The 56,004-nt window shown below is 66.2% G+C and carries 53 protein-coding genes and 2 tRNA genes; 31 read left to right on the forward strand and 24 right to left on the reverse strand.

The features are described 5' to 3' along the window. The first annotated feature begins 224 nt into the window (after positions 1-224). From HWN72_RS05455 to HWN72_RS05465, 3 genes are all read left to right on the forward strand, one after another. A complete protein-coding gene (locus HWN72_RS05455) occupies positions 225-590 on the forward strand; it encodes a hypothetical protein (RefSeq protein WP_037518184.1) in 366 nt (121 codons plus the stop codon). Continuing rightward, positions 577-1,974 (forward strand): bifunctional ADP-dependent NAD(P)H-hydrate dehydratase/NAD(P)H-hydrate epimerase, encoded by a 1,398-nt coding sequence (locus tag HWN72_RS05460; protein ID WP_069707563.1) that lies wholly within the window; start codon positions 577-579, stop codon positions 1,972-1,974. Before HWN72_RS05455 ends, HWN72_RS05460 begins: the two co-directional genes overlap by 14 nt. A 145-nt stretch (positions 1,975-2,119) precedes the next feature. Beyond that, positions 2,120-3,379 carry a class I SAM-dependent RNA methyltransferase gene (locus HWN72_RS05465; protein ID WP_008828847.1) on the forward strand — a complete coding sequence of 420 codons (1,260 nt, stop codon included), beginning with the start codon at positions 2,120-2,122 and terminating at the stop codon, positions 3,377-3,379. Here the strand turns inward: HWN72_RS05465 and HWN72_RS05470 are convergent. From HWN72_RS05470 to HWN72_RS05495, 6 genes are all read right to left on the reverse strand, one after another. Next, entirely contained in the window at positions 3,376-3,636 is a 261-nt protein-coding gene (locus HWN72_RS05470) for a hypothetical protein (protein WP_008828846.1), read from the reverse strand. The genes HWN72_RS05465 and HWN72_RS05470 overlap by 4 nt on opposite strands. A 20-nt stretch (positions 3,637-3,656) precedes the next feature. Further along, positions 3,657-3,881, reverse strand: a complete 225-nt coding sequence (locus tag HWN72_RS05475) for a hypothetical protein (protein WP_008828845.1) — start codon at positions 3,879-3,881, stop codon at positions 3,657-3,659. A gap of 89 nt (positions 3,882-3,970) precedes the next feature. After that, positions 3,971-4,939 (reverse strand): threonine/serine dehydratase, encoded by a 969-nt coding sequence (locus HWN72_RS05480; protein WP_211149961.1) that lies wholly within the window; start codon positions 4,937-4,939, stop codon positions 3,971-3,973. Positions 4,940-5,156: 217 nt separating this feature from the next. Continuing rightward, on the reverse strand, positions 5,157-5,837 hold the full coding sequence (locus HWN72_RS05485) for a DUF2490 domain-containing protein (protein ID WP_008828843.1): 681 nt from the start codon (positions 5,835-5,837) through the stop codon (positions 5,157-5,159). Positions 5,838-6,013: 176 nt separating this feature from the next. Next, complete coding sequence (locus HWN72_RS05490) at positions 6,014-6,655, reverse strand: class I SAM-dependent methyltransferase (protein ID WP_069707565.1); 642 nt, start codon at positions 6,653-6,655, stop codon at positions 6,014-6,016. Positions 6,656-6,661: 6 nt separating this feature from the next. Beyond that, positions 6,662-7,888 carry a DUF3419 family protein gene (locus HWN72_RS05495; RefSeq protein WP_069707566.1) on the reverse strand — a complete coding sequence of 409 codons (1,227 nt, stop codon included), beginning with the start codon at positions 7,886-7,888 and terminating at the stop codon, positions 6,662-6,664. Positions 7,889-8,143: 255 nt separating this feature from the next. Here HWN72_RS05495 and HWN72_RS05500 point away from each other — a divergent pair, with 255 nt between their 5' ends. The 6 genes from HWN72_RS05500 (at position 8,144) to HWN72_RS05525 (ending at position 14,597) form a co-directional block, all read left to right on the forward strand. Next, a complete protein-coding gene (locus HWN72_RS05500) occupies positions 8,144-9,355 on the forward strand; it encodes a saccharopine dehydrogenase family protein (protein ID WP_008828840.1) in 1,212 nt (403 codons plus the stop codon). Beyond that, entirely contained in the window at positions 9,355-9,798 is a 444-nt protein-coding gene (locus tag HWN72_RS05505) for a hypothetical protein (protein WP_069707567.1), read from the forward strand. Before HWN72_RS05500 ends, HWN72_RS05505 begins: the two co-directional genes overlap by 1 nt. 5 nt (positions 9,799-9,803) lie before the next feature. Continuing rightward, entirely contained in the window at positions 9,804-10,154 is a 351-nt protein-coding gene (locus HWN72_RS05510) for a DMT family protein (protein WP_008828838.1), read from the forward strand. Positions 10,155-10,170: 16 nt separating this feature from the next. After that, the gene (locus HWN72_RS05515; RefSeq protein ID WP_069707568.1) at positions 10,171-11,349 is read left to right on the forward strand and encodes a carboxynorspermidine decarboxylase; all 1,179 of its coding nucleotides are present in this window, start codon (positions 10,171-10,173) and stop codon (positions 11,347-11,349) included. Between the two features lie 415 nt (positions 11,350-11,764). After that, positions 11,765-12,973 (forward strand): type III PLP-dependent enzyme, encoded by a 1,209-nt coding sequence (locus HWN72_RS05520; protein WP_069707569.1) that lies wholly within the window; start codon positions 11,765-11,767, stop codon positions 12,971-12,973. A 100-nt stretch (positions 12,974-13,073) separates the two neighbouring features. After that, positions 13,074-14,597 carry a hypothetical protein gene (locus HWN72_RS05525; protein ID WP_069707570.1) on the forward strand — a complete coding sequence of 508 codons (1,524 nt, stop codon included), beginning with the start codon at positions 13,074-13,076 and terminating at the stop codon, positions 14,595-14,597. On the opposite strand, the gene HWN72_RS05530 is transcribed toward HWN72_RS05525, so the two are convergent. The 4 genes from HWN72_RS05530 to murI form a co-directional block, all read right to left on the reverse strand. Further along, positions 14,587-15,687 (reverse strand): NADH:flavin oxidoreductase/NADH oxidase, encoded by a 1,101-nt coding sequence (locus tag HWN72_RS05530; RefSeq protein ID WP_069707571.1) that lies wholly within the window; start codon positions 15,685-15,687, stop codon positions 14,587-14,589. The two genes, HWN72_RS05525 and HWN72_RS05530, sit on opposite strands and share 11 nt — an antisense overlap. A gap of 165 nt (positions 15,688-15,852) precedes the next feature. Next, complete coding sequence (hemA, locus tag HWN72_RS05535) at positions 15,853-17,067, reverse strand: 5-aminolevulinate synthase (RefSeq protein ID WP_069709120.1); 1,215 nt, start codon at positions 17,065-17,067, stop codon at positions 15,853-15,855. 128 nt (positions 17,068-17,195) lie between these two features. Next, the gene (locus HWN72_RS05540; protein WP_248005834.1) at positions 17,196-17,993 is read right to left on the reverse strand and encodes a hypothetical protein; all 798 of its coding nucleotides are present in this window, start codon (positions 17,991-17,993) and stop codon (positions 17,196-17,198) included. 23 nt (positions 17,994-18,016) lie between these two features. Continuing rightward, entirely contained in the window at positions 18,017-18,868 is an 852-nt protein-coding gene (gene murI, locus HWN72_RS05545) for a glutamate racemase (RefSeq protein WP_375154514.1), read from the reverse strand. Positions 18,869-18,975: 107 nt separating this feature from the next. Between murI and plsY the strand changes: the two genes are divergently transcribed. From plsY to HWN72_RS05565, 4 genes are all read left to right on the forward strand, one after another. Next, positions 18,976-19,563 carry a glycerol-3-phosphate 1-O-acyltransferase PlsY gene (plsY, locus tag HWN72_RS05550; protein ID WP_008828830.1) on the forward strand — a complete coding sequence of 196 codons (588 nt, stop codon included), beginning with the start codon at positions 18,976-18,978 and terminating at the stop codon, positions 19,561-19,563. Continuing rightward, a complete protein-coding gene (gene dprA, locus HWN72_RS05555) occupies positions 19,560-20,669 on the forward strand; it encodes a DNA-processing protein DprA (protein ID WP_069707574.1) in 1,110 nt (369 codons plus the stop codon). The genes plsY and dprA overlap by 4 nt, the downstream gene beginning before the upstream one ends. A 158-nt stretch (positions 20,670-20,827) precedes the next feature. After that, on the forward strand, positions 20,828-23,464 hold the full coding sequence (gene topA / locus HWN72_RS05560) for a type I DNA topoisomerase (protein ID WP_069707575.1): 2,637 nt from the start codon (positions 20,828-20,830) through the stop codon (positions 23,462-23,464). Further along, positions 23,461-23,640, forward strand: a complete 180-nt coding sequence (locus HWN72_RS05565; RefSeq protein WP_008828827.1) for a hypothetical protein — start codon at positions 23,461-23,463, stop codon at positions 23,638-23,640. The genes topA and HWN72_RS05565 overlap by 4 nt, the downstream gene beginning before the upstream one ends. A 34-nt stretch (positions 23,641-23,674) precedes the next feature. On the opposite strand, the gene HWN72_RS05570 is transcribed toward HWN72_RS05565, so the two are convergent. The 5 genes from HWN72_RS05570 to lepB form a co-directional block, all read right to left on the reverse strand. Then, positions 23,675-25,108: a glycosyltransferase family 39 protein gene (locus tag HWN72_RS05570; RefSeq protein ID WP_248005835.1), complete on the reverse strand. Its 1,434-nt coding sequence runs from the start codon at positions 25,106-25,108 to the stop codon at positions 23,675-23,677. 198 nt (positions 25,109-25,306) lie between these two features. Then, the gene (locus HWN72_RS05575) at positions 25,307-26,395 is read right to left on the reverse strand and encodes an SGNH/GDSL hydrolase family protein (RefSeq protein ID WP_172704977.1); all 1,089 of its coding nucleotides are present in this window, start codon (positions 26,393-26,395) and stop codon (positions 25,307-25,309) included. Next, complete coding sequence (gene era / locus HWN72_RS05580; RefSeq protein WP_036522661.1) at positions 26,395-27,288, reverse strand: GTPase Era; 894 nt, start codon at positions 27,286-27,288, stop codon at positions 26,395-26,397. Before era ends, HWN72_RS05575 begins: the two co-directional genes overlap by 1 nt. 175 nt (positions 27,289-27,463) lie before the next feature. Continuing rightward, positions 27,464-28,132: a ribonuclease III gene (gene rnc / locus HWN72_RS05585; RefSeq protein WP_008828823.1), complete on the reverse strand. Its 669-nt coding sequence runs from the start codon at positions 28,130-28,132 to the stop codon at positions 27,464-27,466. After that, on the reverse strand, positions 28,133-28,975 hold the full coding sequence (gene lepB / locus HWN72_RS05590) for a signal peptidase I (RefSeq protein WP_069709122.1): 843 nt from the start codon (positions 28,973-28,975) through the stop codon (positions 28,133-28,135). Positions 28,976-29,123: 148 nt separating this feature from the next. Here lepB and pgi point away from each other — a divergent pair, with 148 nt between their 5' ends. Next, entirely contained in the window at positions 29,124-30,644 is a 1,521-nt protein-coding gene (gene pgi / locus HWN72_RS05595; protein ID WP_156799750.1) for a glucose-6-phosphate isomerase, read from the forward strand. 64 nt (positions 30,645-30,708) lie between these two features. Here the strand turns inward: pgi and HWN72_RS05600 are convergent, their stop codons facing one another. Further along, on the reverse strand, positions 30,709-31,371 hold the full coding sequence (locus tag HWN72_RS05600; protein ID WP_069707577.1) for an alpha/beta hydrolase: 663 nt from the start codon (positions 31,369-31,371) through the stop codon (positions 30,709-30,711). Between the two features lie 188 nt (positions 31,372-31,559). On the opposite strand from HWN72_RS05600, the gene gor reads away from it, so the two are divergent. From gor to HWN72_RS05650, 10 genes are all read left to right on the forward strand, one after another. Continuing rightward, positions 31,560-32,918 carry a glutathione-disulfide reductase gene (gor, locus tag HWN72_RS05605; RefSeq protein WP_069707578.1) on the forward strand — a complete coding sequence of 453 codons (1,359 nt, stop codon included), beginning with the start codon at positions 31,560-31,562 and terminating at the stop codon, positions 32,916-32,918. Positions 32,919-33,168: 250 nt separating this feature from the next. After that, positions 33,169-34,695, forward strand: coding sequence for an acyl-CoA carboxylase subunit beta (locus tag HWN72_RS05610; protein WP_069707579.1), 1,527 nt, complete (start codon positions 33,169-33,171; stop codon positions 34,693-34,695). Between the two features lie 93 nt (positions 34,696-34,788). Next, on the forward strand, positions 34,789-35,982 hold the full coding sequence (gene bktB / locus HWN72_RS05615; protein WP_069707580.1) for a beta-ketothiolase BktB: 1,194 nt from the start codon (positions 34,789-34,791) through the stop codon (positions 35,980-35,982). Positions 35,983-35,987: 5 nt separating this feature from the next. Continuing rightward, positions 35,988-36,425, forward strand: a complete 438-nt coding sequence (mce, locus tag HWN72_RS05620) for a methylmalonyl-CoA epimerase (protein ID WP_069707581.1) — start codon at positions 35,988-35,990, stop codon at positions 36,423-36,425. Between the two features lie 144 nt (positions 36,426-36,569). Next, on the forward strand, positions 36,570-38,720 hold the full coding sequence (gene scpA, locus HWN72_RS05625; protein WP_069707582.1) for a methylmalonyl-CoA mutase: 2,151 nt from the start codon (positions 36,570-36,572) through the stop codon (positions 38,718-38,720). Positions 38,721-38,802: 82 nt separating this feature from the next. Then, positions 38,803-39,855, forward strand: coding sequence for a biotin synthase BioB (gene bioB / locus HWN72_RS05630; protein WP_069707583.1), 1,053 nt, complete (start codon positions 38,803-38,805; stop codon positions 39,853-39,855). Beyond that, positions 39,855-40,709 carry an alpha/beta hydrolase gene (locus tag HWN72_RS05635; protein ID WP_231958135.1) on the forward strand — a complete coding sequence of 285 codons (855 nt, stop codon included), beginning with the start codon at positions 39,855-39,857 and terminating at the stop codon, positions 40,707-40,709. Before bioB ends, HWN72_RS05635 begins: the two co-directional genes overlap by 1 nt. Further along, positions 40,691-42,712, forward strand: a complete 2,022-nt coding sequence (locus HWN72_RS05640) for an acetyl/propionyl/methylcrotonyl-CoA carboxylase subunit alpha (RefSeq protein WP_069707585.1) — start codon at positions 40,691-40,693, stop codon at positions 42,710-42,712. The genes HWN72_RS05635 and HWN72_RS05640 overlap by 19 nt, the downstream gene beginning before the upstream one ends. Position 42,713: 1 nt before the next feature. Further along, complete coding sequence (locus HWN72_RS05645) at positions 42,714-43,085, forward strand: tRNA-binding protein (protein ID WP_069707586.1); 372 nt, start codon at positions 42,714-42,716, stop codon at positions 43,083-43,085. A 17-nt stretch (positions 43,086-43,102) separates the two neighbouring features. Further along, positions 43,103-43,864, forward strand: a complete 762-nt coding sequence (locus tag HWN72_RS05650) for a thioesterase family protein (RefSeq protein ID WP_248005836.1) — start codon at positions 43,103-43,105, stop codon at positions 43,862-43,864. A 2-nt stretch (positions 43,865-43,866) separates the two neighbouring features. Here the strand turns inward: HWN72_RS05650 and HWN72_RS05655 are convergent, their stop codons facing one another. The 4 genes from HWN72_RS05655 to HWN72_RS05670 all read right to left on the reverse strand — a co-directional run bounded on the left by HWN72_RS05655 (position 43,867) and on the right by HWN72_RS05670 (position 47,509). Then, complete coding sequence (locus HWN72_RS05655; protein WP_197524417.1) at positions 43,867-44,043, reverse strand: hypothetical protein; 177 nt, start codon at positions 44,041-44,043, stop codon at positions 43,867-43,869. Beyond that, a complete protein-coding gene (locus tag HWN72_RS05660) occupies positions 44,043-45,428 on the reverse strand; it encodes a peptide MFS transporter (RefSeq protein WP_211149963.1) in 1,386 nt (461 codons plus the stop codon). The genes HWN72_RS05655 and HWN72_RS05660 overlap by 1 nt, the downstream gene beginning before the upstream one ends. Positions 45,429-45,827: 399 nt before the next feature. Then, positions 45,828-46,934 carry a 3-dehydroquinate synthase gene (gene aroB / locus HWN72_RS05665; RefSeq protein WP_069707588.1) on the reverse strand — a complete coding sequence of 369 codons (1,107 nt, stop codon included), beginning with the start codon at positions 46,932-46,934 and terminating at the stop codon, positions 45,828-45,830. Beyond that, positions 46,925-47,509: a shikimate kinase gene (locus HWN72_RS05670; RefSeq protein WP_069707589.1), complete on the reverse strand. Its 585-nt coding sequence runs from the start codon at positions 47,507-47,509 to the stop codon at positions 46,925-46,927. Before HWN72_RS05670 ends, aroB begins: the two co-directional genes overlap by 10 nt. A 57-nt stretch (positions 47,510-47,566) precedes the next feature. Between HWN72_RS05670 and HWN72_RS05675 the strand changes: the two genes are divergently transcribed. The 4 genes from HWN72_RS05675 (at position 47,567) to HWN72_RS05690 (ending at position 52,111) form a co-directional block, all read left to right on the forward strand. Further along, entirely contained in the window at positions 47,567-47,725 is a 159-nt protein-coding gene (locus tag HWN72_RS05675; RefSeq protein WP_155986147.1) for a hypothetical protein, read from the forward strand. After that, positions 47,722-49,614, forward strand: a complete 1,893-nt coding sequence (locus HWN72_RS05680; RefSeq protein ID WP_069707590.1) for a hypothetical protein — start codon at positions 47,722-47,724, stop codon at positions 49,612-49,614. Before HWN72_RS05675 ends, HWN72_RS05680 begins: the two co-directional genes overlap by 4 nt. Before the next feature lie 5 nt (positions 49,615-49,619). After that, complete coding sequence (locus tag HWN72_RS05685) at positions 49,620-50,516, forward strand: tyrosine recombinase (RefSeq protein WP_008829682.1); 897 nt, start codon at positions 49,620-49,622, stop codon at positions 50,514-50,516. Positions 50,517-50,605: 89 nt separating this feature from the next. Continuing rightward, positions 50,606-52,111: a M48 family metalloprotease gene (locus tag HWN72_RS05690; RefSeq protein ID WP_197524446.1), complete on the forward strand. Its 1,506-nt coding sequence runs from the start codon at positions 50,606-50,608 to the stop codon at positions 52,109-52,111. A 105-nt stretch (positions 52,112-52,216) separates the two neighbouring features. On the opposite strand, the gene HWN72_RS05695 is transcribed toward HWN72_RS05690, so the two are convergent. Both HWN72_RS05695 and HWN72_RS05700 read right to left on the reverse strand, forming a co-directional pair. Next, the gene (locus HWN72_RS05695; protein WP_008829680.1) at positions 52,217-52,390 is read right to left on the reverse strand and encodes a Flp family type IVb pilin; all 174 of its coding nucleotides are present in this window, start codon (positions 52,388-52,390) and stop codon (positions 52,217-52,219) included. A gap of 121 nt (positions 52,391-52,511) precedes the next feature. After that, a complete protein-coding gene (locus tag HWN72_RS05700) occupies positions 52,512-52,700 on the reverse strand; it encodes a Flp family type IVb pilin (RefSeq protein ID WP_008829679.1) in 189 nt (62 codons plus the stop codon). A gap of 121 nt (positions 52,701-52,821) precedes the next feature. Here HWN72_RS05700 and HWN72_RS05705 point away from each other — a divergent pair, with 121 nt between their 5' ends. The 3 genes from HWN72_RS05705 (at position 52,822) to HWN72_RS05715 (ending at position 53,524) form a co-directional block, all read left to right on the forward strand. After that, positions 52,822-53,277, forward strand: coding sequence for a (deoxy)nucleoside triphosphate pyrophosphohydrolase (locus HWN72_RS05705; RefSeq protein WP_083274565.1), 456 nt, complete (start codon positions 52,822-52,824; stop codon positions 53,275-53,277). A gap of 44 nt (positions 53,278-53,321) precedes the next feature. Further along, positions 53,322-53,398: transfer RNA gene (locus HWN72_RS05710), tRNA-Arg, on the forward strand. A gap of 49 nt (positions 53,399-53,447) precedes the next feature. Then, positions 53,448-53,524, forward strand: a tRNA-Arg gene (locus tag HWN72_RS05715). A 205-nt stretch (positions 53,525-53,729) separates the two neighbouring features. Here the strand turns inward: HWN72_RS05715 and HWN72_RS05720 are convergent. Further along, the gene (locus HWN72_RS05720; protein WP_231958136.1) at positions 53,730-55,028 is read right to left on the reverse strand and encodes a chloride channel protein; all 1,299 of its coding nucleotides are present in this window, start codon (positions 55,026-55,028) and stop codon (positions 53,730-53,732) included. 195 nt (positions 55,029-55,223) lie between these two features. Continuing rightward, positions 55,224-55,850 (reverse strand): hypothetical protein, encoded by a 627-nt coding sequence (locus HWN72_RS05725; protein ID WP_211149964.1) that lies wholly within the window; start codon positions 55,848-55,850, stop codon positions 55,224-55,226. Positions 55,851-56,004 lie beyond the last annotated feature (154 nt).

Here is a 56,004-nt window from a genome sequence, read left to right on the forward strand (position 1 = left end):
GCGCGAGCGGTCCCCCTCCCCATTGCTTCGCAACAGGGAGGATGCAACAAGGCCCGCAACGGGGCGCATCCGGAAAGGCCGGTTTCGGCTCAGCATTGAGGATGGCGGACGAAAGGGCTTGCCAGGGAGCTTGTTCGGGATGTCTGAGCCGGCTGTGCAATGACGATGTGGTGATCTCGCAGCCTGACATTGCCCCGAGCGTTTCGGGCGTTATGATTTATGCCATGACCGCCAAGCTCCCGCCGCTGGCCTGTGCCGTCCTCCTTCTCGCCGCCTGCTCGCGCAGTGACGAGCCCGCTCCCGTTGCCGTAGCGCTCGAGCACATCGACTGCGCCGTGGGAGGAGAGCCCGAACTCAAGCCCGCCTGCTCGGTGGAGCGGGTCGAGAAGGACGGTGCGCTCACGCTTGTCGTGCACCATCCCGATGGTGGTTATCGCCGGTTCGCGGTCGCGAAGGGCGGTGCGGGAGTGACCACCAAGGACAGCGCCACGCCGCCGAAGGTGCGCCTTGCCGGCGACCGGCTCGACGTTACCGTGGGCACCGATCGCTACCTCTTTCCCGCGACGGTGAAGCACGATGCCCCGCGATAGGCAGATCCTTACGGCCGCGCAGATGCGTGCTGCGGAGCAGGCGTTGATCGACGCGGGCACCAGCGTCGATGCGCTGATGCAGGTGGCGGGGCGTGGCGCTGCCGAATGGATCTGGCGCATGGTGGGGCGGCACAAGGTGACGGTGCTCTGCGGCCCGGGCAACAACGGCGGCGACGGCTACGTCATTGCCGAGGCCATTCGCGAGCGGGGTGGCCATGCCGTCGTCGTCGCGGCGGCCGAGCCTGCCACCGACGCCTGCCGCAAGGCGCGCGCCCTGTTCGGCGGAGACGTGGTCGAGACCGATTCCGAGGCGAAGGGCGAAGTGCTGGTCGATTGCCTTTTCGGCACCGGACTGACGCGGCCGTTGTCTCAGGAGCACCTCGCCTTGCTCACGCGGCTGGCCGAAACGCATCCGCGCTGTGTGGCGGTGGACATGCCGAGTGGGGTACAGTCCGATTCGGGCATGCTGCTGGGTGAGGGTTTGCCCGCCTACGACCTGACCATCGCGCTCGGCGCATGGAAATTCGCGCATTTCCTGATGCCTTCTAGCGCCCGGATGGGGCGGCTCCAGCACGTGCCGATCGGCGTCGACGCGGTGCGGGGGGCTGCCCTCGCAGTCGCGCGACCGCAGTTGCGCGCTCCGGCACCGGATGCGCACAAGTACCGGCGCGGGCTGCTGGCGGTCGTCGGCGGGGCGATGCCCGGCGCGGCGGTGCTCGCAGGAATCGCGGCGCAGCGGGCAGGGGCGGGCTACGTGAAGCTCTTCGCCGAGAGCAAGCGCAATGTGCCTGCCGACCTCGTCGTCGATCAGGGTGCGCTGAGCGAGGTGTTGGCCGACGATCGCAACACGGCGGTGCTGGTCGGGCCGGGCCTGGGGCGCGATGCGACCGCGCGCGAACGGCTGGCGGTGGCTCTGGCGGATGGGGTGCCGGTGGTGGTCGATGCCGATGCGCTGGTTCTGCTGGCGCCGCGTCACCTCGCAGGGCGCGAGGCCTCCGTCATCGCCACGCCGCACGAAGGCGAACTCGTCGCGCTGGAGCGGGCTTTCGATCTCGACGGTGCGGGGACGCGGCCCGAGCGTGCTCTCGCGCTGGCGGAGGCGAGCGGGATGGTGGTCGTGGCCAAGGGGCCGGATACGGTGATCGCCGCGCCCGACGGCAGGCTCGCCTGCGCGGTGCGGGCAAGCTCGTGGCTCTCAACTGCGGGCACCGGAGATGTGCTGGCAGGGGTGATCGCCAGCCGCCTCGCTACAGGGATCGAGCCGTTCGACGCTGCCTGCGAGGGCGTCTGGCTACACGGCGAGGCGGCGAGGCTTTGCCCGCCTGCGTTCACGGCGGGGCAACTGGCCGAGGCGGTGCCGCTGGCGCTTGCGGCGTGCCTGTAGGACAGGCCCACCCCCGGCCCCTCCCGCAAGCGGGAGGGGAGCAGGTAGCGCGCTCTTTCTCTCCTCCTGCTTGCGGGAGGGGCTGCCCCATATTCTCCCCTCCCGCTTGCGGGAGGGGCTGGGGGTGGGCATACGCGCGGGAACCATGACCGAATCCGAAGAGATCCTGCGCATCGCCTCCAAGGGCGACGGCGTCACCGCGTCCGGCCGTTTCGCCTGGGGCGCCGCGCCCGGCGACAAGCTGCGCATCGACGACACGCTCGAATGGGGGCCACACCACGTCGAGCCGCCTTGTCGGCACTTCGGCCAGTGCGGCGGGTGTCAGCTGCAGCAGCTCGACGAAGAAAGCCTGACGGCCTTCGTCGAGGCGCGGGTGGCCAATGCCGCCGCCTCGCAGGAATTGGGGACGCAGGCGCTCGCCGCGCCGCATCTTTCGCCGCCGTCGTCGCGCCGCCGGGCCTCGCTGCGCGCGGAAAGCTCGGGCGGGCGCGTGGTGATCGGCTTCCGCGAGGCGAAGTCGCACCGGCTGGTCGAAGTGCAGGAATGCCACGTCCTCGTGCCCGAGATCGTCGCGTTGCTGGGGCCGCTGCGCAAGCTGCTCATCACCATGGGCAAGGCCGCGCCCGTCAAGAAGGGGCGCCATGGCAGGCCCGCGCCTGGCAAGGTGCAGGCGCGCATGGCCGCCGACATCGAGATGACGCTGGTTGACCAAGGCATCGACCTCGGCGTCAAGGGCCTCACCGCCGAGGGCCTTGCGGCCACCGAGGCGATGCTGGATTTCGCGCGCGAGCACAAGCTGGCGCGCCTGACGATGGACGGCGGCTATGGCTTCGAGACGGTGTGGGAGCCGGTGCCCGTCACGGTGACGCTCGGCGGCGTCAAAGTGCCGTTTCCCCCGGGCACATTCCTGCAGGCGACGCTCGACGGCGAGGAGGCACTGGTGAGCGCCGCGCGTGAATGGCTGGCGGGTGCACCGACGGTGGCGGACCTGTTCTCGGGGCTCGGCACCTTCGCCTTCGCGCTGGCGGGACCGGAAACCAAGGTGCTGGCAGCCGAAGCCGCGCGCGAGGTGCACTATGCCTGCAAGGCGGGCGCCGACCGCGCGCAGTTGCCGGTGTTCAGCGTCCACCGCGACTTGTTCCGCAATCCGCTGCAGCCCGACGAACTGAGCCGCTTCGCCGCCGTCGTTCTCGATCCGCCGCGTGCCGGCGCGCGCGAGCAGGTGGACTGCATCGCCGATTCCACCGTTGGCCGCGTGGTCTATGTCAGCTGCAACCCGTCAAGCTGGTCGCGCGATGCGGCGCGGCTGGTCGAAGCGGGCTTCCGGCTGGTGGAACTGCGTCCGGTCGGCCAGTTCCGCTGGTCCACTCACGTAGAACTGGCGAGCTATTTCGAGCGCGGTTAATCCGCGCCCATTTGCGCCATCATGTCCATGAAATCGCGCGCGGCGTTGCGTTCGTCCTCGGTCTCGAACGCGACGTCGAGGTCGGGCGCGGAGCCGAGGATGTACATGAAGGTCCAGAGCGCGAAGCGGCGGCCCTTGTCCTGCTCCATGCCGAAATCGACCTTCATCCGCTCCACCCCGGCCTCGATTGCGGCGGGGGTGACGGTGGAGAGGTCTTCGGTGGCGAAGTAGCGGCGCAGCTGGTCGTCGAAATCCATGGTGCCGTACTAGCAGGGGTTCAGCTGCGGTTCCAGCCGCAGCACCCGCAGAACACCGGATAGGCGACCGCGCCCCAGGCACTGGCGATGAAGCCTATGAAGAACACGCTCCAGCCCAGTCCCCAGTTTTCGCCGAGAACGACGTCCGCCAGCGCTGCCAGCGTGATGCCGATGAAGAACAGTTCCACGCCGATGAAGACGATCTTGAACGGCTTCAAGGCAGGGACGGGCATTCCCTTTTCCATGGCTATACTCCCGAAGTTTCTTATCCTTGTATCGGGAATATATCGCGCAACCGTTGCCGGTTCCATCGGGAGTTTGCGGCACCGGGCGTTCAATCCCGGGACGAAAGGACTTTGGCGAAGGCCGCCGCATCTGTATTTCCGCCCGAGAGGATGACGGCGCTGCGCTCCCCCAACTCCACCTTGCCCGCCAGCACCGCCGCCAGCGCCGCCGCGCCGCCCGGTTCGAGGACGAGGCGCAGCTTCGCGAAGGCGAGACGCTGGGCCGCGCGGACTTCGGCAGGCGTCGCCACCAGGCCGAACGGGCAACGGTCCTTGAGGATCGCGAAGTTGATCGGCCATGTGGCGGGCGTCTGCAGGGCGTCGCAGGCGGTGGGCGGCGCATCGGGGCCGACCGGCACGATGGTTCCGGCGGCGAGGCTGCGGCACACGTCGTCCCAGCCTTCGGGCTCCACCGGCACGATCCGGGCATCGGGGCAGGCGAGGGCGAGCCCCGCCGTCAGCCCGCCGCCGCCGCAAGGCGCGACGATCAGGTCCGGCCCGGCAAGGCCCTGCTCGGCCAGTTGCGCCGCGATCTCGAGGCCCGTGCTGCCCTGTCCCTCGATCACCCACGGGTCGGCATAGGCGTGGACCAGCGTGGCGCCGCGCTCGGCGCAGAGGGCTTGCGAGACTTCGTCGCGGTCCTCCCCGCCGGGGCGGTCGTAGAGCACGACTTCGGCGCCGAGCGCGCGCGTGTTGGACAGTTTCACCTCGGGCGCGTCCACCGGCATTACGATCGCCGCCCTGATGCCGAGGCGCCGCGCGGCCCAGGCGACGCCCTGCGCGTGATTGCCGCTGGAGACGCCGACGACGCCGCATGCGCGTTCCTCGTCGTTCAGCGCGGACAGACGGTGCCAGGCGCCGCGGATCTTGAAGGCTCCGACCGGCTGCAGGCTCTCGGCCTTGCACCAGATCGTCCGGCCATCAACCTCGAGCGGGAGCAGCGGCGTGCGGGGCAGGATTTCGGCCACTTTGCGGGCGGCGAGGGCGATGCCTTCGGGCGTGGGCGTGCGCTGGGTCATGGCGCGGGTGTTAGCCTGCGGGGCGCCGGGCGCAAGGGCTTGGGGTAGCTTGAGGCACGGACCTTATCCTCCCTGTTCCGCAGGAATGGGGAGGGGGACCGCACGCGTAGCGGGTGGTGGAAGGGGAGAAACCCCTCCGTCAGCCCTGTGGGCTGCCACCTCCCCATTCCTTCGAACAGGGAGGATAAGGCCGCATCTTTCCATCACGTCTCCCGTTTCAGAAATTGAACCCCAGTGAAACCGAGGCGACATTGTCGTTGCTGTCGTCGGCATCGGGCCGGAAGCCATGCTGGTGGAGATAGCCGACCTCGAGGTTCACATTCTTCGCCAGCGGGGTCGTCACGGCGATCATGTTGCGCATACGCTCCTCGCCCTGGACGCGCTGGAAGTTCGTTTCGTTGAGGTCGATGAAGCTCTCGTGGCTGAGTACAAGCGCGGTCTTGCTGTCCTTGCGGAAGGGCAGGACATATTTGACGTAAGGGCGCAGCCGGTAGGCGGTGCCGCCGATGCCTTCGCGCCAGCGTTCCTCGACGCGCAGGCGGGCGCTCAGCTGCCCGGGGCCGATCTTCACGATGTTATCGAAGGTCACCTGCTGGCGGCCGCGGTGTTCCATCACCGAGAAGTGGCCGGCTTCGTAGTTCGGATCGTGGGTATAGCCGACCCACACGGTCACCTTGTCGGCCACCCTGTAGCCGATCAGGGAGTTCGATTCGACTTCGTAGAGCCCGTCGCGATCGTCGCTGAAGCGCCCGATCACTTCCTGTGAAAAGCGCCACTTGTCGCCTAGCTTTACCGTCGCGGTGCTGCCCAGCCAAAGCTGCTCATCCTCCGATGCGCAGGCGGGCGCGGCGATGAAGACCACCGCGAGCGTGCATAGGCCATGGATGATCGAGCGCATTGGTTATCTCCCTCCCGAATGGAGTGCGCCGACTATGACTCAATTGTGACAGTTTAATGTCTGTAAGTATTCTGCAGTATGACTCTTTGGTTACAGTCAGCGAAAAAAGCTGCGTGTTCAGCGTGGCCAGTTCCGGGAGCGCGAGGGCAATGGCCCTCTCTTTTCCCTTTCAGCCTTCAGGTCCGCGAAAGTCGCACCATCTGGTAATATCCCAAAGGCCCGCGCCAAACCTCCAGTTCCAACCCCTGCTCATGCGCGACGCGGCCCGCCACGTCGGCAAGGTCCAGCCGGGGCGTGACGTGGAAGCGAGCCAGCCAGCCGAGCAGCAGCTTGCGCAAGGGGCCGGGCAGGCCGGAGCAGTCGCCGAAGTCCACGACGTGCAGCCGTCCGCGCGGAGCAAGCGTCGCGGCGGCCTGTGCAAGCGCGGCCTGCCAGTCCGGGATCATCGAGACGGCGTAGGATAGCATCACGCGCTCGAAGCCTTCGCGGCCCAGCAGCGCGGCGGCGTCGAAGCGGGTGGCGTCGCCCAGCGCCAGTGTGCCGTTCGTGCCCAGCGTCTTGCGCGCGGCGCGCAGCATCTCGCTGGAGATGTCGAGGCCGAACAGCTTCACCCCGCGCCACGTTCTGCCGACATGCGCGAGATTGCGGCCGGTGCCGCAGCCGATCTCCAGCACCGCCATGCCGGGCTTGGCGTCGAGTTCGTCGATCAGGCGGTCGCGGCCGAATAGGTAGTATTTGCGGGTCAGGTCGTAGATCGGGCGCTGCCAGCGGTAGATGCGATCCATCAGCGCGGCGTGGTCGGGGGCGAGAGTTGCCATGCGGGCTCAGCCCTTGAACACGTAAAGGTGGACGCCGCCGTAGATCGACGAGCGGTCGGCCAGCGTCGCCGTCTGCGACTGCTCGACGCGGTAGTCCCAGCGGTCGAGGATGGCATCGGGCACGCGGCCGGGAAGGAGCGAGGGTTCGGCAGCGGTGCGGAACAGCACGCGGGCGCCGGGCTTGGCGGTGCGGGTGATCTCGGTCCACAGTTCGGTAAGCTGCGCGTCGGTCATCCAGTCCTGCGCGTCGAGCAGGACGTAGCGGTCGTAGCTGGCGTCGTCCGCTGCGGCGAGGACATGGGTGAAGTTGGCGTGGCGCAGGTCCAGCCGGTCGAGCCGGTCGCGGACCAGCGGCAGGTTGGCTTCCTGCAGGTACGGGGGCAGGGGGGCTTCGGTGCCCTTGCCGTAGCCGCGCGAGAACGCCTGCCATGCAAAGTAGTTGTCGTTAACCGGGAAGTGGCAGGCCAGCTTCTCCAGCCGGCCGCGCAGCACGTCTGCCATCGACTGGCCGCCCGCCAGCGCGTCGTACTGCGCAGGGGGGATGCCGAGGCCGAACAGCGAGGCGGGGTGCTTGGTCAGCCAGCGCACGAAGCGGCGTTCGAACACCGGGGCGAAGCGCTCGTCGAAGATGCGGCGCTGTTCTTCCATCGATGCAGCGTCGAGGATTTCGGCGGGGTTCACCTTGTGCAGTTTCGCGATGACGTGCGCTGCGCCGATGAAGCCGCCGAGGAGGCCATGGCGGTAGACGCCGCGCGTGAAGGCCCCAATGCGGCGGCGGCCGACGAGGTCGCGGCCTTCCCAGTAGCGGCGCGTCGCCTCGTCGAGGTGCGGGGCCAGCTTCTCGCGGTAGAGGGCGACGTTCTCGGCACGGTCGGCCTCGGCGATGAAGCGGCGCACTTCGACATGGCTGAGGTGGCGCACGGCGGCGTGCTTCAGGTTGTTGAGCGCGATGTGCGCGGTGTTGAGGTCCACCACGGTGATGCCCGCCGGGTCCGCGGTCAGATACGACAGCGCGTTGCAGCCGCCGCTGGCGATGGTGATGATGCGGCTGTCGGGCGTGATCTCCATCGCCGCCATGTCGGCGACCGGGTCCTCCCAGATCTGCGCGTAGACGAGGCCCTTGAAGGCCATGGCGAAAGCCTTGTCGAGCAGCTTGCTCTTGCGCGATGCTTCGTCGCGGACGACCGCGTTCTCGATGAGATTTGAACGGTTGCCGGAAAGAGGGCTGGTCATGGCACTGGCTCCTGCGAAGGGATGCGGCGCGGATGACACCGTGGGGTGACCGGGTGATGACGGGTTGAAGGCGGTTTATGACACTTCGGGGCGGCCTGTGCGGCGTTTGCGGTTGCGTTGTGTGCCGTTAGGGTGCCTTTGGGTGCCGTTATGTGCACCTTGGGTGCCGGACAGTTGAGTTGTCACAGAACGGCCCTATATGGCCCGCTTTCGATTGGCCTCGTTCAATCGGCAAGGCGCATTGGAGACAGGTTGATGAGCAAGGTTCTGGTGATCGGTGCGGGCGGCGTCGGATCGGTCGCGGTCCACAAGATGGCGATGAATCCCGATATCTTCTCGGACATTCACCTCGCCAGCCGCACGGTCTCGAAGTGCGAGGCGATCGCGGAATCGGTCAAGGCGCGCACCGGCGTGACGATCGGCACTTACGCCATCGACGCCGATGACGTGGCGGCGACCTCGGCCCTGATCCGCGAGATCGGTCCGAAGCTGGTGGTTAATCTTGCCCTGCCTTATCAAGACCTTGCGATCATGGATGCCTGCCTTGCGACCGGCACGCACTACATGGACACTGCGAACTACGAGCCCAAGGACGTGGCCAAGTTCGAGTACCACTGGCAGTGGGCCTACCAGGAGCGCTTCAAGGAAGCGGGCCTGATGGCGCTGCTCGGTTCGGGCTTCGACCCGGGCGTCACCAGCGTCTTCGCGATGTGGCTCAAGAAGCACAAGCTGAAGACCATCCGCACGCTTGACATCCTCGACTGCAACGGCGGCGACCACGGCCAGGCTTTCGCGACGAACTTCAATCCGGAAATCAACATCCGCGAAGTGACCGCGCCCGCCCGCCACTGGGAGAACGGCGACTTCGTCGAGACCCCGGCGATGGCCAAGAAGGTGAGCTTCGACTTCGAGGGCGTCGGCCCCAAGAACATGTACATGATGTACCACGAAGAGCTTGAAAGCCTTGCGAAATTCCTGCCGGAAATGGAACGAGGCCGCTTCTGGATGACCTTCGGCGATGCGTATATCCAGCACCTCACCGTGCTGCAGAACGTGGGCATGACCCGCATCGACCCGGTGATCTACAACGGCGTGGAAATCGTGCCGCTGCAGTTCCTGAAGGCGGTCCTTCCCGAGCCTGCATCGCTTGGTCCCACGACCAAGGGCAAGACCAACATCGGCGACATCGCGACCGGCGAAGCGCTCGACGGTTCGGGTGAAAAGACGTTCTACATCAAGAACATCTGCGATCACGAAGACGCCTATGCCGAGACCGGTAACCAGGCCGTCAGCTACACCACCGGCGTGCCCGCGATGATCGGCGCGGCCATGGTCGTGACGGGTGCATGGTCGGGTGAGGGCGTGTTCAACATGGAGCAGTTCGATCCCGATCCCTTCATGGACATGCTCAACAAGCACGGCCTGCCGTGGACCGTCGAGGAACTGTCTGAGCCGCTTCCGTTCTGATGGGCGGCCGCTCGCGCCTCCTGTTCCTGACCGCGCTGGGTGCGCTGGCGCTGGGTGGCTGCACCCCCGCCGAAGCGCCCAAACCCGGTCCTGTTGCGCCCGGGCCGGTCACGCCCACGGCGCCGACCGGTCCCGCCGAGCCTGCAGGCAACCAGTCCTACGCGCGCGATATGAGCGCGGCGGACAAGGCGGCCTGCACCTCCGGCGGCGGCACGGTGCAGCGGCGCGGGATGCTCGGCATGGAAATGTGCGTGTATGCTTACGCGGACGCGGGCAGGCAGTGCACCGATTCCGCGCAGTGCGAGGGCAAGTGCGTTGGCAGCGCGGGTTCGGTGGCGCCGGACAAGGCGGCGACCGGGCAATGCCAGGCCGATGATCGCCTGTTCGGCTGCTATGCGGAGATCAAGGGCGGCAAGTCCGCCTATGCGATCTGCGTCGACTGAGCGGCATGAACTGGTCCTTCGTCGCGCCCGTGGCTTTGCTGGCGGGCTCCAACCTGTTCATGAACACGGCGTGGTATCTCCACCTCAAGGTGCCCGGAAAGGCGCTGTGGGTGGCGATCGCGATGAGCTGGGGCATCGCCTTCTTCGAGTATTGCCTCGCCGTTCCGGCCAACCGGATCGGCAGTTCCGCCTATTCGCTCGGCCAGCTCAAGGTCATGCAGGAGGCGTTCTCGCTGCTGGGCTTCGTGCTCGTGGCCTGGGCGCTGTTCGGGCAGAAGCCGGGCTGGAACGAGATCGTCGGCTTTTGCCTTGTCGGGGCAGGGGCGTGGTTCATCTTCAAAGGCCCGCTGGGCTGACTTGGGACTAAGCATCATGGAAACCAGAGCCGGCGATCCGGGCGCTTTCGCGAACTTCGACCTGTCGCGCGTCGACAGTCCCGCCTTCGTGGTCGATGCGGCCAAACTGCGTTCCAACCTGCGCATCCTGAGCGACATTGGCGAACAGTCTGGCGCGAAGGTGCTGTCGGCGCTGAAGGCCTTCTCGATGTGGTCCACCGCGCCGATCGTGGGCGAGTATCTCGACGGCGTCTGCACTTCGGGCCTGTGGGAAGCGCGCCTCGCCTCGGAATTCTACGACGGCGAGATCGCCACGTACTGCGCGGCCTACAAGGCGGAGGACATGGACGAGATCCTGCGCCTCTCCGACCACGTGATCTTCAACTCGCCCGCCCAGATCGAGCGCTTCTGGCCCTTCATCGAAGGTGCCCGCGCGCGCGGCGAGAGCTTCGACATCGGACTGCGCGTCAACCCGCTGCACCCCGAAGGCGAAGTCCCCAAGTACGACCCGAGCGCCCCGCATTCGCGCCTTGGCTTCCCGATCGACCAGCTTACCGAAGAGCACGTCGGATTGATCGACGGCATCCACTTCCACAACTTGTGCGAGCAGGATTTCGAGCCGCTCCAGCGCACCTGGGAAAAGGTGTTCGATTTCCTCGAACCGTTCTTCGGCCAGCTCAAGTGGATCAACATCGGCGGCGGCCACCACGTCACCCGCGCGGATTACCAGCGCGAGGAATTGATCGAATTCCTCGCCGACATGGCCGAGGATACCGGCGCCGAAATCTACATCGAACCTGGCGAGGCGGTTGCGCTGGACGCCGGGATTCTGGTGGGCACCGTGCTCGATGTGGGCTGGAACGGCATGCCGGTGGCGATCGTCGACATTTCCGCCACGTGCCACATGCCCGATGTGATCGAGGCGCCGTATCGCCCCGCCATGCTGGGCGAGCGCGGTGAGGATGCAGCCGAGGCCATACGTCTCGGCGGCCCGTCGTGTCTCGCGGGCGACGTGATCGGCGACTATGTGCTGCCGGCCGATCCCGAAGCCGGACAGCGCTTCGCGTTCCTCGACCAGGCGCATTACTCGATGGTCAAGACGACGACCTTCAACGGCGTGCCGTTGCCGTCGATCTGGCTGTGGGATTCGGAAACCGACGCGCTCGAATGCGTCCGCCGGTTCGATTACGAGGACTTCCGCGGCCGTCTGAGCTGATCCCCGGAGGTATCCTGACGCGGGCGTTAAGCATGAAAGGGGCGGGTGTCTGCGAAGCTGCAACCACCCGCCGTGCCCATGATGCAGCCAATCCCGTTAAGGCGAATCGTCCGGGACCGATCCTGCGCCTTGCCGCGTTGCAAACGATGACACGGACGGCCTGACTGTCACTGGGGTGTCATCACGCTGCAATGGAGTGGATCAATGCAAGCCGCTGCAGAAAAACGGAATTTCATGAGATCGTACGCCCGGTTCGGCGCCCGCTTCCGGCTAGATGACGTTTTTGTGAAAGTCCCCGTTTTTCACTTGCGATTCATGTCCTGAGCCTTATATCCCGCCCCTCGCTGCCCCATGGGGACTTCCAAACCGCAAGGCAGCTCTTGTCTGTTAACACACCGTTTGGGGGTCCCTTGAGTTGCACGCATTCCTCGACGCACCGGCCGTAGCGCGCACCCTCGCGCCTGACGAACCAGTCATTCTGAACCGCCCGCATGCTGCGGCGCGCGCTGCCCGATTCTTCGCCACGAAGTTTCCGGGCAAGTCGCTCTATGCGGTGAAGGCGAACCCGTCGCCCGACCTCGTCCAGATCCTCTGGGACAACGGCATCACGCACTACGACGTCGCCTCGATCACCGAGGTGCGCATGGTGCGCGGCGTCCTGCCGGACGCGACCCTGTGCTTCATGCACCCGGTCAAGACCGCCAGCGCGATCCGCGAAGCCTACTTCCAGCACGGCGTGCGCACCTTCAGCCTCGACACCCTTGAGGAAGTCGAGAAGATCGTCGAAGCCACCACCGATGCCGAGGGCAACACCGCCACCGACCTGCGCCTCTGCGTGCGCCTGCGCGTCTCGTCTGAGTATTCGGAACTGAGCCTCGCGTCGAAGTTCGGCATCGACGTTGCCGATGCGGGCGAACTGCTGCAGGCCACCCGTCAGGTCGCCGACTGGCTGGGCGTGTGCTTCCACGTCGGTTCGCAGGCGATGACGCCGTTCGCCTACGTGCAGGCGCTCGAGCGCGCCCGTGCGGCCATTGCAGCCGCTGGCGTGGTCATCGACATGGTCGACGTCGGCGGGGGCTTCCCCTCGTCGTACCCGGGCATGGAACCGCCGCCGCTCGAGGACTACTTCGCGATCATCCATCGTCACTTCGAGGCGCTGCCGATCGCCTACAACGCAGAGCTGTGGTGCGAGCCGGGCCGCGCGCTGTCAGCCGAGTACAACTCGCTGATCGTCAAGGTCGAGAAGCGTCGCGGCGACGAGCTGTACATCAACGACGGTGCCTACGGCGCGCTCTATGATGCGGCGCACGTTGCATGGCGCTTCCCGGTAAAGGCGATCGCCAAGGACGGCGAACGTTCGTCGGAGCTGAAGGAGTTCTCCTTCTACGGCCCGACCTGCGACGATGCCGACTTCATGGAAGGCCCCTTCTTGCTCCCCGCTGACATCAAGGCGGGCGACTGGATCGAGGTCGGCATGCTTGGCGCCTATGGTGCCGCCATGCGCACGGCGTTCAACGGCTTCGGCGGCGGTGAGGTCGTCCTTGCCCAGGACGAGCCGATGGCCAGCCTCTACACCGGCCGGAAGGACCCGCGCGTTTCGGACAACGTCGTCTCGCTGCGCTGATCCGATCAGTTAGGAATAACGAGAGGCCCCCGGGACCGATGGTTCCGGGGGTTTTCGTTTGCGTGGGCGATTGGGGCGATCTTAACACTCCGCGGGCTACATGGCGCTGATGCCGAAACTCGACGACCGCACCCCGATCCCGCGCTGGCGGATGCTCATGCCTGCGATGGTGGCGCTGGCTTTCCTGCCGGTGCTGCTGGCGCCGGTGCCGGGTTTCGTCGACATGCCGTCGCACATGGCACGGCATCACGTTCTGGCCAACATCACTGCCGATCCTGCGCTGAGCAGGATGTTCGCGGTACATTGGCAGTGGATCGCCAACCTCGGCGCCGATCTGCCTTCGGTGCTGCTGGCGCCCCTGCTGGGCAGCGAGCGTGCGACGCTGGTGGTTGGAGCCTTGCTGGCGCCGCTGACGGTCATGGGCCTGTTCCAGCTTTCCCGCGCCGCGCATGGGCGAGTGAGCGCAAGCGCTTTCGTTGCACTGCCTTTCGCCATGCATCAGGCATGGATGTGGGGGTTTCTCAATTACTGCATGGGCATCGGTCTGGCCTTGCTGGTTGCGGCATGGCTGTACACCCGGCCGCGCGAAAGCGGACGCGAGCAGGTGATTCTGGCAGTTGCGGCGCTGGTCGTGTGGACGGCGCATATGGCGAGTTGGGTGGTCCTGCTTATCCTCGCGGCGGGCAACGAGTTGGGGAAGCTCGGAAGCTGGCGCGAGGTGTGGCCGGCGATGCGGCGCAATCTCGTTCTGCTGGTGCCGGTCGTGCCGCTGCTGCTCTGGCGTTCCGAGGCGGCGGGGCACGGGAGCGGCCCGGCCTACGTCGACTTCGTTAACACCAAGATCGTGGTCTTCGCCAGCGTGCTGCGAGGCACGGACAAGCTGGTGGATATCGGTTTGCTGGCGGCGCTGGCCTGCGTCAGTGGGGTTGCCTTGCTGTGGGCGTCGGGGCGCAGGCTGGAGCGAAGGTTGCTCGTCAGCGGGGTGCTGCTCGCCTTCGCGGCGGTCGCGGCCCCCACGACGATCCTCAATGCATGGGGCACGGACTTGCGTACCGCGCCTATCGCGCTGCTGGCCCTCGTGCTGGCGATCACGCCGAGCGCCCGTCCCGAACGGGAGCGCCTGATCGTGATGGCGGGAATCGCGTTGTTCTGCGTGCGCGTGGGGACAGTGACCCGGGATTGGGTGCGCCATGGCCACGTCCTCGAACAACGCCTGACGCTGCTCGGCGCCGTGCCGCGCGGAGGGCGCGTCGGCTATCTCTGGGCGGCGCCGGATTGCGGTTTTCCCTGGCGTCTGGTGCCGGACGAGAAGCTGGGCAGCTATGCGCTCACGCGCAGGGATGTCTACGTCAACACGCTGTTTATGGTCGACAATGCCAAGCTGATGACCGTCCGCGACCCGCTCCTCGCGCAGCGCTGGTCCGGTGGGACGCAGGACGTGGCGCCGCTTTGCCCTCAAAACCGGCCGGACCTTGCCGCGATGAACGTAAAGATTGCGGGCATGCGTGCGGATGGTTTCGACGCGGTCTGGGTTTCGGGCGGGATTCCGGTCGACCTGCCGCCGCCGCCGGGCTTCGTCGTGGCGAAGCGGGCGGGCGGCGACACGCTGTTTGTCAGGCGCTGACGAACAGGTCCTTGTAGGCGCGCGGCTGGCTGCGCAGGAACTGCGGCGCCACGGCGATCTTTGCGCCCAGCGCCGCTGCGGCATGCCACGGCCAGCGCGGGTCGTAGAGCACGGTACGCGCAAGCCCGATCATGTCGGCATCGCCGGTTGCGATGATGGCTTCGGCTTGCTCCGGTTCGGTGATGAGGCCCACGGCGATCACCGGTATGGACACCGCCTGCTTCACCGCCCTTGCCAGCGGCACCTGATAGTTGGGGCCGACGGGAATCTTCTGCTCGATGTGCAGCCCGCCGCTGGAGACGTGGATCGCAGCCGCGCCGCGCGCTTCCAGAGCCCTGGAGAAGGCGACGGTCTGCTCGATGTCCCAGCCACCCTCTACCCAGTCGGTGCCGGAGAGGCGCACTGTCACCGGCTTCTCGGCAGGAAAGGCTGCGCGCACCGCGTCGTAGACTTCCAGCGGGAAGCGCATGCGGTTCTCGAGGCTGCCGCCATACTCGTCCGTGCGCGTGTTGGAGAGCGGCGACAGGAATTGGTGCAACAGGTAGCCGTGCGCGGCATGGATCTGGATGGCGTCGATCCCGAGCCGTGCGGCGCGATGCGCGGCCTCGGCAAAGGCGGTGCGGACGCGGGCTAGCCCGGCGCTGTCCAACGCCACCGGCGCGTTCTCATGCTTCTGGAAGGGCAGGTCGGAGGCAGAGACCGTCTGCCAGCCGTTGGCTGCGTCCGGTGCGATCTGGGCGCCGCCGTCCCATGGCTTGGCGGTGCTGGCCTTGCGACCGGCATGGGCAAGCTGGATGGCGATGGGCATTTTCGACCAGCGGCGGACGCTTTCCAGGACTTTGCCCATGGCTGCCTCGGTGGCGTCGTCCCACAGGCCCACGTCGGCGTAGGAGATGCGCCCCTCGGGCAGGACGGTGGTTGCCTCGATCGTCAGGATGGCGGCGCCCGACTGGGCAAGCTGGCCGAGGTGCTGGGTGTGCCAGTCGGTCATGCGGCCGTCCTCGGCGGAATACTGGCACATCGGCGCGATGACGATGCGATTGGCGAGCGTGACGTCGCCGAGAGTAAGGGGCTCGAAGAGCTTTGCCATGGATGGTCCTCTGGTCATGTCGTTGCAAAGGGGGGAGAGAGCGCTGGAAGCGCCGCAACGCACGTGCACTTGGGAACGGAGCGCGTGAGAAAAAAGGCCCCCCGCGCGGTGCGGAGGGCCTTTCGGACAAGAATATCTTGCAACTGCGAAAGCGTGCCGCTCGTCTCAGGCGGCGAGGCGCATTTCCAGCCTGTCCCAGATTTCGACCAGGGCTTCGGTCAGTTCGCGCATCATCTCTTCGGTGTGCGCGGGGCCGGGGGTGAAGCGCAGGCGCTCGGTGCCGCGCGGGACGGTCGGGAAATTGATCGGTTGCACGTAGGCACCATACTCGGCGAGCAGGATGTCGCTGATCTGCTTGGCGCGCACCGGATCGCCCACCATGAGCGGGACGATGTGCGTGACGGAGTCCATAACCGGCAGGCCCGCATCGCGGAACATCAGCTTCATCATCGCGGCGGAACGCTGCTGGCCCTCACGCTCGACGCTCGAGCTCTTGAGGTGACGCACCGAAGCGAGCACGCCCGCGACCAGCACCGGCGAGAGCGAGGTCGTGAAGATGAAGCCCGGCGCGTAGGAGCGGATGCAGTCGATGATCTTGTTGTTGGTGGCGATATAGCCGCCCATGACACCGAACGCCTTGCCCAGCGTGCCCTCGATGATGTCGATGCGGTGGGCGGCCTCGTCACGGTCGGTGATGCCGCCGCCGCGTGGGCCGTACATACCGACCGCGTGGACTTCGTCGATGTAGGTGAGGGCGTTGTACTTTTCGGCGAGGTCGCAGATCGCGTGGATCGGGGCGACGTCGCCGTCCATCGAATAGACCGATTCGAAGGCGATCAGCTTGGGCAGGGCAGGATCGGTCTCGGCCAGCAGTTCCTCGAGGTGTTCGAGGTCGTTGTGGCGCCAGACCTTCTTTTCGCAGCCCGAATTGCGGATGCCTGCGATCATGCTGGCGTGGTTCAGTTCGTCCGAGAAGATCACGCAGCCGGGCAGCAGCTTGGCCAGCGTCGAGAGCGTGGCGTCGTTCGAGACGTAGCCCGAAGTGAACAGCAGCGCGCCCTGCTTGCCGTGCAGGTCGGCCAGTTCGGCCTCGAGGTCGACATGGTAATGCGTGTTGCCGCCGATATTGCGGGTGCCGCCGGAGCCGGCGCCGACGTCGTGCAGCGCCTCTTCCATGGCCTCGATCACCTTGGGGTGCTGGCCCATGGCGAGATAGTCGTTGGAGCACCACACGGTGATCGGCTTCGGCCCGTTGTGGCCGGCGAAGCACCGCGCGTTCGGATAGGCGCCCTTGTTGCGCAGGATGTCGATGAAGACGCGGTAGCGCCCTTCGGAGTGAAGGCGCTCGATCGCCTGGTCGAAAATGTGCTCGTAGTTCACGGTGTCGACTTTGTCCTGCCTTGCCTGTTCCGGCGCCTGCCCAAAGCGTTGCGCCCGTTGCCCGGACTGCATTTGCTGCGGCCAATAGCTTATCGCGTCTCTCATTGCCAGTCGCTTGTACCTAAGGGCTAATCGGAAAACGTGCCTGCGGAAAACGGGATTTTGGAAGGCTCGTGCCCCGCAACGATCGTCATCTGCGGCGCGGCGCGGTGCAATGCATTGATCGTCATCAACCAGGAGAGGGTTTCTCTGCGGAAAGAGGCAATCTCTCCGCGCGTGGCGATGCGTGCGGGAAGGCGCAATTCCTTCCAGTTGACGGCGAGCTTGGCGATGTCACCGGTGAACAGGAACTCGCGATCGTCCGAGAGCCGGACGTAGACCATGTTCGCTTCCGGCGCGACGCCGCTGGCCGGAATCACCACGACGCCGGGCGCGAGCGTATAAGGCACGTCGCCCGAGGGCGGCAGTTCCTGCTCCACCCGGTGCGTGCCCGTTGGATAGCCGCCGTTGTGAGTCGGCTTGTCGGCGAGCAGGATGACGTGGGAGGCTTTCGACAATGCGGTCTCGATGCGGGCCTGTGCCTCACCGCTGTACCGATCGAACTCGTGCGTCATGGCCGAGGAGCGGGAGATCCCGGCGTCGATCACGATCGGGCCGTTGCCCGGCACGATCAGTTCATAAGCGCTGATAATGTTGGGAGCTTGCCGCAGACCGCCGCCCGCCACCAGCATGTTGCGCGAGGTCATGCGCAGGCCCACCGTCTCGACGCGCAGTTCGATGGGGCGCTGGCCATCGCTCGCGTCCGCGAGCTTGCGCAGAGCGCCTATCGTCAGCGGCTTTGCCCTGGGCTCACCGCTCCCGATCCCGGCCCCGGCATCGGCCAGGAACCAGTAGTAGGGGATGGCGATGATGAGCAGTACCGACAACAACCATACATTGAGCCGTCGCGTCAAAACCTCTCGATCCTCATGAGCCCGTAATGCGCCAGCTTCTCGGCATAGGCACCGGGCAATTCTCCCTGTCCGGTGAATAGCGCGCGGTCGGGTCGTTGGCGAGAATATTCCTGTCCCGCAGTGAGACGCGCGACCTGCCGCGCGATGCCTTGTGCGCCGTGCACGAAGCGTACGCCTGGGCCGAAAGCCTCGGCGAGTTCGGCTTCGACCAGCGGGAAATGCGTGCACGCGAGAACCACGGTGTCGATGCGCTCGCCATCGGGCTGCATGCGCAGCGCCTGGGCGGCATGACGGATGAGCGCGGGATCGACGGGTTCGCCGCGCAGCTTGGCCTCGGCCGCCTCGACGAGACCGGGCGCGCCGTGGCGGAGCAGCCGCTTTCCGGCGGCGAATTCGTGCTCCAGCCGGTCGACATAGGCCTGCCGGATAGTCGCCTCGGTGCCGAGCAGGCCGATCACGCCGGTCTTCGTCATCGCGGCGGCGGGCTTGATGGCGGGCACGGTGCCGACGATCGGCACTTCCAGCACTTCGCGCACCATGCCCAGCGCGATGGTCGAGGCGGTATTGCAGGCGATGCAGACCAGACGCGGGCGGAAACGCTCCGTCATGCGGCCGAGCAGCCCGGCCACGCGCGCCGCGATCTGCGCCTCGGTCTTGGTGCCGTAAGGCAGTCCGGCGGTGTCGGCGGCATAGATGATCGACGCATCAGGCAGGGCCTTGCGCACTTCCTCCAGCACGGTGAGCCCGCCGACGCCCGAATCGAACAGCAGGATCGGCGACGTCGCATCGATCCTTGCAAGCGTGGTGGCGACGCTCTGCGGCGCGCTCTCGATATCGGAAGCCATCATCAATCCCTGGACCTTGCCACCTGTTAACCGCGTCGGGGTTGTCCCGGCAACGCCGAATGCTGCAACCTGTCTTCTGCAAAGCGCGATAGGGCGCTAAGGCGCGTCGCATGACTTGGATTCTTCCGCTCGTACTCGGCTATCTGCTCGGCTCCGTGCCGTTCGGCCTCATTCTGACCCGGGTGACCGGCGCCGGCGACTTGCGCTCGATCGGATCGGGCAACATCGGCGCGACCAACGTGCTGCGCACCGGGCGCAAGGGCCTTGCCGCTGCCACGCTGCTGCTGGACCTGCTCAAGGGGCTGGCGGCGGTGTTGATCGCTGCGCAGATCTGGCCCGAAACGGCACCGCTGGCAGCCCTGGGCGCGCTCCTCGGCCACTGCTTCCCGGTCTGGCTGCGTTTCAAGGGGGGCAAGGGCGTGGCGACCGCAGCGGGCGTGGCCTTCGGTCTCGCATGGCCGGTCGGGTTGGCTTACGCGCTGACGTGGATCGGGTTGCTGGCGACGGTGCGCATCTCCTCGGTATCGGGCATGACTGCGGCGATCGTCGCGCCGCTTGCCGCGTTCGTGCTGGGCTATCCGCAGGCGGGGTTGGTCCTGACCGTCATTGCCGCGCTCGTGCTGTTCCAGCACCGTGAGAACATCGCCCGTCTGCGTGCGGGAACCGAACCGCGCATCGGAGGCGGCAAGAAAAAGTGAGTGCCCCGGGCGGTCTTTCGCGGGACGAGGCCTTCGCCCGCATTCGCCTGTTACGCTCGCCCCATGTCGGACCGGTCACTTACCGCCACCTCCTGGCCCGGTTCGGCAACGCAGTAAACGCGATCGCGGCCTTGCCGGAGGTCGCGGGGCGATCCGGACGTCCTTACGCGCCCGCGCCGGAGCGCCGCGTTCACGACGAGATCGCCGCCGCTCGCAAAACCGGCGCGCGTTATCTCTTCCACGATTCGCCGGACTATCCGCGCCTTCTCGGCGAGACCGAGGGCGCGCCGCCGATCCTGACCTGGCGCGGAGACATGTCCGTGCTGGCGCGGCCGTGCGTCGCCATGGTCGGCGCGCGCAATGCTTCCGCTGCCGCGATCCGGCTGGCACGGGAGTTTGCGCATGAACTTGCCGGAGAGGGCTGGACAGTCGTTTCCGGCCTCGCCCGCGGCATCGACGGGGCCGCGCATCAGGGCGCACTCGCGGCGGGTGGAGCGACCGTGGGCATCATCGCCAGCGGCATCGACATCACGTATCCGCCCGAGCACGCAGCCCTGCAGGAAGAGGTCGCGACGCGCGGTCTGCTGCTGGCGGAGCAGCCTCCCGGCTCCGAGCCGCTGGCACGCCATTTCCCCTCCCGCAACCGGATTATTGCCGGGTTGTGCCTGGGCACCTTGGTGGTCGAGGCAGCGCCGAAGTCCGGCTCGCTCATTACCGCGCGGCTGGCGGGCGAGATGGGGCGGCAGGTCATGGCGATTCCCGGCTCTCCGCTCGATTCGCGCTCGCATGGCTGCAACCAGTTGATCCGCGACGGCGCCACGCTGGTGCAGGCAGCGCAGGACGTGATCGAGGAACTGACCGACTTTTCGGGCGCGATGCCGACGAGCCTGCGCGAAGCGCCCCGCGACTGGGTCGAGGAGGTGCCGTCGGCAGCGGCCGCCAATCCCGCCGACGTGGCGGGTCTGCTCACGACCGCGCCGGTTGCCGTCGATGAACTGATCCGCCAGTCGGGCGCGAGCGCCGCTGCCGTTCAGCTTGCCCTGCTAGAGTTGGAACTGGACGGCAGGCTTGCCCGCCACGCCGGTGGGCGGGTCAGTCTTGGGTGAGCGTGCTGCCCGGAAGAAATCGACGGTGCGTCTTTATCCCGCAGCGCTTATGCGGCAAGGGAGCCGTCCCGGCGGGGCTTGACGGCCCGGTCGAACACGACCCACCTTGTACGTGTATGTATGCGTGCGCGCACGCGAGGGGCAGATCGAGTTAGAGAATGCAGCTAGTCATCGTAGAATCGCCCGCCAAGGCAAAGACCATCGAGAAGTACCTGGGCAAGGACTACAAGGTCCTCGCCAGCTACGGCCACGTCCGCGACCTGCCGCCCAAGGACGGCTCCGTCCGCCCGGACGAGGAGTTCGCGATGGACTGGGAACTCTACGGCGACAAGCAGCGCCAGGTGAAGGCGATCACCGATGCGGCCAAGACCGCCGACCGCCTGATCCTCGCGACCGACCCTGATCGCGAGGGCGAGGCGATCTCGTGGCACGTGAAGGAACTGCTGGCCAAGCGCAAGGCGCTGCCCAAGGACGTGCAGCGCGTCACCTTCAACGCGATCACCAAGGAAACCGTCACTAAGGCGATGACCCAGCCGCGCGAGCTGGATCAGGACCTGATCGACGCCTACCTCGCCCGCCGTGCGCTGGACTACTTGTTCGGCTTCACGCTTTCGCCTGTCCTGTGGCGCAAGCTGCCCGGCGCCAAGTCGGCGGGCCGCGTGCAGTCGGTGGCACTGCGCCTGATCGTCGATCGCGAGCGCGAGATCGAGGCGTTCACGCCGCAGGAATACTGGTCCGTTGCCGCGCAGATGGCGCATGACGGGACCGACTTCACCGCCAAGCTGGTGACGTTCGAGGGCCAGAAGCTCGACCGCCTGAGCCTGGGTGAAGAGGGCATCGCCATGCGGGCCAAGACCGCGGTGGAGCAGGGCGCCTTCAAGGTCGAGGGCGTCGAGACCAAGCCGCATCGCCGCAACCCGCAGCCGCCGTTCACCACCTCGACCTTGCAGCAGGAGGCCGCACGCAAGCTGGGCTTCTCGGCCAGCCAGACGATGCGCGTGGCGCAGACGCTCTATGAAGCGGGTGCGATCACCTACATGCGTACCGATGGCGTGCAGATGGACCCGAGTGCGATCTCGGCCGCCCGCGCCGCCATCGCAGAGCGCTTCTCCGGCCACTTCGTTCCCGAAAAGCCGCGCCACTACGAGACCAAGGCCAAGAACGCGCAGGAAGCGCACGAGGCGATCCGTCCCACCGAGTTCACCAAGGACCGCTTCGGTTCAGGGGACGAGGCGCGCCTGTACGATCTGATCTTCAAGCGCGCGATGGCCAGCCAGATGGCTTCGGCCCAGCTTGAGCGTACCACCGTAACCCTGCGCGACGGAACTGGCCGCAACGAACTGCGCGCCACCGGCACCGTGGTGAAATTCCCGGGCTTCCTTGCCGTCTACGAGGAAGGCCGCGACAACAAGGCCGACGATGACGACGAGGCAGGCCTGCTGCCCTTCATGAAGGCGGGCGACATGCCGGCCAAGAAGGACGTGACCGCCGAGCAGCACTTCACCCAGCCGCCGCCGCGCTTCTCGGAAGCCAGTCTTGTGAAGCGGCTGGAGGAACTGGGCATCGGGCGTCCTTCGACATATGCCGCGACGATCCAGGTCATCAAGGACCGCGCTTACGTGCGGACCGAGAAGAACCGTTTCTTCGCAGAGGAGACGGGGCGACTTCTCACCTCGTTCCTCGAACGCTTCTTCCCCCGCTACGTGGCTTATGAATTCACGGCGGGCATGGAGGACGAACTCGACGACGTTTCGGGCGGACGCCAGGAATGGAAGGCGCTGCTCGAAGCGTTCTGGCGCGACTTCAAGCCCAAGTCCGACGAGGTGATGGAGAAGAAGCCCTCGGAAGTGACCGAGGCGCTGGACGAATTTCTCTCCGATTACCTGTTCCCGCCCAAGGCCGACGGCACGGATCCGCGTGTCTGCCCCAAGTGCGGAGAGGGGCGCCTGTCCCTGCGCGGCGGGCGCTACGGCGCGTTCGTGGCGTGCTCGAACTATCCGGAGTGCAAGTTCACCCGCAAGTTCGCGCAGCCCGGCGGCAACGCCGAAGGCGGCGATGACGAAGGGCTGGGCAAGGACCCCGAGACCGGCATGGAGATCATGCGCCGTACCGGGCGCTTCGGTCCCTACATCCAGCTCGGCGAGGGCAAGGAGGCTAAGCGTGCCTCGATCCCCAAGGATATCGACGAACTGACGCTGGAATGGGGCATCAAGCTGCTCAGCCTGCCGCGCACCGTGGGTCAGCACCCGGAGACGGGCAAGGATATCACTGCAAGCATCGGCCGTTACGGCCCGTACCTTGCGCATGACGGCAAGTATGCACGGCTGCGTTCGACGGCGGAAGTGTTCGACACCGGCATGAACGCCGCGGTCTCGATGCTGGCTGACGCCGCCAATCGCGGCGGCGCGGCCTCGCGCACCAAGGCGGAACCGCTCAAGGTGCTGGGCGCGCATCCAACCAGCGGCGGCGAGATCAAGGTCATGGCGGGCCGCTATGGTCCTTACGTCACCGACGGCACCACCAACGCCACCCTCCCGCGCGACCAGAAGCCGGAGGACCTCACCGCCGAGCAGGCCGTCGTGCTGATCGACGAGAAGGCGGCCAAGGGGCCGGCCAAGGGCAAGAAGAAGGCGCCAGCCAAGAAGGCGGCGCCCAAGAAGACTGCCGCCGCCAAGACGGACGGTGCCAAGAAGCCGGCGGCAAAGAAGGCAACGGCCAAGAAAGCAGCACCGAAAAAGAAGGCGGCCGCAGATGCCGATCAGGACGGCGCCGCACCGTGGGATGTCGAAGCATGAGCGACAAGGTTGCCAAGCACAAGCAGCCCTGGAAGCCCGAGGAACTGCAGAAGCTGCAGACCCTCGCGGGCAAGGGCAAGGGCCTCAAGGAAATTGCCAAGGCCCTCAACCGAACCGAGGAATCGACCAAGGATGCGGCGCGCCAGCATGGCATGAACATCGCCAAGGCGCGGTGACGGTCTCCTGCCCCGGATCAGTTCCGGGGCGGCGTCATTTCAGCCGCCACAGCGCGAACCGGCGGGTGCCTAGGCTGACTTGCGTATAAGTTTGGTAGTCGCTGCGCAGCGCTTCCATGACGATGTCGCGCGTCTTGTCGTTGGCGCGGTTCGGGCGCTTGGACAGCCCGACCACCACCACGCCGGGGCGGCTGGCCATGATGCGGCGTACTTCGCTCACCGGGTCGATGTTCAGCGCGCCCGCTTCATTCATCGCATTGAGGTGGCTTGGGTAGGCAAATCGCGTTGGAATGCAGGCGTTGGTGGTGCGGTAGAGCGCGCTGTCGCCCTCGAAGACGTAAAGGCAGCGGCCGTGCAGTTCGCGCGTGATCGCGTGTGTCATGCTCGCGAACTGCGTGGCATCGCCCCTTTCGCGGACCTGCAGGGCGGGTACCGCGATTGCACCGACGACACCCATGCCCAGGAGCAGTTGGCCGTACCAGCGCTCTCCCGGGCGGCTACGTGCGAGGGCCGGGGCAGCAAGCACGCTCAGCGGCACCAGCACGGGGCCGAGATAGTGGTCGTACCAAGTGCCGAAAACCAGGAACCCGCCGATGCTCGCCAGCGCCCAAATGCGCAGGGACGGCAGGGCTGCCGGGCGCTCTCCGCGAACGGGGCGCAGGCGATGGGGTGCCAGAAGCAGGGCGAGCGCGAAAGGGATCAGCGCCAGGCATTCCTTGGCGAGCCGACCGAAGGCATCGGCCATGTCCGTCGTGCGGCCTAGGATCGAGGTAAAATTGGCTTGCACGAAGGCATCGCCGTGGCCGAGCCATGCATAGCCTGTCCAGACCGCCGCAGTCGGAGCCAGCGCCGCCGCGATCCATCCAGCGCCCGCCAGGACCAGTCTCCGGGGCGGCCAGCCGTCCGCCCAGCCGCGTCCCAGCAGCATCAGGCCAAAGGCAGCGCCTTCGAAGACCGCCGTGTACTTGATCTGCATCGCAAGCCCGAACAGCAGCATCGCCTCCAGGCCGCGGCGGGCAAGCAAGGGATCGTGCGCCCGCGTTCGCACATCGACGACGATCAACGCGGCAAGGGCGACAGGCAGGTTGTAGAACACCGGCGACTGGCCAAGCGCCACGTTGAACACCGGCTGCCAAAGCAGATAGACCAGCCCCGCCCACTGCGCTGCGCGGGGCGGAGCGATGCGGCGGGCGATGCGCTCGATGACCAGCGCGGTGAGCACCGAGCAGGCAAGGCCGAGCAACTGATAAGTCAAGACCGGATCGAACCGCAGGGCGTAAACGGCGCGATAGAGCGCGAACAGGCCCCAGGGCTTGCGATCCCAGATGTCGACGTAGGGAAGGGCGCCCTGCGCCATGCGCTGCCCGACGAGGAGGTAGAACTGCTCGTCCGACTGGAATGCGGGCTTGCCCAGCATCAGCAGTCGCAATGCGAAGGCGATCGGCAGGTACAGCGCGAGCGAACCCAACCGAAGCCGGGCGCCGATAGGACGGCGAACGGCAATCGGAACATTCCGTTGCGCCGCAGCGGCACTCCGCGCGACCATGAGCGACCCTTTCCTCGTTCCGGCCGCGGGGGGAACGGCGGTTGTTGGGAAAGGGCGCTTAAGGCGTTTTGATTGCAGGAATGCGACGGCGGATCGCGCCGTCGCCAGACTTCCGCGGCGTTACGAGCGCTTCTTCGTCTCGTTCGACGGTTTGGCCGTCGGCGCCGGTGTAGGCTTGGCCGTTGGGGCGGCCGTCGGTGCCGGCACCGGGACGGCGGGAATCGGCTGCCCGGGTGCAGGCTTCGTCGGCGCCGGTCCCGGAGGATTGAGGCCGGGCTCGACCGTCACCGAAGGCTTCACTGGCCTTACGCCGGCCTTGATGAGCCAGGACGAAATGCCGTCAGCCGTCGCCTGCATGCCGGCCTTGTTGAGATGCCATTGCAAGCCCTGCCGCCCGTCGTAGCCTTGCGGGGAGCCGATCATCCACGGCTCCTTGTCGCAAGGGGTGTGGGTGGCCGAGGACTGGTTCATCTCGACGACGATGGTGCCGTGCGCCTGCGCCACGCGGCCGGTGATCTCGGCAAGGCGGCGGCCGATCTCGCGCACGATCGCGGCGTCGGTCTCGCTGACCGGGGTGTCGGCGCAGAGCTTGCCCGGCGGCGGCACGGGGGTCAGGTACTGGACGAAGACGATGCGCGCCTGCGGGGCGGTCGCCTTGATGCGGCGGGCGATCTCGTTGAGCTGCGCCTCGTCGCGGACGTAGTCGGCCTCCGTGGGGATGCGGACCGGACCGCAGGCCTTGGTCTTGGCGCCCGAAGCGGCGATGATCTTGGCATTGAAGGCGCAAGTCGCGGAGAACAGGTTGCCGATGTACGACAGGTCGTTGCCGCCGATGGTGATCGTCACCAGCCGGGTGTCGGGCGTGACGCTGTTGATCTGCGGCGGCACTTCGCCCCAGGGGCCGAGCACGTTGTCGGTCACCGCGCCCGAGCAGGAACGGTCGATCAGCACCATGCCGAAGCGTTCGGCGAGCAGCGTCGGGTAGTTGTTGAAGCTCTGACCGCAGCGTGCGGGCCAACTCGGCTTCACGGGCGGAAGCTGGGGGCCAGCCGCGAACGACGAGCCGATGGCGACGTAGCGTTGCCCGGCCAGGTTCTCTTCCACCAGGGTGACCTGCGCCTTCTCGGCGGCCACGGCCTTCATGTAAGGCGTGGCGCAGCCGCACAGCAGGAATGCGGTGGCAGTGAGGGTCGAGAATGCGGCCTTCATCATTTCACCCAGTCGAGTCCGATTTCCTCGTAGATGTCCTTGGTTTCGGCCCAGTTCTCCTCGACCTTCACGTGGAGGAAGAGGTGGACCTTCTGGCCGAGCACTTCGCTCAGTTCCTTGCGCGCGGCCTCGCCGATCGCCTTGATCTTCGAGCCGCCCTTGCCCAGCACGATGGCGCGCTGGTTGTCGCGGGTGACGACGATCTGCTGGCGGATTTCCACCGAGCCGTCCTTGCGCGGGGTATAGGCCTCAGGACGCACGGCGGCGTCGTAGGGCAGTTCCTCGTGGAGCTGGCGGTAGAGCTGTTCGCGCGTGATTTCGCAGGCGAGCAGGCGTTCGCTGGCGTCGGAAACCTGGTCTTCGGGGTAGTGCCAGGGTCCTTCGGACATCTGCCCGGCGAGCCAGGTTTTCAGTTCCGGCACGCCGTCGCCGCTGAGGGCGGAGACGAAGAACACTTCGTCGAACTGCACTTCTGCGGTGAATTCCTGCGCCAGCACCAGCAGCTTTTCCTTGGCGCTTGCATCGACCTTGTTGAGCACCAGCACCTTGCGTTCGGTGCGGTCCTTCAGCGTTTCGAGCAGCGGCATCAGTTCGTGGCGGCGCAGCTTCACCGCATCGACGATCAGCAGGATCGCGTCGGCCTCCTGCGCGCCTTCCCAGGCGGCGGCGACCATCGCGCGGTCGAGGCGGCGGCGGGGCGCGAAGATGCCGGGGGTGTCGGCGAGGATGATCTGCGCCTCGCCCTCGAGCGCGATGCCGAGCAGGCGGGCGCGGGTGGTCTGCGCCTTGGCCGAGGTGATCGCGACCTTCTGCCCGACGAGCGCGTTGACGAGCGTGGACTTGCCCGCGTTGGGGGCGCCGATGACGGCGACGAGACCGCAGTGCTGGGTCATGATTGTGCGGCTCCGGTTGCGCCATGCGGCCTGTGCTTCGACAAGCTCAGCATGAGCGGAAATTCAAGGTTCATGCTGGCATATCCATACATAACGTACTTAAGAATATAAAATTCCCGTATTACAAATCCGCTCACCCTGAGCTTGTCGAAGGGTGATGAAGCAGAACGCCTCGCTAGCCGAATTTCCTCATGAACTCTTCTGCGGCGCCGGTCTCGGCGTCCTGCTTGGAATGGGCGGTGGCCTGTGCCGAACCGACGTTATGGACCGACACCTCGACCGTGAAGCGCGCGGCGTGATCCGGACCTGAACGCTCGATCAGCTTGTACTCGGGCATTCGGCGGCGGTTGCCTGCGGTCCATTCCTGCAGCGCGGACTTGGGATGCTTGCGCTTGCCGGTCTTGCCCTGGAGCGTATCCGCCCAGAGGCCGAGTACCATATCGCGCGCCGCTTCGAAACCGCGCTCGGTGAAGCAGGCGCCGATGATCGCCTCCATCACGTCGCCCAGGATGTTCTCCGAATCCTGTCCGCCGTCATCGCGCGCCTGCTTGCCGAGGCGCATGTGCGGGCCGAGGCCGATGTCGCGGGCGATCGTGGCGCAAGTGGCGCGGCTGACGAGCGCGTTGAGGCGCTGCGAGAGGCGGCCTTCCGCCTCGTCGCTGCCGCGGTAGAGCCATTCGGCCACCGAGAGGCCGAGCACCCGGTCGCCCAGGAACTCCAGCCTTTCGTAATTGCGTTTCTCGCCGGTGGAGCCGTGCGTCAGGGCCGCTTGCCAGAGCGCTTCGTCGAGCGGCTCCTGGCCGGAATGCTTGATCAGAAAGGCGCGGGTATTTGCTTCAAGCACTCAGATCACGCTCCCGATGCGGCTCCAGCGCGCGGCGGTGAACCATGTCCAGGGCTTGATCCATTCGGACGAACCGTCGGTCGAGAACATCATGACTGCCGCCTTGCCGACAAGGTTCTCCTGCGGGACCATGCCGACGCCGCCGCCCTCGACCGCCGGGAAACGGCTGTCCATCGAGTTGTCGCGGTTGTCGCCCATCAGGAACAGGTGGCCTTCAGGGACCACGAAAACGCCAGTGTCGTCCTGCGGGGTCGGCCCCATGTCGAGCACGGTGTAGCTCTTGCCGTTCGGCAGCGTCTCGCGGAACTGTGGGTAGGAGCAGACGTCCTTGCCGTTGTCCGTGGTTTCGAAGCCGGGGCCGCAATCGGTGTTGGGGCTGACGGGCACGGTGAAGTTGGCGACCTTCACCTTGGGCACCGACTTGCCGTTGATCCACAGCTGGCCCCCCTTCATCTGGATCTCGTCGCCGGGCAGGCCGATGACGCGCTTGATGTAGTCGACGTCGTTGTCCGGCGGGGCCTTGAAGATGACGACGTCGCCGCGCTCGGGCTGGCTGGCCAGGATGCGCCCGGGGATCAGCGGCACGCTGAACGGCAGCGAGTATTTCGAGAAGCCGTAGGACCACTTGGTGGCGAACAGATAGTCGCCGGTCAGCAGCCGTGGCAGCATCGACTCGCTGGGGATGTTGAAGGGCGAAACGATGAAGCTGCGCAGCACCACCACGCCCAGCACCAGCCAGAACAGGAACGAGAAGAAGTTCTCGTCCTTCTTGGGCTTGGCATCAGGGGCTCCGGCGGGTGCCTGGCCGGCTTCGATCTTTGTCGCGCTATGGGTGTCGCTCATGGGCAAACCCTTGCCCATGGCCGCGTGCTTCCGTCAAGAGCGATCCCGACCAACATGAGGTGCTGGCCGATAATTGCACAACTCGGGCTTGGATTTCGCAACTGCGGAACGCATAAGGCGCACCGAATGCTTACAGGAGATGCGTTGTATGAGCGAAGCGGTATGGAACAAGCTGCAGGGCCTCGACAAACCCACCTTGAGGCAGCTTTTCGATGCCGATTCCGGCCGTCTGGATGCTTTCGCGACGCGCTTAGAACTGGGTGAGGAGGAGAACTCCACCGGAATCCTGTTCGACTGGTCGAAGACGCACCTCGACGCCGCGCACGTCGCCGCCTTCGAGGAACTGGCGCAGGCGCAGGACTTCGCTGGCCGCCGCGCGGCGCTGTTCGCGGGCGAGATCGTCAATCCGACCGAAGGCCGCGCCGCCGAGCACACCGCCCAGCGCGGCGTCGGCAAGGACGAGAGCGTCCAGATCGCTGCCGAGAACCACCACCGCATGGCCGCCATCGTCGAGGCCATCCACCGCGGCGCCATGGGCGAGGTGAGGCACCTTATCCATGTCGGCATCGGCGGTTCGGCGCTCGGCCCGGCGCTCGCGATCGACGCGCTGGCCCGTGAGGGCGCGATGGTGGACGTGCATGTCGTCTCCAACATCGACGGCTGCGCGCTGGAGCAGGCCTTTGCCAAGTGCGATCCGGCCACCACGATGCTCGCGGTCGCTTCCAAGACCTTCACCACCATTGAGACGATGACCAACGCCGACAGCGTGCTGATCTGGCTGCGCGAGAACGGTGTCGAAGATCCCTACGGCCGGGTCGTCGCGCTCACCGCCGCGCCGGAAAAGGCGATGGAATGGGGCGTGGACGAAACCCGCATTCTGCCGTTCTCCGAGAGCGTGGGAGGGCGTTACTCGCTGTGGTCGTCGATCGGGTTCCCGGTGGCGATGGCGCTGGGCTGGCCGGACTTCGCCGAGTTCCTTGACGGTGCGGCGGCGATGGACGTGCATTTCCGCGATACTGACGGTCTTGCGAACCTGCCCTTGCGTGCTGCTTTCGCCGACCAGTACTACACCCGCCTGCGCGGCTGCCAGACCCGCGCGGTCTTCGCCTATGACGAGCGCATGGCGCTGCTGCCCGACTATCTCCAGCAGCTGGAGATGGAATCCAACGGCAAGCAGGTGACCTTCGATGGCAAGCCGATAGACGGGCCGACCGCGCCGATCACCTGGGGCGGGGTGGGCACCGATGCGCAGCATGCGGTGTTCCAGCTGCTGCACCAGGGCACCAACCTGGTGCCGGTGGACTTCATCGCCTCGATCGCGCCCGGGCACGACCTTGCGTTCGATCACCACCGCATCCTGCTGTCGAACTGCTTCGCGCAGGGTGCCGCGCTGATGGCGGGCAAGGCGAGCGAGGACCCGGCGCGTGCCTATCCGGGCGACCGCCCCTCGGCGACAATCCTGGTGGATGACCTGACGCCCGCCACCTTCGGCGCCCTCGTGGCGTTCCATGAGCACCGGACTTTCGCCAACGCCGTGCTGCTGGGGATCAACCCGTTCGACCAGTTCGGGGTGGAACTCGGCAAGGAGATCGCCAAGCAGATCGAGCAGGGCGGCGTGGAGTTCGATCCCTCGACCACCGCACTGCTGGCGCTGGCGGGAATCGCCTGAAAATAATACGCCGGGACGACGGTGAGGTCGCCCCGGCGCCCTGCAAGGGTAGGATAACGCGCCGTCAGGCGCGGTGTTCGAGGCCCTCGGCCCAATCGGCATGAGCAGGCAGGGCGGATCCCGGCGAGGATGCGCCGATCTCGATCAACTGCGAGAGCAGGCGCTTGCCGTCCTCCCAGCTGCCGAGGCCGGAATCTGCATTGATATGCCCGCTATTCCCGGCGTCGACGAACGTGCTGCCCCAGCGCCGCGCCAGGCTCTTGGATGTCTCGAAGCCCATCCACGGATCGTTGTGGCTCGCCACCAGCAGCGAAGGGAAGGGCAGCGCATCGGCAGGCGTCGGCGCGAAGCCGGTCACCCGTTCGTCGCGCGGAAAAAAGTCGACTTCCGGCGGCGCGACCAGCATCGCGCCGATCACCGGGGCGGACCAGCTCGGCTGCTCGAACTTGGACCACCACGCGGTCAGGATGCAACCGAGGCTGTGGGCGACGATCACCACGGGCCGTCCCGCGCGGTGCACGGCCAGGTTCAAACGGTTGATCCAGGTGTTGCGGTGGGGGGTGTCCCAGGTGCCCAGCTCCACCAGCTGGGCATTGTCGAACTCTTCCGCCCAGCGCCGCTGCCAGTGGCGCGGTCCGCTGCCGTCGAGGCCGGGGACGAGAAGGATCAGCGGTTCCTGCTTTTCGGATTCGCTCTGGGGCGAACGACTTTGAAGAGAACGGGGCATCGGCGATCTCCCTTGTGCTATGGGCTCGAATGTAAACTCAACTGATAAAGTTGACAATGCGTTCCGAGGTCAAAGCGGCAGGAAGAAATTCTTGAGCGCCGGATGGAAATGCGCCTGCCGCGTCCCCGTGTGCTGGCAATCGCAGGCCCCATGTCCCATATGCCCCGCGACCAAAGGAGCTTCATCGCATGCCCGCACAAGACGCCGATTATGACTACGACCTCTTCACCATCGGCGCCGGTTCGGGCGGCGTGCGCGCCAGCCGCGTGGCGGCCGCTTACGGCGCGCGCGTGGCGGTGGCGGAGGAGTACCGGGTCGGCGGTACGTGCGTGATCCGGGGCTGCGTGCCCAAGAAGATGCTCGTTTACGCCGCGCACTTCGCCGAAGACCTCGAGGACGCGCGCCACTTCGGGTGGGACGTCGGCGAGCCCAAGTTCGACTGGAAGACCCTGCGCGACAACGTGCTGGGCGACGTCGACCGCCTCAATGGCCTCTACACGCAGACGCTCGACAACAATAAGGTCGAGATCTTCCACCAGCGCGCGACGATCACCGGCCTGCACGAGATTACGCTGGCGAACGGCGAGAAGAAGACCGCGAAGCATATCCTGATCGCCACCGGCGCGCGGCCGCATGTGCCGGAATGCCCGGGGCATACGCATGGCATCACCTCCAACGAAGCGTTCCACCTCGACGCGATCCCGAAGCGCGTGCTGATCGCGGGCGCGGGCTATATCGCCAACGAGTTCGCGGGCATCTTCCACCAGTTCGGCGCCCATGTGACGCTCATCAACCGCTCCGACCAGATCCTGCGCGGTTACGATGAAAGCGTGCGCGACCGCCTGCTCCAGATCTCGCTGGCGAAGGGGATGGAGTTCCGCTTCAACGCGAACTTCGAGAAGATCATGAAGCAGGAGGACGGTTCGCTGGTCGTCCACATGAGCAATCACGAGCCGATCGAAGTCGACCTCGTCCTGTTCGCCACCGGACGCGTGCCCAATATCGAGGGCCTCGGCCTCGAAGACGTCGGCGTGAAGCTGAACGCAAAGGGCGCCATCGCGGTGGACGAGAACGCGCGCACCAGCGTGCCGAGCATCTATGCGGTGGGCGACGTGACCGACCGCGTGCAGCTCACCCCCGTCGCCATCCGCGAGGGACAAGCCTTCGCCGACCGCGTGTTCGGCGGCAAGGAGGCCAGCGTGGACTATTCGTGCATTGCCTCTGCAGTGTTCAGCCACCCGCCGCTCGCGGGCGTGGGCCTGACCGAAGCGCAGGCGACCGAGCAGTTCGGCACCTGCAAGGTCTACACCAGCGACTTCCGCTCGATGAAGAACGTGCTGGCGCAGCGCAACGAGCGCTCGCTCTACAAGATGATCTGCCATGCCGAGACCGACAAGGTTCTGGGCATCCACATGATCGGCGCGGACACGCCGGAACTGATCCAGGTCGCGGCGATCGCGGTGAAGGCGGGGCTGACCAAGGCCGATTTCGACGCCACCGTGGCGGTTCACCCGACGATGTCGGAAGAACTGGTGCTGATGAAGTAGGAGGACGAAAACCTCTTTCGTCATTGCGAGCGAAGCGAAGCAACCCAGGGCGGCGTAATGCTGCCCTGGGTTGCTTCGCTTCGCTCGCAATGACGGGTGGGTGGGCTCGGTCATATCGCCTGACGGATAGATCGCAGACGCACCCCGGATAAGTTTAACCGGTCGATTAAAAACAGTTGACCAGAGGCCTTTCCCGGTCTTACGCGGATGCAGCAATTGACGCTGTGTGCGCCGAGGCAAGGGAATCCGGATGTCCGCAAATATCGCCGAAATGGAGAAGCGCCGCTCCGCCGCAAAGCTGGGTGGTGGTCAGAAGCGCATCGACGCGCAGCATGCCAAGGGCAAGCTGACCGCGCGCGAACGCCTCGACGTGCTGCTCGACGAAGGCAGCTTCGAGGAGATGGACCTCTATGTCGAGCATGACTGCGTCGACTTCGGCATGCAGGACCAGAAGATCCCCGGCGACGGCGTGGTTACCGGTTCGGGCACCATCAACGGCCGCCTCGTCTACGTGTTCAGCCAGGACTTCACCGTGTTCGGCGGCTCGCTCTCGGCCCGCCACGCGCAGAAGATCTGCAAGGTGATGGACGCCGCGCTGAAAGTGGGCGCGCCGGTCATCGGCCTCAACGATTCCGGCGGCGCACGCATTCAGGAAGGCGTGGCCTCGCTCGGCGGCTATGCCGACGTGTTCCAGCGCAACGTGCTGGCATCGGGCGTGGTGCCGCAGCTCTCGCTTATCATGGGGCCCTGCGCGGGCGGCGCGGTGTACTCGCCGGCGATGACCGACTTCATCTTCATGGTGAAGGACAGCTCTTACATGTTCGTCACCGGCCCCGAAGTGGTGAAGACGGTCACCAACGAAGTCGTCACGCAGGAGGAACTGGGCGGCGCGATCACGCACTCCAGCAAGACTTCGGTGTCCGACCTTGCGCTGGAGAACGACATCGAGGCGCTGCTCGCGGCGCGCGATTTCTTCGACTTCCTGCCCTCGTCCAACCGCGACGGCGTGCCGGAACGTCCCTCCGCCGACGCATGGGACCGTCTGGAGCCCAGCCTCGACACGATCATTCCGCCTTCGGCCAACCAGCCGTACGATATGCACGAAGTGATCCGCAAGACGGTGGACGAGGGCGAGTTCTTCGAGCTCCAGCCGCTCCACGCGGGCAACATCATCATCGGTTTCGGTCGGGTCGAGGGCAAGACTGTCGGCATCGTCGCCAACCAGCCGATGGTGCTGGCGGGCGTGCTCGACATCAACTCCTCGAAGAAGGCGGCGCGGTTCGTGCGCTTCTGCGATGCCTTCAGCATTCCGCTCATCACCTTCGTCGATGTTCCGGGCTTCCTGCCCGGCACCGACCAGGAGCACAACGGCATCATCAAGCACGGCGCCAAGCTGCTGTTCGCCTATGCCGAGGCGACCGTGCCCAAGATCACTGTCATCACCCGCAAGGCCTATGGCGGTGCTTATGACGTGATGAGTTCCAAGCACTTGCGCGGCGATCTCAACTACGCCTGGCCCACTGCGGAAATCGCGGTGATGGGCGCCAAGGGCGCGGTTGAGATCATCTTCCGCGGTCAGGACGCCGACGGCATCGCCGCCAAGACCAGGGAATACGAGGACCGCTTCGCCAACCCCTTCGTGGCGGCAAGCCGGGGCTACATCGATGAGGTCATCTATCCGCACTCGACCCGCCGCCGCATCGCGCTGGGCCTGCGCAAGCTGCGGAACAAGGAACTCGAGAATCCCTGGAAGAAGCACGACAACATCCCGCTGTGACGCACGGCAGGTGGCCTTTTTGAGAGTACACGGACCGGATGTGAAAGCCGAATACGGCGCCCGGTCGAAGGATAAGGGATTGGAAGTCAGGTCATGGAAGAGATCTACATCGTCAGCGGCGTGCGCACGGCAGTCGGCGATTTCGGCGGTTCGCTGAAGTCGTTCATGCCTTCGGACCTCGGCGGCCTCGTCGCTACCGAAGCGCTTGCCCGCGCCGGGATCGAGGCGGACGCGGTGGAGCATGTGGTCATCGGCCAGGTCATGCCCACCAGCGCGCGCGACCAGATGCTGGCCCGCGTGATCGGCATCAATGCCGGCATCCCGCTCGCCACTCCGGCGCTGACGCTGAACCGCCTGTGCGGATCGGGCGTGCAGGCGATCGTCTCGGCCGCACAGATGATGAAGCTGGGCGAAGCCTCGGTGACGCTCGCAGGCGGCGCCGAAGTCATGTCCAACATCCCCTACCATGACCACGGCGTGCGCTGGGGCAGGAAGATGGGCGCCAACACGCAGGAAGACGCGCTGACGCTCGGCCTGTCGGACGCCATCGGCGGCTACCACATGGGCATCACGGCGGAGAATGTGGCGGAGCGCCACTGCGTGAGCCGCGAGGACATGGACGCGCTCGCCGCGACCAGCCACGCCCGCGCTGCGCATGCCATCGCCGAAGGCCGCTTCAAGGACCAGATTCTTCCCGTCGAGGTGAAGACCCGCAAGGGTGTCACCGTCTTCGACACCGACGAGCACGTGAAGGCCGACACCACCGTCGAAGTGCTGGGCAAGATGCGCCCGGCCTTCAAGAAGGACGGTACGGTCACGGCGGGCAACGCGAGCGGCATCAACGACGGCGCCGCCGCCGTGGTGCTCGCCACGGGTGCTGAAGTCGAGAAGCGCGGCCTCAAGCCGCTCGCGCGCATCGTCGCTTGGGGTCACGCGGGCGTCGAGCCGGAATACATGGGCGAAGGTCCGATCAAGGCCGTGCCGATCGCCCTTAAGCGCGCCGGGCTGAACCTTGACCAGATGGACGTGATCGAGAGCAACGAGGCCTTCGCCGCGCAGGCGGCCGCCGTCGCCAAGGTGCTCGGCTTCGATCCGGCGAAGGTGAACCCCAACGGTTCGGGCGTCTCGATCGGTCACCCCGTCGGCGCGACGGGAACCATGCTGACCATCAAGGCCATGTACGAGCTGAAGCGCATCGGCGGCAAGTACGGCCTCGTCACCATGTGCATCGGCGGCGGGCAGGGCATCGCCCTTGTGATCGAAAACGTCATCGAGAACGTAGGATAACTGGCATGAAGCTCGGCCGCCTCAACCACATCGGCGTCGCCACGCCCAATCTCGACGCTTCCATCGCGTTCTACAGGGAGGTGATGGGCGCTACCGACGTGACCGAGCCGTTCGTGCTCGAAAGTCAGCAGGTGCGCGTCTGCTTCGTCAACACGCCGGGCGAGGATGGCACTGCGGGCACGCAGATCGAGCTGCTCCAGCCCACCTCGCCGGACTCGGCGGTCGGCAAGTGGCTGGAGAAGAACCCGCTCGGGGGGCAGCATCACATCTGTTATGAAGTGCCCGATATCCACGCCGCCAAGGCGTGGTTCGAGGGCCTCGGCAAGCGCGTGCTGGGCGAGCCGCGCATGGGTGCGCACGGGACGCTGATCTTCTTCGTCCACCCCAAGGACATGGGTGGCCAGCTTACCGAGATCATGGAAACGCCGAAGGGCGCGCATTGAACTGACGTCGTCCCGGGCTCGACCCGGGACCGCTGGCCGGGAACGGCTCACCTCGCGGCGAGGCACCTTGAAGAGAGGCCCCGCTTAAAGACAGGCACCGGTCCCGGATCAAGTCCGGGACGACGAGTAAAAGAGGATACCACGATGCCCGACATCAACGACTGGCAGGCAGCGGCGACCAAGGAAGTCAAGGGCAAGGACCTTACTTGGGACACGCCCGAGGGCATCGCGGTCAAGCCGCTCTACACCGCCGAGGACGTGACCGTCGATCCAGGCCTTCCGGGCTTCGCGCCCTTCACGCGCGGCGTGCGCGCCTCGATGTATGCGGGCCGGCCCTGGACCATCCGTCAGTACGCGGGCTTCTCCACCGCCGAGGAATCGAACGCCTTCTACCGCCGCAACCTCGCGGCGGGCCAGAAGGGCCTGTCGGTCGCCTTCGACCTCGCAACGCACCGCGGCTATGACTCCGACCACCCGCGCGTGGTGGGCGACGTCGGCAAGGCGGGCGTGGCGATCGACTCGGTCGAAGACATGAAGATCCTGTTCGACGGCATCCCGCTCGACAAGATGTCCGTCTCGATGACCATGAACGGCGCGGTGATCCCGATCCTCGCCTTCTTCATCGTCGCCGGTGAAGAGCAGGGCGTCGATCGCAAGCTGCTCGACGGAACCATCCAGAACGACATCCTCAAGGAGTTCATGGTCCGCAACACCTACATCTACCCGCCCGAGCCGAGCATGCGGATCATCTCGGACATCTTCGGCTACACCAGCCGCGAGATGCCCAAGTTCAACTCGATCTCGATTTCCGGCTACCATATGCAGGAAGCCGGCGCGACGCAGGTTCAGGAACTGGCCTTCACCATCGCCGACGGTGCCGAATATGTGAAATACGGCGTGGCCTCGGGCCTCGACATCGACAAGTTCGCGGGCCGCCTGTCGTTCTTCTTCGCGATCGGCATGAACTTCTTCATGGAAGTGGCCAAGCTGCGCGCCGCGCGCGTGCTGTGGCACCGCGTGATGACCGATCTCGGCGCCAAGGATGAGCGTTCGAAGATGCTGCGCACCCACTGCCAGACCTCCGGCGTCAGCTTGCAGGAGCAGGACCCCTACAACAACGTGATCCGCACCACGATCGAAGCTATGGCCTCGATGCTGGGCGGCACCCAGTCGCTGCACACCAACGCACTGGACGAGGCGATCGCGCTGCCGACCGACTTCTCGGCGCGCATCGCTCGCAATACACAGATCATCATCCAGGAGGAGACCGGCATGTGCAATGTCGTCGATCCGCTGGGTGGGTCGTACTACATCGAATCGCTGACGCAGAGCCTCGTCGATCAGGCCTGGGAGATCATCGAGCGGGTGCAGGCCGATGGCGGCATGGCCAAGGCGGTCGCCGCCGGCTGGCCCAAGGCGATGATCGAAACCGCCGCCGCTTCCCGTCAGGCGCGCGTGGACCGGGGTGACGACGTGATCGTCGGCGTCAACAAGTACCGCCTCGCCGCCGAGGACGCGATCGAGACGCTTGACATCGACAACGCCAAGGTTCGCGAAGGCCAGATCGCTCGCATCAACAAGATGAAGGCGGAGCGCGACGAAGCCGTGTGCCAGGCCGCACTCAAGGCGCTGGCAGATGGTGCCGCCGCGCCCGCCAGCATCGAGAACAACCTGCTGGCTCTCGCGGTCGAAGCGGCCCGTGCGCGCGCGACGCTCGGCGAGATTTCCTCCGCGATGGAGGAGAGCTTCGAGCGCTACGGCACTCAGCCGACCCCGGTGAAGGGTGTCTACGGCGCGCCTTACGAGGGCGACAGCCGCTGGCAGCAGGTGCTCGACGGCGTGGCTGCGGTGGAGCGCCGCCTTGGCCGCAAGCCCAAGCTGCTCGTCGCCAAGATGGGCCAGGACGGCCACGATCGCGGCGCCAACATCATCGCCTCGGCCTTCGGCGACATGGGCTTCGAGGTCGTCTCCGGCCCGCTGTTCCAGACGCCCGAGGAAACCGTGGTGCTGGCCTTGCAGAACGAAGTCGACGTCGTCGGTGCCTCCAGCCTCGCGGCCGGTCACAAGACGCTGATCCCCGAACTGATCCAGCAGCTCCGCGATGCCGGGCGCAGCGACGTCAAGGTGATCGCCGGCGGCGTGATCCCGGCGAAGGATTACGAATACCTGCGCAACGCCGGCGTTCAGGGCATCTACGGTCCCGGCTCGAACGTGGTCGAATGTGCTGCCGATGTGCTGCGCCTGCTCGGCCACAACATGCCGCCGGCCGGCTCCGAACTGCAGGCGGCCGAGTAAGGGGATGCTGGATCAGCGCGGCATCGCGTTCTATGACAGGGCTTTGGCTCCGAGCCGCGCGCGTGCCGCCTGAGGAATGACTATGACCCAAACCCCCGCCTTCGCCCCCCGCACTGACTGGACCCGTGAGGAAATCGCGGCGCTGTTCGACCTGCCGTTCACCGAGCTGGTCTTCCGCGCCGCCGAGGTCCACCGGGCCAGCCACAAGGCCGACGAAGTGCAGCTTTCCACGCTGCTCTCGATCAAGACCGGCGGGTGTGTGGAGGATTGCGGTTACTGCTCGCAGTCGGTTTCGGCCAACAGCGGCGTCAAGGCGACCAAGCTGATGGAGGTGCAGCAGGTGCTCCAGCGCGCGGCGCAGGCGGCGGATCAGGGCTCGACCCGCTTCTGCATGGGCGCCGCCTGGCGCAACCCCAAGGACCGCGACATGCCCGCCATCATCGAGATGGTGAAGGGCGTGCGCGCGATGGGCATGGAAACCTGCATGACGCTGGGCATGCTGACCCCCGATCAGGCCGACATGCTGAGCGACGCGGGCCTCGATTACTACAACCACAACATCGACACTTCACCCGAGCGCTACGATCAGGTCATCACCACGCGCACGATGGATGACCGCCTCGATACGCTGTCGAACGTGCGCATGGCGGGCATCAACGTGTGCTCGGGCGGCATCGTCGGCATGGGCGAGACGCGCGCCGATCGCGTGGGCTTCGTCCACACGCTCGCCACCTTGCCCGAGCACCCGCAATCGGTGCCGGTCAACGCACTGGTGCCGGTCAAGGGCACCGTGCTGGGCGACATGCTGGCCGATACGCCGCTCGCGAAGATCGACGACGTCGAGTTCGTGCGCACCGTGGCGGTCGCGCGCATCACCATGCCGCAATCGATGGTGCGCCTCTCTGCCGGTCGCGAGTCGATGTCGGAGATGACGCAGGCGATGTGCTTCCTGGCGGGTGCGAACTCGATCTTCACCGGCGACAAGCTGCTCACCGCGCCGAATGCGGGCGACGACAACGACCTTGCGATGTTCGCCCGCCTCGGCCTCAAGCCGATGGCCATCGAACTGACGCCGGCGCAAGTCGAGGCCCAGCGCATGCCCAAGGGCTGCGCAAAGCTGGAGGCTGCCGAGTGATGAAACGGGCGGGATCAATGCTGCTGGCGTTGTCCTGCCTCCTTTCCGTGCCGGGCGTTGCGGTAGCCGCCTCGTCCGCGCCGACCCCGATCACGATCGGGCAAACACACCTCGTGGATTTTGCCGACGGCGATTCGAGACAGATCAACGTCTATCTGCCCGAAGGCTATGCGGATGGGGCTAAGCGCTATCCGGTGCTGTACCTCATCGACGGGGGGCTTTCGCAGGACTTCCTGCATGTTGCCGGAACGAGCGCGCTGAATGCGGTCTGGGGGCGCTCGCTGCCGGTGATCGTCGTCGGCATCGAAAGCAAGGACCGCCGCGCCGAACTGATCGGCAGCGCGGGCAATGCAGCGCAGCACAAACAGTATCCGACTGCAGGCCAGTCCACGCGTTTTCGCGCCTTCCTGCGCGACAAGGTCAAGCCGCTGATCGAGGCGGATTATCGCACCAATGGCGACGATGGCGTGATCGGTGAATCGCTCGCCGGTCTGTTCATCGTCGAGACGTGGCTGCGCGAGCCTGGCCTGTTCCACCGTTATGCCGCCATCGACGCGAGCCTGTGGTGGGATGACGCGGCCCTCGCCAAAGCGGCCGCAGGGCTGATCGCTACGTCTCCCCGGGCCGGTCCGTTGTATCTGACATATTCGAACGAAGGTCAGGAAACCGCTCGGGCCGCGCAGCGCGTCGCGGCAGCGGGCGGCTCGCTGGTCTGCCTCTCGCCGCGTGAGGATCTGACCCACGCCACGGCCTATCACGTCCTCTCGCCGCAGGCGCTGCAGTTCCTGTTTCCGACCGCCAACAAACAAGACCCCGAATGGGGCTTCGAGGTGCCATGTTCAAAAAAATCCTGATCGCAAACCGGGGCGAAATCGCCTGCCGCGTCATCAAGACGGCGCGCCGCATGGGTATCGCCACGGTCGCCGTCTATTCCGACGCCGACGCCCGCGCGCCGTTCGTGCAGATGGCGGATGAGGCTGTGCACATCGGCCCCGCGCCGGCCGCGCAGTCCTACCTGATTGCCGACAAGATCATCGCCGCCGCCAAGCAGACCGGCGCCGACGCCGTGCACCCCGGCTACGGCTTCCTGTCCGAGCGCACCTCGTTCGCAGAGGCGCTGGCGGCAGAGGGCATCGAGTTCATCGGCCCTCCTGTCGGCGCGATCGCGGCGATGGGCGACAAGATCGAGTCCAAGAAGCTCGCCAAGGCCGCCGGCGTCAACGTCGTCCCCGGCTTCGTCGGCGAGATCGAGGATACCGAGCATGCGGTGCGCATCTCGGCCGAGATCGGCTACCCGGTGATGATGAAGGCCAGCGCGGGCGGCGGCGGCAAGGGCATGCGCCTCGCCTACAACGAAAACGACGTGCGCGAAGGCTTCGAGGCTACCAAGCGCGAGGGCCTGAACTCGTTCGGCGACGACCGCGTCTTCATCGAGAAGTTCATCCTCAACCCGCGCCACATCGAGATTCAGATCCTCGGCGACAAGCACGGCAACATCCTCTACCTGAACGAGCGCGAATGCTCGATCCAGCGCCGCCACCAGAAGGTGGTCGAGGAAGCGCCGTCGCCCTTCGTCACGCCGGCGATGCGCAAGGCGATGGGCGAGCAGTGCGTCGCCCTGTCGCGCGCGGTGGGTTACTATTCGGCGGGCACAGTGGAACTGATCGTCTCGGGCGCGGACCCGACGGGCGAGAGCTTCTACTTCCTTGAAATGAACACCCGCCTGCAGGTGGAGCACCCAGTCACCGAAGCGATCACCGGCGTCGACCTGGTCGAGCAGATGATCCGCGTCGCGGCAGGCGAGAAGCTGGAACTGACGCAGGACGATGTGAAGATCGACGGCTGGGCCATCGAGAACCGCGTCTACGCCGAAGATCCCTATCGCGGCTTCCTACCCTCCACCGGCCGCCTCGTGCGCTACAATCCGCCGGTCGAAGGCTGGACGGATGACGGCGAGGAGAACGGCCGCCGGGGCATCGACGGCATCCGCGTGGACGATGGCGTCTACGAAGGCGGCGAAGTCTCGATGTTCTACGACCCGATGATCGCCAAGCTGATCACCTGGGGCGAGACGCGCGACGAGGCGGCGGACAAGCAGATCGCCGCGCTCGATGCGTTCGAGATCGAGGGTCTGGGCCACAACATCGACTTCGTCTCGGCCATCATGCAGCACCCGCGCTTCCGCTCGGGCGAGCTGACCACCGGCTTCATCGCCGAGGAATATCCCGAAGGCTTCCACGGCGCACCGGCGTCGGACGAGCTGAAGGTGCAGCTGGCAGCCGTCGCCGCCTTCGTCGCCACCGCGCGCGCCGATCGTTCGCGCCGGGTCGAAGGCCAGCTGGGCGCGCCGCTCGATCCTCCGGGTGAGTGGACCGTGACCATCGATGGCGATGTCTTCGCGGTGGAGCTCGACGAAGACCTGCTGACGGTCAACGGCGAGGAAGTCGAGCTGGAGCTGGAATACACCCCGGGCGACCGCTTCGTGGATGCCGAGGTCGATGGCGAGGATCTGACGCTCAAGCTGGACGTCACCCGCACCGGTTTCCGGATGACCACGCGCGGCGCGATCCACAAGGTAGACTGCCTGCCCGCGCACATCGCTGGTTACACGCAGCACATGATCGAGAAGATCCCGCCGGACCTCTCGAAGTACCTGATCTGCCCGATGCCGGGCCTCCTCGTTTCGCTGAGCGTAGGCGAGGGCGACAAGGTCGAGGCAGGGCAACCGCTGGCAGTGGTCGAGGCCATGAAGATGGAAAACATCCTGCGCGCCGAGAAGTCGGGCACGGTGAAGTCCGTCAACGCCAAGGCGGGGGAAAGCCTTGCGGTGGATGCGATCATCCTCGAGATGGAGTGACATGCATCTCGATCACGACCCTGCCGCGCCTCCGGGCGAAACCATAGGCTTCGACGATTTCCTCAAGGTGGACATCCGCATCGGCACGATCGTCGGCGCGGAAGTCTATGAGGGCGCACGGAAACCCAGTTACAAGCTGCGGATCGATTTCGGTCCCGGCATCGGTGAGAAGAAGAGCGTCGGCCAGGTGGCCGCGCTCTATTCTCCTGAGGAGCTGACCGGGCGGCAGGTGGCGGCGGTCGTGAACTTTCCCGTGCACCAGATCGGCAAGGCGCTGTCCGAAGTGCTGACGCTCGGCTTCGCGGACGAGGAAGGGCGGGTGACGCTGTTCTCGCCCGACAAGCGCGTACCCGATGGATCGCGGCTGTTCTGATGGCGGGGCTGGGAGATATGCTTGCCGCTGCGGAGCCGCTCGACGGCGGTTTCGCGCTGGAGATCACCGAGGACTGGCTGCAGGGGCGCACCGCTTACGGAGGACTGACTTCGGCGATCGCATTGGCGGTGGCAAAAGGCGTTTCCGACGATCTGCCGCCGCTGCGCTCGGGTCAGCTTTCGATGGTCGGCCCCTTGGCCGGGCGCATCAAGGCTCGCGCGAAAGTGCTGCGGCAGGGGCGCAATGCGACCTGGGTTTCCGCCGAACTCACCAGCGAGGCGGGAGTGGGCTTCACCGCCGCCTTCGTCTTTATGCGCCAGATCGAGAGCGTGCTGTCGATCGATCACTATCCGCTGCCGGACGGCGTCATTGCGCTCGACGAGGCGAAGGCGGTGCCGATGGATCATGCCCCGGCTTTCCTGCGCAATCACTTCGAGGCGCGCTTCGCCATGCCGAAGAATGCGCTGGGCGAGGCGGACCTCGCCTGGTGGGTGCGGCCGCGTGAGCGTAGGGGCCTCGATCCCGAGGTCGAGTGCTTGCTGTGCGGCGATGTGCTGCCGGTGGCGGTGTGGCCGCTGCTGGGCTTCAAGGTGCCGATTTCCTCGATGCAGTGGCACGTCAACAGGCTGGACGCGAAGCCCTCTGCGGACGGCTGGTGGATGATCCGCTCGACCAGCCTGCATGCGGCGCATGGCGGGGCGAGCGAGCACATCATGCAGTGGAACGCCGATGGCGTTCCAGCCATTGCGGGTATGCAGTCGGTAGCCGTTTTTGGCTGATTTTAGCGGCCGCGAATGCCCTTGATGAAAGCGTAGCTACCGCCGCCGAAGGCCACGAGCGCGACGAAAAAGCCGATCCCGGCGCCCCACTTCGCGCCCTCGACTCCCCACAGGAAGCCGCCTGCTGCGAGGCCCAGCAGAGGCAGGACGATCAGCAGCAGGCAGCCGATGACGGGCATCAGTGCGCGGTGCCCATCAGCCGCTTGGCGAAGAACAGCTTGAACACCGCGAAGCCGACCGTCGCGACCATGGCGGAGGCCATGTGCAGCAGCCAGAACTGCGTCGTCGGCATCGTCGAGAGCAGCGTGCCGATCTTGCCGACAGCCAGGTTCGCGCCGAAGAACGCAAGGTAGTAGATTCCCACGATCGAGGCGTTCAGCGCGCGCGGGGCAAGGCGGGTGAACAGCGCTAGGCTGACTGGCAGCAGGTGCGCGAAGCCGATCGAGTTCACGAGGTGGAACATGACCGGCCAGAATAGACCAATCTTTCCAGCACCTTGCGTCGCCGCAGCCATATAGAGGCACGCCGCGCCGCCGACGATGAAGGCGCAGCCGAGGATCATCTTGCCCAGTTCGTCCGGCTCCTTGCCGGTGCGCTTGCCGACGAAGGCCCAGAACGCGGCGACGGCCACCAGCATCGAGAAGCTGAGCGTCGCGTCGATGGTGATCATCCAACTGGTCGGCAGCGTCTCACCCATGAAGCTGAGCTGGAACTGCTGATCGGCCCAGACGAGATAAGCGTTGAAAATCTGCTGGTTGGTCAGGAGCGAGATGCCCATGATCGGCACCAGTACCAGCACGGCCAGAAGACGTGGGCCGTCTCCCTTCTCGAACGTGGCGCGGGGCTCGGAGGACTTGGCGGCCTTGCTGTCGGCGGGCAGCCAGGGCTTTGCGTAGATGTACAAAAGCAGGCCGAGCACCATGACCACGCCGGCGCAGCCGAAGCCCCAGTGCCAGCCGACTTTCTCACCCAGCGTGCCCGAGATCAGCGGCGCGACGATTACCGAGACATTGATAAATATGTAGAAAATCTGGAACGCCATCGCGCGGCGGATATCACCCTGCTTGTAGAGTTCGCCGACCTGGCTGGCGATGTTGCCCTTGAACAGGCCGACGCCGACCACCAGCGATATCAGCGCCAGCAGGAAGGCGCTTTCGAACGCCATTAGGAAATGGCCGAGCGACATGACCACGCCGCCCGCGATCAGCGCGGCGCGGCGGCCCAGCAGGAGGTCGGCCAGAATGCCGCCGAGGATCGGGGTCAGATAGACTAAAGCCGTGTAAAGTCCGAATATTTCCGAGGCCAGCGGTTGCCCGGAAAGACCGGGGAACACGTGCGTTGTGACCCAGTCCAGCCCGATCACGCCCTCCTGCCGCCCCGGCACCAGCAGGTACTTGACCATGTAGAGCGTCAGCAGCGTCTGCATCGAATAGTAGGAGAAGCGCTCGCAACCCTCGACCAGGCCGAGCAGGCCTAACCCCTTGGGATGGCCCAGGAAAGCGCGGTCATCTCGCGCCGCTTCTTCGGGGAAGTCGAGGTTGGGCGTCGCTTCGGGTGCGGTCATGTCTGTCCCGTAATTATCTTGTGCATCGGCGTAATCGCCGTTCCTGCGCGAGCAATGTCATGTCGACGTAACAGGGTCAAACCTGAATGCGTGGCTAACGAAAAGGCGGCAGGCCGATCGACCTGCCGCCTTCCGCAACGCCCCGGGGGATTCGCACGGGGCGTCTTGGCCCCCCGGCCAGCGTGTCAAACGCCTACTCCGTTGAAAGAGCGTGCAAATATACAACGTTCGCGAGCCTGTATCGATCCGGGCTTCGTCGCTGCACGGCCACGAAGCGGCGCATAAGCACGGCGTTTTGCAGGGTGCATTCAATGGCACTCAACGGCACTCAAAGATGCCACAAGGCGCCAAGAGGTGAATGGCAATGACGACGTTGAAGGGACGGTGCTCAGGAGAGCGTCAGCGCCCCAATTCCTCGTCGAGGAACGCCGCCACGTCTTCCAGCGAAACCTGCTTGTCGAGGTAGGTCTGGCCGATGCCCTTCATCAGCAGGAAGGGCAGGGTGCCGGCGTCCATCTTCTTGTCGTGGAGCATGTGCTGCACGAGAGCGGCACCGTCGCAGTCCATCCCGAGCGCGTTGAGGCTGGCAGGCAGCCCGATCTCGCCGATATGCTGCGCCACATGCTCGGCGCTTGCCTGCGGCATCAGCCCGCGCCTTGCCGAGTAGCGCGCTGCCAGCACCATGCCCAGTGCGACGCCCTCGCCGTGGAGCAGGCGGTCGCCGAAGCCGGTCTCGGCCTCCAGCGCGTGGCCGAAGGTGTGGCCGAGGTTTAGCAGGGCGCGGCGGCCGGTGGTCTCGAACTCGTCCTCCGCCACGATGCGCGCCTTGGCCGCGACCGAATGCGCCACCGCATATTCGCGAAGCGCGCTGTCGCCCGCCAGCATCGCGGCGGCATTGCCGTCGCACCAGGCGAAGAAGTCGGCGTCGTCGATCAGCCCGTACTTCACGACTTCGGCATAGCCCGCGCGCAAGTCCCGCTCGGGCAGGGTTTCCAGCGCCGAGAGGTCGGCCAGCACCAGCGAGGGCTGGTGGAACGCGCCGACGAGGTTCTTGCCGGCGGGCGTGTTGATCGCGGTCTTGCCGCCGACACTCGAATCGACCTGTGCCAGCAGCGTGGTGGGCACCTGGATGAAGTGGCACCCGCGCTTCAGCACCGAGGCGCAGAAGCCGGTGAGGTCGCCGATCACGCCGCCGCCCAGCGCGATGATGTGATCGCCGCGCTCCACTTCGAGGCCGAGCAGCCAGTTCACCGTGGCCGAGAGTTCGTCCCACGACTTGGTCGCCTCGCCCGCAGGCAGGATGCGCCAGTGCGGTTCGTGGCCGTTGTCGCGCAGGGACTTTTCCACCACGTCGCCCCAGGCCGCGTGGACGTTGGCGTCGGTGACGATTGGCACGCCGCGCTTGCGCAGCTTGCCCCGGCAGTTGGGGGCGAGTTCCGCGAGCAGCCCGGCGCCGACGCGCACTTCGTAAGGGCGACCGGCGATATCGACGGGGATCACAGCCATTGGGAAATTCCCTGAAGTACTTTGTTGATCGTCTGGACGTGCGGGCCTGCGCTGCTCAGCACGTGGATCGGCGCCTGGCAATAATGCTGCGCCCGTTCCTCGCGCAGGCGGCCGAGAATTTCGCGCGGGTTGCCGCCGCGCAGCAGCGGGCGGTTCTCCTTTCGCGCAGTGCGCTCGACGAGGGTATCGACCTCGCTGTCGAGCCAGATCGTGATCGCCTTGTCGAGGATCAGCGCGCGGGTTTCGGCATTGACGAAGGCGCCGCCGCCGGTGGCGATGACGATGCGCTGCCGTCTGGTCTCGCTGTCCGTGATCAGGCGGGAAATCACCCGGCGCTCGCCGTCGCGGAAATAGTCCTCGCCATAAGCGTCGAAGATTTCCGGGATGCTCATCTGCGCGGAGCGTTCGATCTCGTCGTCGGCATCGACGAAGGGGCAATCGAGCAGGTTCGCAAGCCGCTTGCCGACGCTGGACTTGCCCACGCCCATCATACCGACAAGCACGATGGGCCGGTCGATACGGCGGGCGAGCGCTGCAATTTCCTGCGCGGAAAACCGGGTTTGTTGAACGTCCATTGCCCGATCGCCTATAGTTGCGCTAGGTCGCAGCGCAAGCATGGTGAAGGAAGCCGAGTGAACATCGTAAAGCGCAGGCGCCGTATAGCGTCGGCCGTTGCCATTCTCCTGCCGATTGCCGTGGTCGGCCTTGGTATTGCCGCATGGAATGACGCGGGCGTGCAGCCGGTGACGCAGCAGACCGTCTCGATCCCGCTGCCGGAACTGTCGAAATGAGAGCGGTGCACCTGCTCGCGGGAGGCGCGCTGGCGCTGACCTCGGTGTGGGCGGCGGCGCAGGACAGCCCCGAATCGCTGCTGCCCAAGATGTTCGACGAGCCCGCACCCGCGCGCTCGGCCACCCCGCGTCCGCAGGCGCCGCGTACCCAGGCCCCTAAGCCACAGAACTCCTCCGCGCCGAGTGCTGCGGCGTCGAGCGCTCCGCGTCCCGCCGCGACCTCGACCCCGGTGGTGCAGGCGATCCCGACCGGTACGCCGGGCGCGACGCCCACGGTGATCGCGCAGGACGACGGCACCTTGCGCCGTATCCCGAGCCTCGAGGAACTCGAGAAAATGTCGCCCGAGGATTTCGAGGCGCTGCTCGGGGCCAAGGTGGTGATCGACATGCCGCCCGCCGCGCGGCGCTCCGCCGACGAGGCGGGGATGCTCGGTGCCGACGAAGGGGGCCTGCCGCTGGCCTCGCTCGCCGGGCAGAACGGCAGCCTGATCCGCGTCGCGCTGGAGGGCAACCGGGGGCAACTGGTCTCCCGCTGGGGGCATATCCTGCTGCGCCGCGCGCTGGCCTCGCGCCTCAATCCGCCGAGCGGGATGAGCGCGGCCGACTTCATGGCGATGCGCGTCGGACTGCTGTTGCGCATGGGCGAGACCGATGCGGCGCGCGTGGTGCTGCAAGATCTCGACATCGCCGATTACACCCCGGCGTTCGGGCAGGTGGCGTTCGACGTCTATGCCCGCAATGCCGACTTCACCGGTATGTGCCCGGTGATGGCGACGCAGGGCTCGCTGCGTGACGATGCCGCGTGGAATACCTCGCGCACCATCTGCGAGGCGTTTCGCGGCAACAGCACGGCGGCGATCTCGAAGCTGGAGCGCGACCGGGTTCGCGGCAAGATGGACCAGATCGACCTGCTGCTCGCGCAGAAGTACGCAGGCGCGGCCGGCAAGGCGCGGCGCGCGGTGACGATCGAGTGGGACAAGGTCACGACGATGACGCCGTGGCGCTACGGTCTCGCGATCGGCACGGGGCTGGAACCGCCGACCGCGCTGATGGCCACGGCCGGGCCGTCCTACGATTACGCGACGGCGCTGGCGCCGATGGTCAGCCTTGGCCGCCGGGCGGCGGCGGCGGATCGTGCCGCGGCTGCGGGCGTGCTGTCCAACGCGGCGATGGTGGACCTCTATTCGCAGATCTTCGCCGATCCCGATGTCACCGGCGAGTGGCAGGACCGCGCGGAATCGCTGCGGGACGCTTATGTGCAGCAGGACCCCGCCGCTCGGCTGGCGGCGATGCAGGCGCTTTGGAACGTGACCGGGTCGGCGCTCTATGCGCGGCAGGTGCTGACGGCCGCTGCCGCCGCGCGCATGGCGCCCAGCGCCGACATGGCCGACAGCGCGTCCTCGCTGATCGCCTCGATGCTGGCGGCGGGATACGACGCCAATGCCCTGCGCTGGTCGAGCGTGGTCGAGGCCGGATCGCGGGCATGGGGCATGCTGATCCTTGCGGCACCGGGGCGCGTGGCGACGGTCGGCAGTTCTACGCTCAATACGTATGTCGATGACGACGACAGCACGCAGAAGCGCCGCTCGGCCTTCCTTGCCGCCGGTCTTGCCGGGCTGGAGCGCGTCGATCGCGCCGACGCCGAGCGGGTCACCCGCTATGCCGGGATGGACATGGCTGGAAGCACGCGCTGGACTCAGGCGATCGACCATGCCGCCAGTCGCGGCGACGAAGCCAGTGTCGCGCTGCTCGCGGCCTTCGGCATGCAGGGCGACAACTGGCAGCGCATGACGCCGCGCCACCTCTATCACATCGTCTCGGCGCTGCGGTCGGTGGGGCTCGACGCCGAAGCGCGGATGATCGCCGCCGAGGCGGTCGCGCGGGTCTGAGCGCAGTGACTGTGGCCGCGGCCGGGAACGATCTCGCCGAGCGGTTCCTGGCGATGCTGGCGGCGGAACGCGGCGCGGCGGCCAATACGCTCGCCGCCTATCGCCGCGACCTCGAAGCCGCGCGCGAGGTGCTGGGCGATGTCGCCAATGCCACGCCCGAGGCATTGGAGGGGCTCGGAGGCGCGTGGAGCGGACTGGCGGCGTCCAGCCTCGCCCGGCGGTGTTCGGCGCTGCGGCAGTTCTATGGTTTCCTGATCGATGAAGGGCTGCGCAAGGACGATCCTTCCGGTGCGCTGCCCAAGGGGCGCGTGCGCCGCCCGCTGCCGCGCCTGCTCAGTCACGAAGAAGTCGAGCGGTTTCTCGCGCAGGCGGACGAGGAGGCGACTTCCGAGCGGTCCGACGCGGTGCGGCTGCTGGCGCTGCTCGAACTGCTCTACGGGTCCGGCCTGCGCGCGACCGAACTGGTTTCGCTCCCCGTCACCGCAGTGCCGCGGGATGCGCCGTTTCTCCACATAACCGGCAAGGGCGGGCAGCAGCGCATGGTGCCGGTCAGCACCCGCTCTCGCGCGGTGCTGTCGCGCTGGCTGGCGTTGCGGAAGGGGACCTCGCGGTTCCTGTTCCCGTCGAGCGGGGCAAGCGGTCACCTGACGCGCGTGCGGCTGTTCCAGTTGCTGCGGGCACTGGCGGGCAGGGCGGGGCTCGATCCGGAGCGCGTCTCGCCGCACGTGCTGCGCCATGCCTTCGCAACTCACCTGCTGGAAGGCGGCGCGGATTTGCGCGTGCTGCAGATGCTGCTCGGCCATGCCGACATCGCGACGACGCAGATCTATACGCATGTGGACAGCGCGCGGCTGGTGGAACTGGTGAACTCGCGCCATCCGCTCGCGAAGGGGCAGATGTAGGGCGCAAGGGAACAAGCCCGCCGTGCGACTCGTTGCGCGAAGGGCAAGAATCGCGGGTGGCGGCCCGCAGAATGGAGGAAGGGAGCGACATGGTATCCAACGTGAAGCGCGTGGTTCGGGCCGGAGTTCGGGGAGGCGCGGTCGTCTCGGCGCTGGGGCTGCTGGTGGTCTCGGCGGGGCCGGCGCGGCTGGAGGCGCAGGCGTCGAAAGCGCCGCAAGTCTATGCGATCAGTGCTGCCGACAAGTCGCAAGGGGCCAAGGCCCATCCCGAACTGCTGGCCGAATTCGGCGGCGGCCTGACCGGTCCGCAGGCCAGCTACGTCGAGCAGGTTGGCAAGCGAATCGCGGTGCAGTCGGGCCTGTCGAACGCGACGGGGGATTTCACCGTCACCCTGCTCAATTCGCCGGTGAACAACGCTTTCGCGATTCCCGGCGGCTATATCTACGTGACGCGCCAGCTGACCGCGCTGATGAACAACGAGGCGGAGATGGCGGGCGTGCTCGGCCACGAGGTCGGCCACGTCGCCGCGCGGCACTCGGCGCAGCGGCAGAAGGCGGCGCAGCGCAACCAGATCCTTGGCGTGCTGGGCTCGGTGCTGGCGGGCGCGGTGCTGGGCGACAACGCTTTCGGGCAATTCGGGCAGAAGCTGTTTTCGCAAGGTTCGCAGCTACTTACGCTGAAGTTCTCACGCTCGCAGGAGCTGCAGGCGGACCAGCTGGGCATTACCTACCTCAAGCGCGCGGGCTACGATCCGCGCGCGATGTCGAGCGTGCTGGAAAGCCTTGCGCGGCAGAACGCGCTGGAGGCGCAGCTGCGCGGGAGCACGAATCAGACGCCGGAATGGGCCTCGACTCACCCCGATCCCGCCTCGCGCGTGCGCTCCGCACTGACATATGCGGGGCAAGGGAGCAGCGGCACCACGAATCGTGACACTTTCCTCACGCGAATCGACGGGCTGGTCTATGGCGACGACCCCAAGCAGGGCGTCGTGGACGGCCGAAAGTTCACGCATCCGACACTTCGATTCGCCTTCGAGGCCCCTGACGGCTTCTTCATGGTCAACGGAACGCAGGCTGTTACGATCAGCGGATCGTCGGGGAAGGCACAATTTTCCGGCGGGAAGCTGAGCGGCAGCCTCGATTCGTACATCACCGGCGTCTTCGCCGGGCTGACCGAATCGAATCAGGCGCGAATCACTCCCGCCAGCATCGAAAAAACCACGGTGAATGGCATCCCCGCCGCTTACGGAGTCGCACGGGTGCAGCAGCAGAGCGGGGCGGTGGACGTCGTCGTCTTCGCCTACGACTTCGGCAACGGGCAGGCCTATCACTTCCTGACGCTGGCGCAGGCGGGTGGTGCAGAAGTGTTCACGCCGATGTTCCGCTCGATCCGGCGCATCTCGGCGGCGGATGCAGGCAGCGTGAAGCCGCGATTGCTGCGCGTCGTCACTGTAAGGCAGGGCGACACCGTGCGCTCGCTGGCGGCGAAGATGGCCTATACCGACGCGGCGGTGGACCGTTTCCTGGTGCTCAACGGCATGGATGCGAACACCGCGCTGACGCCGGGGCAGAAGGTGAAGATCGTAACCTACTGATATTGCGGCTTTATGGTTTCCGCAGGGCACAAAGCGAAAGGGGCGGCAGGTTTCCCTGCCGCCCCTCAATCTTTAATCTGTAAGTACAGATTAAGTATTCAGCTATTAGCTGACGCCCTTCGACATTGCCGACGAGGTCTTCGAGAAGGTCGAAACGAGCTGCGAGCCCATGCCCTGCATGGCGGCGATGGCGGCAACTGCGATGAGAGCGGCGATCAGGCCGTATTCGATGGCGGTAGCGCCCTTTTCGTTGCGGCGCAGCTTGGCGAGAAACTTCATGGTGGTCTCCTGATAAAGCAGTCTAGTGTACCCGGTCCGCCTCGCTTCAGTCTCTCTTCTGCGCCTTGGACAATCTCTTTTTAGCCTGCAATCGTTGATAAACGCTTAAGGCTGTTTCACCCTAGTTTTTGGACATCGCAGCCGACGACTTGGCGGCTACGTTGTTCCACATAGATACGGTCTCGCTGGCCACGCCCTGCAGCGTGGCGAAGATGGCCAGTACGATGAAGGCGAGGATCATGCCGTATTCGACCGTGGACGCACCGTCCCGGTTTTCGATGATCGTCTTGAGAAGGCGATGAAGGCGCATGGTCACCGTGCTAGTTCGCGCGAGGGACGTCTGATCCCACGGCAGCGTTAATTAGGCATTAAGGCAGGAGGCACAGCTGGAAAGTCCACCGACACCTTTACTCGTCGTCGCAGGCGCACTCGTGCGTCCCGATGACGGCGGGCGCGACGACGGGCGTTCCGGCACAGTGCTTATGCAGCAGCGCGATTTCATCGGAGTGCATGGCGGCCTATGGGAATTTCCCGGAGGCAAGCTGGAGCCGGGTGAGAGCCCGGAGGGCGCCCTTGTACGCGAACTCGAAGAGGAACTGGGCGTAATCGTAGCGCCGGGCGATCTGGAGGCGGTGGGCTTCGCCAGCGGCCGCACCGCTACGGTCGAGGAAGGCGGGAAGGGGCCGTCGCGCCCGCTCGTGATTCTTCTCTATATTTGCACCCGCTGGCAGGGCGAGCCGCGCGCCATCGAGGCCGCCGACGTGGCATGGGTCGCGCCCGGCGCGATCTCGGGACTGAGGATGCCGCCGCTCGATTACCCGCTGGCCGAGGCGCTCGAACGGCATCTGGGGGCTGTGGAAAACAATATGCAAAAAAGCGGAACATAGGCGTTGACCGATGCCGATTCCCCCCCTAGAGGCAGCCCTCCAAGGCGCCCGTAGCTCAGCTGGATAGAGCATCAGACTACGAATCTGAGGGTCGGACGTTCGAATCGTTCCGGGCGCACCACTCTTCCTTCCGGGGGTGATGTGGTCCTTGTTTGGGTTGAAAATGGTAGGCGCCCGTAGCTCAGCTGGATAGAGCATCAGACTACGAATCTGAGGGTCGGACGTTCGAATCGTTCCGGGCGCACCACCATCCAAAACGAAAACCCCGCCCTCACCGGCGGGGTTTTTCGTTTTGGCGTTTCATCGCTGCGACCGCACCGGGTCTTGATATTTTGCCCGTCATCCCCGCGAAGGCGGGGACCCAACTGATGACGCCTCGACAGGGAACATCAGGAGATGGGTTCCCGCCTTCGCGGGAATGACGACGCGTGGTGATGATGAACGGCGCTCGGTCACCCTTTCGCCAGAAACCCGCGCGAGAGGCCGTGGTAGAGCTTTTCCCGGCACACCAGCGTGCTGGCGGTATCGGCGATGATCGCTGTCAGGAACAGCGGCAGTATCATCCCGCGGCTTGCGGTGGTCTCCATCAGAATGATCACGGCGGTCAGCGGCGCGCGCACGACGCCGACGAAGTAGCCGGTCATGCCCAGCAGGACGACGGCGGGCATGGGATCGCCTGAGAAGACGTAGGACAGCAGTTCGCCGAAGCCCGCGCCGACCGACAGCGATGGCGCGAAGATGCCGCCCGGCGCGCCGGAGATCGCCGTCGCGGCGGTGGCGACGAACTTGGCCGGGCCGAACCAGGGGGAGGCGCTCTGCTGGCCGTCGATCATCAGGCGGGTAGTCTCGTAGCCGGTGCCCCACGTAGAGCCGCCGGTGACGACGCCGAGCACCGCGACGACAAGCCCGCAGATCAGCGCCGTCGCTACCGGCCGCGAACGCATGGCCGCGAGAAGGGGATGTTCGCCGCGCGCGCAGGCCAGCAGCAGGCGCGAAAACAGCCCGCCGAGGACGCCGCCCAAGATTCCCGCGACCGGCGCGATCATCACGACCGAGCCGACTTCCAGCGTCTGTCGCATGGCTCCGAAGTAGACGTAGTCCCCGGCGATCCCGAGGCTGACGAGGCCGGAGACGACGACCGCGCCCATCACCAGCACCGCGACGCGCTGCTCGAAAGCGGCTGCGAGTTCCTCGATCGCGAAAGCGACCCCGGCCAGCGGCGTGTTGAAGGCGGCCGCGACTCCAGCTGCACCGCCCGCGATGAGCACGCCCGCCGTCATCGGCACGCGCAGCACGCGGTGGCAGGCAACCATGATCGCGGCACTGACCTGTACTGTCGGCCCCTCGCGCCCGACCGAGCCTCCGGCCAGCAGCATCGTCACCGTCAGCAACAGCTTGGTGATGGCGGTGCGCATCTGCAGCAGCGGCGAGCGGGCGAGTTCGAGGTTTTCACTCGCCGCCATGACCTGCGGAATGCCCGAGCCGCGCGCGGCGGGCGCCCAGCGCCGGGTGATGAAGACGACGGCAGCGAAGATCGCGGGTGTCATGACGAGCGGAGCGTAAGGGTGGACGGCGGCGAAGGCGCGGAACACTTTCTGCGCGGTGTCACCCGCCCATGCGAAAGCGATCGCGACCAGGCCGAGCAGCACCGCTCCCCCGATCGTCGCGGCCCGGCGCCGCGCAAGGTCGAGCGAGGCGTCGATGCCCGGGACGGCCTTGAAAAAGGCCGTGAAGCGTTCCGAGATGGTCAATGCGGACCCCAAGATGGTCTGGCGGCGCGCTTGTTGCGCGTCTGGACGGGCTCGCGCCTCTATTGGGGCAACGGGTGCGCGAATCGCAAGACCTTTTTGACCCGGATAAATAGAGAGGGCCGGAAGCGAGTTCGATCGCTTCCGGCCCTCGGCCACTTTGCCGGTCACCCTGCCAGGGCAGGATGAGGCAGAGGCTTACTGGCCTTCGGGCGTGGTCGCTGCAGCCGCACCGCCTGCGGTCGCGGCGGCGTCGGCGCCCGGCTGGCCGCCGGCGGCCGACAGGGTCGCCTTGGCGAAGTCGGCAGCGCTCATGCCCAGAGCCAGCGAACCGTCGGCGCCGAGGCCGAGGTAGGACTTCTTGAGCTGCGCGGCCGAACCGCCGCTGAGGGCCACGGTGACGTTGTCGCCTTCCACCTTGCTGACGGTGCCGAGCACGACGCCGTCGCTGCTCTTGATGGGCGCGTCGGCGACGATCGCAGCATCCTTGGCGGCGGTGTTCTCGGCCTTGGCGCCGTTCACGGCCGATTCCAGCTCGGCCTTGGTCATGCCGATGGTCAGGCCCTTGTCGCGCATGACGAAGGCATTCTTGGGGAGACCGGCGCGCGCGGTGCCGGTGGAGACGGTGACGATGTCGCCCTGGACGGCCTCGACAGTGCCGACGTCAGCGCCTGCGGCGTCGAAGACCTTGGCGCCGGTGGTCGGGTTGGCGGTTGCGGTCGCCGCCGCGGCGGGAGCGGCAGCCGGTGCAGCGGCCTGAGCCATCACGGCAGCAGGAGCGAGTGCGGCCGCAGCGATGGCGGCGGTGATGAGGGTTTTCTTCATGGCGTACTCCTTGTTTGCGGGACCCGTGGGAGGACGGGCCCGGAACAAGCCCCCCTGAAGGGGCGAGAAATGCGGCCCGGCGAACCCGGGCTGGGGTTACCCCGTCCGACTTTCGCCGGCCCCGCCGCGGCGAAACTTCGCACACGGCAGACGG

The sequence above is a fragment of the Novosphingobium sp. HR1a genome (genome assembly GCF_015594425.1).
Classification (GTDB): domain Bacteria; phylum Pseudomonadota; class Alphaproteobacteria; order Sphingomonadales; family Sphingomonadaceae; genus Novosphingobium; species Novosphingobium resinovorum_A.

What these genes read in the sequence shown, in the direction of transcription:
- HWN72_RS05670 (WP_069707589.1), bottom strand. Translation starts at nt 47,509, where the DNA reads ATGGACGTTCAACAAACCCGGTTTTCCGCGCAGGAAATTGCAGCGCTC.
- HWN72_RS05640 (WP_069707585.1), top strand. Translation starts at nt 40,691, where the DNA reads ATGTTCAAAAAAATCCTGATCGCAAACCGGGGCGAAATCGCCTGCCGC.
- bktB (WP_069707580.1), top strand. Translation starts at nt 34,789, where the DNA reads ATGGAAGAGATCTACATCGTCAGCGGCGTGCGCACGGCAGTCGGCGAT.
- HWN72_RS05695 (WP_008829680.1), bottom strand. Translation starts at nt 52,390, where the DNA reads ATGAAGTTTCTCGCCAAGCTGCGCCGCAACGAAAAGGGCGCTACCGCC.
- HWN72_RS05455 (WP_037518184.1), top strand. Translation starts at nt 225, where the DNA reads ATGACCGCCAAGCTCCCGCCGCTGGCCTGTGCCGTCCTCCTTCTCGCC.
- HWN72_RS05490 (WP_069707565.1), bottom strand. Translation starts at nt 6,655, where the DNA reads ATGGCAACTCTCGCCCCCGACCACGCCGCGCTGATGGATCGCATCTAC.
- HWN72_RS05700 (WP_008829679.1), bottom strand. Translation starts at nt 52,700, where the DNA reads ATGCGCCTTCATCGCCTTCTCAAGACGATCATCGAAAACCGGGACGGT.
- HWN72_RS05575 (WP_172704977.1), bottom strand. Translation starts at nt 26,395, where the DNA reads ATGAAGGCCGCATTCTCGACCCTCACTGCCACCGCATTCCTGCTGTGC.
- HWN72_RS05475 (WP_008828845.1), bottom strand. Translation starts at nt 3,881, where the DNA reads ATGGAAAAGGGAATGCCCGTCCCTGCCTTGAAGCCGTTCAAGATCGTC.
- HWN72_RS05635 (WP_231958135.1), top strand. Translation starts at nt 39,855, where the DNA reads ATGAAACGGGCGGGATCAATGCTGCTGGCGTTGTCCTGCCTCCTTTCC.
- HWN72_RS05690 (WP_197524446.1), top strand. Translation starts at nt 50,606, where the DNA reads ATGGTATCCAACGTGAAGCGCGTGGTTCGGGCCGGAGTTCGGGGAGGC.
- HWN72_RS05610 (WP_069707579.1), top strand. Translation starts at nt 33,169, where the DNA reads ATGTCCGCAAATATCGCCGAAATGGAGAAGCGCCGCTCCGCCGCAAAG.
- HWN72_RS05530 (WP_069707571.1), bottom strand. Translation starts at nt 15,687, where the DNA reads ATGGCAAAGCTCTTCGAGCCCCTTACTCTCGGCGACGTCACGCTCGCC.
- HWN72_RS05680 (WP_069707590.1), top strand. Translation starts at nt 47,722, where the DNA reads ATGAGAGCGGTGCACCTGCTCGCGGGAGGCGCGCTGGCGCTGACCTCG.
- gor (WP_069707578.1), top strand. Translation starts at nt 31,560, where the DNA reads ATGCCCGCACAAGACGCCGATTATGACTACGACCTCTTCACCATCGGC.
- HWN72_RS05510 (WP_008828838.1), top strand. Translation starts at nt 9,804, where the DNA reads ATGAACTGGTCCTTCGTCGCGCCCGTGGCTTTGCTGGCGGGCTCCAAC.
- HWN72_RS05645 (WP_069707586.1), top strand. Translation starts at nt 42,714, where the DNA reads ATGCATCTCGATCACGACCCTGCCGCGCCTCCGGGCGAAACCATAGGC.
- HWN72_RS05525 (WP_069707570.1), top strand. Translation starts at nt 13,074, where the DNA reads ATGGCGCTGATGCCGAAACTCGACGACCGCACCCCGATCCCGCGCTGG.
- HWN72_RS05485 (WP_008828843.1), bottom strand. Translation starts at nt 5,837, where the DNA reads ATGCGCTCGATCATCCATGGCCTATGCACGCTCGCGGTGGTCTTCATC.
- bioB (WP_069707583.1), top strand. Translation starts at nt 38,803, where the DNA reads ATGACCCAAACCCCCGCCTTCGCCCCCCGCACTGACTGGACCCGTGAG.
- lepB (WP_069709122.1), bottom strand. Translation starts at nt 28,975, where the DNA reads ATGAGCGACACCCATAGCGCGACAAAGATCGAAGCCGGCCAGGCACCC.
- era (WP_036522661.1), bottom strand. Translation starts at nt 27,288, where the DNA reads ATGACCCAGCACTGCGGTCTCGTCGCCGTCATCGGCGCCCCCAACGCG.
- HWN72_RS05470 (WP_008828846.1), bottom strand. Translation starts at nt 3,636, where the DNA reads ATGGATTTCGACGACCAGCTGCGCCGCTACTTCGCCACCGAAGACCTC.
- HWN72_RS05515 (WP_069707568.1), top strand. Translation starts at nt 10,171, where the DNA reads ATGGAAACCAGAGCCGGCGATCCGGGCGCTTTCGCGAACTTCGACCTG.
- HWN72_RS05465 (WP_008828847.1), top strand. Translation starts at nt 2,120, where the DNA reads ATGACCGAATCCGAAGAGATCCTGCGCATCGCCTCCAAGGGCGACGGC.
- HWN72_RS05565 (WP_008828827.1), top strand. Translation starts at nt 23,461, where the DNA reads ATGAGCGACAAGGTTGCCAAGCACAAGCAGCCCTGGAAGCCCGAGGAA.
- HWN72_RS05650 (WP_248005836.1), top strand. Translation starts at nt 43,103, where the DNA reads ATGCTTGCCGCTGCGGAGCCGCTCGACGGCGGTTTCGCGCTGGAGATC.
- mce (WP_069707581.1), top strand. Translation starts at nt 35,988, where the DNA reads ATGAAGCTCGGCCGCCTCAACCACATCGGCGTCGCCACGCCCAATCTC.
- HWN72_RS05500 (WP_008828840.1), top strand. Translation starts at nt 8,144, where the DNA reads ATGAGCAAGGTTCTGGTGATCGGTGCGGGCGGCGTCGGATCGGTCGCG.
- topA (WP_069707575.1), top strand. Translation starts at nt 20,828, where the DNA reads ATGCAGCTAGTCATCGTAGAATCGCCCGCCAAGGCAAAGACCATCGAG.
- murI (WP_375154514.1), bottom strand. Translation starts at nt 18,868, where the DNA reads ATGATGGCTTCCGATATCGAGAGCGCGCCGCAGAGCGTCGCCACCACG.
- plsY (WP_008828830.1), top strand. Translation starts at nt 18,976, where the DNA reads ATGACTTGGATTCTTCCGCTCGTACTCGGCTATCTGCTCGGCTCCGTG.
- pgi (WP_156799750.1), top strand. Translation starts at nt 29,124, where the DNA reads ATGAGCGAAGCGGTATGGAACAAGCTGCAGGGCCTCGACAAACCCACC.
- HWN72_RS05660 (WP_211149963.1), bottom strand. Translation starts at nt 45,428, where the DNA reads ATGACCGCACCCGAAGCGACGCCCAACCTCGACTTCCCCGAAGAAGCG.
- aroB (WP_069707588.1), bottom strand. Translation starts at nt 46,934, where the DNA reads ATGGCTGTGATCCCCGTCGATATCGCCGGTCGCCCTTACGAAGTGCGC.
- HWN72_RS05480 (WP_211149961.1), bottom strand. Translation starts at nt 4,939, where the DNA reads ATGACCCAGCGCACGCCCACGCCCGAAGGCATCGCCCTCGCCGCCCGC.
- HWN72_RS05505 (WP_069707567.1), top strand. Translation starts at nt 9,355, where the DNA reads ATGGGCGGCCGCTCGCGCCTCCTGTTCCTGACCGCGCTGGGTGCGCTG.
- HWN72_RS05495 (WP_069707566.1), bottom strand. Translation starts at nt 7,888, where the DNA reads ATGACCAGCCCTCTTTCCGGCAACCGTTCAAATCTCATCGAGAACGCG.
- HWN72_RS05460 (WP_069707563.1), top strand. Translation starts at nt 577, where the DNA reads ATGCCCCGCGATAGGCAGATCCTTACGGCCGCGCAGATGCGTGCTGCG.
- HWN72_RS05725 (WP_211149964.1), bottom strand. Translation starts at nt 55,850, where the DNA reads ATGAAGAAAACCCTCATCACCGCCGCCATCGCTGCGGCCGCACTCGCT.
- scpA (WP_069707582.1), top strand. Translation starts at nt 36,570, where the DNA reads ATGCCCGACATCAACGACTGGCAGGCAGCGGCGACCAAGGAAGTCAAG.
- HWN72_RS05655 (WP_197524417.1), bottom strand. Translation starts at nt 44,043, where the DNA reads ATGCCCGTCATCGGCTGCCTGCTGCTGATCGTCCTGCCTCTGCTGGGC.
- HWN72_RS05600 (WP_069707577.1), bottom strand. Translation starts at nt 31,371, where the DNA reads ATGCCCCGTTCTCTTCAAAGTCGTTCGCCCCAGAGCGAATCCGAAAAG.